The 47,977-nt window shown below is 71.6% G+C and carries 49 protein-coding genes, 1 tRNA gene and 2 pseudogenes; 18 read left to right on the forward strand and 34 right to left on the reverse strand.

The window, feature by feature from the left end:
* Positions 1-129: 129 nt before the first annotated feature.
* Positions 130-408 (forward strand): hypothetical protein, encoded by a 279-nt coding sequence (locus tag PV721_RS09735; protein WP_319722463.1) that lies wholly within the window; start codon positions 130-132, stop codon positions 406-408.
* Between the two features lie 84 nt (positions 409-492).
* On the opposite strand, the pseudogene PV721_RS09740 reads toward PV721_RS09735, so the two are convergent.
* Positions 493-846: pseudogene (locus PV721_RS09740) on the reverse strand (nitroreductase/quinone reductase family protein); the annotation flags it as partial.
* Positions 843-1,457 (reverse strand): NAD(P)-dependent oxidoreductase, encoded by a 615-nt coding sequence (locus PV721_RS09745; protein WP_319722464.1) that lies wholly within the window; start codon positions 1,455-1,457, stop codon positions 843-845. The pseudogene PV721_RS09740 and the gene PV721_RS09745, both read right to left, overlap by 4 nt.
* 59 nt (positions 1,458-1,516) lie before the next feature.
* On the opposite strand from PV721_RS09745, the gene PV721_RS09750 reads away from it, so the two are divergent.
* Positions 1,517-1,921, forward strand: coding sequence for a helix-turn-helix domain-containing protein (locus tag PV721_RS09750; protein WP_319722465.1), 405 nt, complete (start codon positions 1,517-1,519; stop codon positions 1,919-1,921).
* Here the strand turns inward: PV721_RS09750 and PV721_RS09755 are convergent.
* Positions 1,885-2,283, reverse strand: a complete 399-nt coding sequence (locus PV721_RS09755) for a VOC family protein (RefSeq protein ID WP_319722466.1) — start codon at positions 2,281-2,283, stop codon at positions 1,885-1,887. The genes PV721_RS09750 and PV721_RS09755 overlap by 37 nt on opposite strands.
* A gap of 268 nt (positions 2,284-2,551) precedes the next feature.
* Here PV721_RS09755 and PV721_RS09760 point away from each other — a divergent pair, with 268 nt between their 5' ends.
* On the forward strand, positions 2,552-3,082 hold the full coding sequence (locus PV721_RS09760; RefSeq protein ID WP_319722467.1) for a hypothetical protein: 531 nt from the start codon (positions 2,552-2,554) through the stop codon (positions 3,080-3,082).
* A 163-nt stretch (positions 3,083-3,245) separates the two neighbouring features.
* On the opposite strand, the gene PV721_RS09765 is transcribed toward PV721_RS09760, so the two are convergent.
* The 3 genes from PV721_RS09765 to PV721_RS09775 form a co-directional block, all read right to left on the reverse strand.
* Positions 3,246-3,800 (reverse strand): hypothetical protein, encoded by a 555-nt coding sequence (locus PV721_RS09765; RefSeq protein WP_319722468.1) that lies wholly within the window; start codon positions 3,798-3,800, stop codon positions 3,246-3,248.
* A 64-nt stretch (positions 3,801-3,864) separates the two neighbouring features.
* Complete coding sequence (locus PV721_RS09770; protein WP_319722469.1) at positions 3,865-4,725, reverse strand: TIGR03619 family F420-dependent LLM class oxidoreductase; 861 nt, start codon at positions 4,723-4,725, stop codon at positions 3,865-3,867.
* A 111-nt stretch (positions 4,726-4,836) separates the two neighbouring features.
* Positions 4,837-5,928: an ADP-ribosylglycohydrolase family protein gene (locus PV721_RS09775; protein WP_319722511.1), complete on the reverse strand. Its 1,092-nt coding sequence runs from the start codon at positions 5,926-5,928 to the stop codon at positions 4,837-4,839.
* 1,290 nt (positions 5,929-7,218) lie between these two features.
* Between PV721_RS09775 and PV721_RS09780 the strand changes: the two genes are divergently transcribed.
* Complete coding sequence (locus PV721_RS09780; RefSeq protein ID WP_319722470.1) at positions 7,219-7,758, forward strand: tyrosine-protein phosphatase; 540 nt, start codon at positions 7,219-7,221, stop codon at positions 7,756-7,758.
* 63 nt (positions 7,759-7,821) lie between these two features.
* Here PV721_RS09780 and PV721_RS09785 read toward each other — a convergent pair whose 3' ends face one another.
* The 11 genes from PV721_RS09785 to PV721_RS09835 form a co-directional block, all read right to left on the reverse strand.
* Entirely contained in the window at positions 7,822-10,413 is a 2,592-nt protein-coding gene (locus tag PV721_RS09785) for a bifunctional FO biosynthesis protein CofGH (protein ID WP_319722472.1), read from the reverse strand.
* Between the two features lie 51 nt (positions 10,414-10,464).
* Positions 10,465-11,247, reverse strand: a complete 783-nt coding sequence (locus PV721_RS09790; protein ID WP_319722473.1) for an SDR family oxidoreductase — start codon at positions 11,245-11,247, stop codon at positions 10,465-10,467.
* A 38-nt stretch (positions 11,248-11,285) separates the two neighbouring features.
* Positions 11,286-11,720: a colicin immunity domain-containing protein gene (locus PV721_RS09795; RefSeq protein ID WP_319722474.1), complete on the reverse strand. Its 435-nt coding sequence runs from the start codon at positions 11,718-11,720 to the stop codon at positions 11,286-11,288.
* The gene (locus PV721_RS09800; protein WP_319722475.1) at positions 11,717-12,094 is read right to left on the reverse strand and encodes a hypothetical protein; all 378 of its coding nucleotides are present in this window, start codon (positions 12,092-12,094) and stop codon (positions 11,717-11,719) included. The genes PV721_RS09795 and PV721_RS09800 overlap by 4 nt, the downstream gene beginning before the upstream one ends.
* Before the next feature lie 26 nt (positions 12,095-12,120).
* A complete protein-coding gene (locus PV721_RS09805; RefSeq protein WP_319722476.1) occupies positions 12,121-12,630 on the reverse strand; it encodes a hypothetical protein in 510 nt (169 codons plus the stop codon).
* 53 nt (positions 12,631-12,683) lie between these two features.
* On the reverse strand, positions 12,684-13,454 hold the full coding sequence (locus tag PV721_RS09810) for a hypothetical protein (RefSeq protein ID WP_319722477.1): 771 nt from the start codon (positions 13,452-13,454) through the stop codon (positions 12,684-12,686).
* 56 nt (positions 13,455-13,510) lie between these two features.
* Entirely contained in the window at positions 13,511-13,768 is a 258-nt protein-coding gene (locus tag PV721_RS09815) for a hypothetical protein (RefSeq protein ID WP_319722478.1), read from the reverse strand.
* Positions 13,768-18,354 carry a putative T7SS-secreted protein gene (locus PV721_RS09820; RefSeq protein ID WP_319722479.1) on the reverse strand — a complete coding sequence of 1,529 codons (4,587 nt, stop codon included), beginning with the start codon at positions 18,352-18,354 and terminating at the stop codon, positions 13,768-13,770. Before PV721_RS09820 ends, PV721_RS09815 begins: the two co-directional genes overlap by 1 nt.
* Positions 18,354-18,986 (reverse strand): hypothetical protein, encoded by a 633-nt coding sequence (locus PV721_RS09825; protein WP_319722480.1) that lies wholly within the window; start codon positions 18,984-18,986, stop codon positions 18,354-18,356. The genes PV721_RS09820 and PV721_RS09825 overlap by 1 nt, the downstream gene beginning before the upstream one ends.
* Positions 18,983-19,486 carry a hypothetical protein gene (locus PV721_RS09830; protein WP_319722481.1) on the reverse strand — a complete coding sequence of 168 codons (504 nt, stop codon included), beginning with the start codon at positions 19,484-19,486 and terminating at the stop codon, positions 18,983-18,985. Before PV721_RS09830 ends, PV721_RS09825 begins: the two co-directional genes overlap by 4 nt.
* Positions 19,487-19,689: 203 nt before the next feature.
* Positions 19,690-20,958: a PLP-dependent aminotransferase family protein gene (locus tag PV721_RS09835; protein ID WP_319722482.1), complete on the reverse strand. Its 1,269-nt coding sequence runs from the start codon at positions 20,956-20,958 to the stop codon at positions 19,690-19,692.
* 120 nt (positions 20,959-21,078) lie between these two features.
* Between PV721_RS09835 and PV721_RS09840 the strand changes: the two genes are divergently transcribed.
* Positions 21,079-21,936 carry a hypothetical protein gene (locus tag PV721_RS09840; protein WP_319722483.1) on the forward strand — a complete coding sequence of 286 codons (858 nt, stop codon included), beginning with the start codon at positions 21,079-21,081 and terminating at the stop codon, positions 21,934-21,936.
* 267 nt (positions 21,937-22,203) lie between these two features.
* On the opposite strand, the gene PV721_RS09845 is transcribed toward PV721_RS09840, so the two are convergent.
* The 3 genes from PV721_RS09845 to PV721_RS09855 all read right to left on the reverse strand — a co-directional run bounded on the left by PV721_RS09845 (position 22,204) and on the right by PV721_RS09855 (position 24,512).
* Positions 22,204-22,413, reverse strand: a complete 210-nt coding sequence (locus PV721_RS09845) for a DUF397 domain-containing protein (protein ID WP_319722484.1) — start codon at positions 22,411-22,413, stop codon at positions 22,204-22,206.
* 215 nt (positions 22,414-22,628) lie between these two features.
* The gene (locus tag PV721_RS09850) at positions 22,629-23,513 is read right to left on the reverse strand and encodes a helix-turn-helix transcriptional regulator (protein WP_319722485.1); all 885 of its coding nucleotides are present in this window, start codon (positions 23,511-23,513) and stop codon (positions 22,629-22,631) included.
* A gap of 264 nt (positions 23,514-23,777) precedes the next feature.
* Positions 23,778-24,512 carry a GOLPH3/VPS74 family protein gene (locus tag PV721_RS09855; RefSeq protein WP_030390041.1) on the reverse strand — a complete coding sequence of 245 codons (735 nt, stop codon included), beginning with the start codon at positions 24,510-24,512 and terminating at the stop codon, positions 23,778-23,780.
* Positions 24,513-24,698: 186 nt separating this feature from the next.
* On the opposite strand from PV721_RS09855, the gene PV721_RS09860 reads away from it, so the two are divergent.
* The 6 genes from PV721_RS09860 to PV721_RS09885 all read left to right on the forward strand — a co-directional run bounded on the left by PV721_RS09860 (position 24,699) and on the right by PV721_RS09885 (position 31,853).
* Positions 24,699-27,293, forward strand: a complete 2,595-nt coding sequence (locus PV721_RS09860) for a D-alanyl-D-alanine carboxypeptidase (protein ID WP_319722486.1) — start codon at positions 24,699-24,701, stop codon at positions 27,291-27,293.
* A gap of 110 nt (positions 27,294-27,403) precedes the next feature.
* Complete coding sequence (locus PV721_RS09865; protein ID WP_416371068.1) at positions 27,404-29,419, forward strand: MFS transporter; 2,016 nt, start codon at positions 27,404-27,406, stop codon at positions 29,417-29,419.
* A 105-nt stretch (positions 29,420-29,524) separates the two neighbouring features.
* Complete coding sequence (locus PV721_RS09870; RefSeq protein WP_319722487.1) at positions 29,525-29,728, forward strand: hypothetical protein; 204 nt, start codon at positions 29,525-29,527, stop codon at positions 29,726-29,728.
* Between the two features lie 399 nt (positions 29,729-30,127).
* On the forward strand, positions 30,128-30,325 hold the full coding sequence (locus PV721_RS09875; protein ID WP_319722488.1) for a hypothetical protein: 198 nt from the start codon (positions 30,128-30,130) through the stop codon (positions 30,323-30,325).
* A gap of 89 nt (positions 30,326-30,414) precedes the next feature.
* Positions 30,415-30,558: a hypothetical protein gene (locus PV721_RS09880; RefSeq protein WP_319722489.1), complete on the forward strand. Its 144-nt coding sequence runs from the start codon at positions 30,415-30,417 to the stop codon at positions 30,556-30,558.
* Complete coding sequence (locus tag PV721_RS09885) at positions 30,555-31,853, forward strand: HAMP domain-containing sensor histidine kinase (protein ID WP_319722490.1); 1,299 nt, start codon at positions 30,555-30,557, stop codon at positions 31,851-31,853. Before PV721_RS09880 ends, PV721_RS09885 begins: the two co-directional genes overlap by 4 nt.
* On the opposite strand, the gene PV721_RS09890 is transcribed toward PV721_RS09885, so the two are convergent.
* The 7 genes from PV721_RS09890 to PV721_RS09920 form a co-directional block, all read right to left on the reverse strand.
* Complete coding sequence (locus tag PV721_RS09890; protein WP_319722491.1) at positions 31,777-32,640, reverse strand: nitroreductase/quinone reductase family protein; 864 nt, start codon at positions 32,638-32,640, stop codon at positions 31,777-31,779. The two genes, PV721_RS09885 and PV721_RS09890, sit on opposite strands and share 77 nt — an antisense overlap.
* A 231-nt stretch (positions 32,641-32,871) precedes the next feature.
* A tRNA-Arg gene (locus PV721_RS09895) sits at positions 32,872-32,944 on the reverse strand.
* Between the two features lie 443 nt (positions 32,945-33,387).
* A complete protein-coding gene (locus PV721_RS09900; RefSeq protein ID WP_319722492.1) occupies positions 33,388-33,921 on the reverse strand; it encodes a hypothetical protein in 534 nt (177 codons plus the stop codon).
* Positions 33,918-35,357, reverse strand: coding sequence for a hypothetical protein (locus tag PV721_RS09905; RefSeq protein ID WP_319722493.1), 1,440 nt, complete (start codon positions 35,355-35,357; stop codon positions 33,918-33,920). The genes PV721_RS09900 and PV721_RS09905 overlap by 4 nt, the downstream gene beginning before the upstream one ends.
* 10 nt (positions 35,358-35,367) lie before the next feature.
* A complete protein-coding gene (locus PV721_RS09910; RefSeq protein ID WP_319722494.1) occupies positions 35,368-35,775 on the reverse strand; it encodes a hypothetical protein in 408 nt (135 codons plus the stop codon).
* A gap of 406 nt (positions 35,776-36,181) precedes the next feature.
* Positions 36,182-37,405 carry an MFS transporter gene (locus PV721_RS09915; RefSeq protein WP_319722495.1) on the reverse strand — a complete coding sequence of 408 codons (1,224 nt, stop codon included), beginning with the start codon at positions 37,403-37,405 and terminating at the stop codon, positions 36,182-36,184.
* 5 nt (positions 37,406-37,410) lie between these two features.
* Positions 37,411-38,766, reverse strand: a complete 1,356-nt coding sequence (locus PV721_RS09920; RefSeq protein WP_319722497.1) for an NAD(P)-binding domain-containing protein — start codon at positions 38,764-38,766, stop codon at positions 37,411-37,413.
* Positions 38,767-38,871: 105 nt separating this feature from the next.
* On the opposite strand from PV721_RS09920, the gene PV721_RS09925 reads away from it, so the two are divergent.
* From PV721_RS09925 to PV721_RS09940, 4 genes are all read left to right on the forward strand, one after another.
* The gene (locus PV721_RS09925; RefSeq protein WP_319722499.1) at positions 38,872-39,165 is read left to right on the forward strand and encodes an FAD-dependent oxidoreductase; all 294 of its coding nucleotides are present in this window, start codon (positions 38,872-38,874) and stop codon (positions 39,163-39,165) included.
* 374 nt (positions 39,166-39,539) lie between these two features.
* Positions 39,540-39,908 (forward strand): metalloregulator ArsR/SmtB family transcription factor, encoded by a 369-nt coding sequence (locus tag PV721_RS09930; protein WP_319722500.1) that lies wholly within the window; start codon positions 39,540-39,542, stop codon positions 39,906-39,908.
* A 61-nt stretch (positions 39,909-39,969) separates the two neighbouring features.
* Positions 39,970-40,296, forward strand: a complete 327-nt coding sequence (locus PV721_RS09935) for a metalloregulator ArsR/SmtB family transcription factor (RefSeq protein ID WP_319722501.1) — start codon at positions 39,970-39,972, stop codon at positions 40,294-40,296.
* Entirely contained in the window at positions 40,286-40,786 is a 501-nt protein-coding gene (locus PV721_RS09940) for a GNAT family N-acetyltransferase (protein ID WP_319722502.1), read from the forward strand. The genes PV721_RS09935 and PV721_RS09940 overlap by 11 nt, the downstream gene beginning before the upstream one ends.
* Here the strand turns inward: PV721_RS09940 and PV721_RS09945 are convergent.
* The 4 genes from PV721_RS09945 to PV721_RS09960 all read right to left on the reverse strand — a co-directional run bounded on the left by PV721_RS09945 (position 40,779) and on the right by PV721_RS09960 (position 43,560).
* On the reverse strand, positions 40,779-41,321 hold the full coding sequence (locus tag PV721_RS09945) for a DinB family protein (protein ID WP_319722503.1): 543 nt from the start codon (positions 41,319-41,321) through the stop codon (positions 40,779-40,781). The genes PV721_RS09940 and PV721_RS09945 overlap by 8 nt on opposite strands.
* 37 nt (positions 41,322-41,358) lie before the next feature.
* Entirely contained in the window at positions 41,359-42,399 is a 1,041-nt protein-coding gene (locus PV721_RS09950; protein ID WP_319722504.1) for an ArsO family NAD(P)H-dependent flavin-containing monooxygenase, read from the reverse strand.
* On the reverse strand, positions 42,396-43,181 hold the full coding sequence (locus PV721_RS09955; protein WP_319722505.1) for an aquaporin: 786 nt from the start codon (positions 43,179-43,181) through the stop codon (positions 42,396-42,398). The genes PV721_RS09950 and PV721_RS09955 overlap by 4 nt, the downstream gene beginning before the upstream one ends.
* A 64-nt stretch (positions 43,182-43,245) precedes the next feature.
* Positions 43,246-43,560, reverse strand: a complete 315-nt coding sequence (locus PV721_RS09960; RefSeq protein WP_319722506.1) for a metalloregulator ArsR/SmtB family transcription factor — start codon at positions 43,558-43,560, stop codon at positions 43,246-43,248.
* A 71-nt stretch (positions 43,561-43,631) separates the two neighbouring features.
* Between PV721_RS09960 and PV721_RS09965 the strand changes: the two genes are divergently transcribed.
* From PV721_RS09965 to PV721_RS09975, 3 genes and pseudogenes are all read left to right on the forward strand, one after another.
* Positions 43,632-44,081 carry an arsenate reductase ArsC gene (locus tag PV721_RS09965; protein WP_319722507.1) on the forward strand — a complete coding sequence of 150 codons (450 nt, stop codon included), beginning with the start codon at positions 43,632-43,634 and terminating at the stop codon, positions 44,079-44,081.
* Between the two features lie 7 nt (positions 44,082-44,088).
* Positions 44,089-44,217, forward strand: a pseudogene (locus tag PV721_RS09970) (thioredoxin-disulfide reductase); the annotation flags it as partial.
* Between the two features lie 90 nt (positions 44,218-44,307).
* Complete coding sequence (locus PV721_RS09975; RefSeq protein WP_319722508.1) at positions 44,308-45,924, forward strand: MFS transporter; 1,617 nt, start codon at positions 44,308-44,310, stop codon at positions 45,922-45,924.
* A 175-nt stretch (positions 45,925-46,099) separates the two neighbouring features.
* On the opposite strand, the gene PV721_RS09980 is transcribed toward PV721_RS09975, so the two are convergent.
* From PV721_RS09980 to PV721_RS09990, 3 genes are all read right to left on the reverse strand, one after another.
* Positions 46,100-46,600, reverse strand: a complete 501-nt coding sequence (locus tag PV721_RS09980; protein ID WP_319722509.1) for a hypothetical protein — start codon at positions 46,598-46,600, stop codon at positions 46,100-46,102.
* Between the two features lie 198 nt (positions 46,601-46,798).
* Positions 46,799-46,903: an acyl-CoA carboxylase epsilon subunit gene (locus tag PV721_RS09985; RefSeq protein ID WP_416371069.1), complete on the reverse strand. Its 105-nt coding sequence runs from the start codon at positions 46,901-46,903 to the stop codon at positions 46,799-46,801.
* Between the two features lie 24 nt (positions 46,904-46,927).
* The coding region (locus PV721_RS09990) for an acyl-CoA carboxylase subunit beta (protein ID WP_319722510.1) at positions 46,928-47,977 on the reverse strand (1,050 nt) is incomplete at its 5' end.

The following is a 47,977-nucleotide window of genomic DNA, read 5'->3' on the forward strand; positions in this document are numbered from 1 at the left end:
CCCGCGCCCCCCGCGCACTACCTCCAGAGTCATCCCCGCGGCCCCGGATCGGACCCCCGATCCGGGGCCGCCGGCGTTCCGGAGGGAACGGGCGGTGACCACGGGTGCGGGGGAGTCGTTGGGCGGGGCATGAATGCCATGAAGCGCACCCTCGCCGCCCTGGTCGTCTCCGGTGGCGCCGCCCTCGCACTCACCCCCGTCGCCGCGCACGCCGACGCGGCGCCCGCCCAGGCACCGCCGGTCGTCGGCCGCGTCGTCGACATCGTGGACCACCCGCACCGGACCGTCCAGGACGCGAAGACGGCGGTCGCGGTGACCACCTCCGCCGCCGGGACCGCCTCGGGGGCCGCGGACACCTCCCTCAAGGCACCCCTGGACAGCCTCCCCGAAACCCCGGCGGTCAAGTGACCCCGCCCCGGCCGGCCCTTGTGACCAGGACCAGCGGGACCTCCCGGGCCGTCGCCGCGCGGTAGGCGGCGTACGAGGGCATCGGGCCACCACCACCGGCCACAGCCGGTCCGCCTCGGCGGGCGTGGCGCGCCGGGCCGTCGCCGGGAAGGTCTCGGCGCCGACCTGGAGGGTGACGGCCGGGTCGGCGGCCAGGTTCAGGTACCACGCCGGGTGCCGGTCCGCGCCCGCGTCGGAGGCCGTCAGGACGTACGCCGCCCCGTCCGTCTCCCCGTCCCGGACGTAGGCGAGCGCCGTGCGGCGGTACAGCCCCGACTTCCGGCCCCGCGTGGTCAGCAGCAGGTCCGAGATCCCCGGCCGCGGCTGCCCCGCGGTCTCCTCGAAGCGGCGGATGTGCGCGGCGACCCACGGGTCCGGACTGTCGGTCACCGCCGTCATGCCGGGACCACCCCCGCGTGCGCGAGGTGCAGCGACGGCGCCCCGGCCTCGTCCACCACGGCCCGGGCGAAGTCCGCGCGGGTGATCCGGCCGGCGGCGTCCGCCGCTCCGAAGCCGTACCCGCCCGCCGCTGCGCCGCCGTCCTCGGCGAAGTCCCCGGCGGGGCTCAGCACCGCCCAGTCCAGCCCGGCCGGAGCGTGCGCCCGCAGCGCGTCGGTCCCGGCCGCGTGGCCGGCGTAGAACTCCCGCCATTCCTGCGGATAGCCGGGCGTGTCCATCAGCAACGCCCCCGACGCGGTGGGCAGTACGGACGCCAGCCCGACCACCACCAGCCGTCGCACCCCGGCCCGCGGGAGTCCCGCCGCCAGCGCGCGGCCGACGGCGGGGAAGAACACCCCGGGGGCCGCCTGCGCGTCGTACACCGCGACCACCGCCGCGTCGTGCCCGGCCGCCAGGCGTGCCACGTCCGCCGCGGAGGTCACCTCCCCGTCGGCCCGGCCCGCCTCCGTGACCTCGTACCCCCGGGCCCGGGCCTCGGCGGTGACGGCGCGGCCGACGCGTCCGCCGGCCCCGAACACGATGAGCCTCTTGGTGTTCTTGTCGTTCGTCATGGGGGGAGCGTAGGGAGGGGCCTGGTTTCCGACCGGATACCGGCCCTACCGTAGGGATCATGAGCCAACCCGCGCCGCTGGACCCGGAGATGTTCGACCCCGTCTGCCCGTCCCCGCTGGTCCCGTTCCGGATCGGCGACAAGTGGGCCACGCTCATCCTGCGCTGCCTGGAGGGCGGCCCCCGCCGCTTCTCGGAGCTCAAGGTCCCGCTGCGCGGCATCACCGCCAAATCCCTGACGCAGTCGCTGCGCGGCCTGGAACGCGACGGCTTCGTCACCCGCACCGAGTGCGACACCCCCGAGCGTCGCGTCGAGTACGCCCTCACCCCGCTCGGCCGCGGCCTCCTGGGCCCGCTCGACGCGGCGTGCGAGTGGACCCGGGAGCACTGGGACGAGCTCCTCGACGCCCAGGAGGCCGCGCAGGCCGCTCAGCCCCAGGTGCGGGAGCAGAGCACGAGCCGGTAGCCGTCGGGGTCCTCGATGGTGACCCCCCACTCCTCCCAGTAGGGGTTGTGGGCGGTCACGCGCGTCCCGCCGTGCTCGACGAGCCGCCGGACCAGGGCCTCGTCGGGCGTCTCGCCGAGGTAGACGACGAAGAGGTCGTCGACGGTCGGCGCGGGCAGGATCGGGTTCGAGGCGTCACGCGTCAGCTCGAAGTGCCACCCGCCCCCGGCCGGCCCGACCATCAGCAGGTCGTGCTCCCCGGGCGCACTGTCGCTGCTGCGCCACTGCACCTCCAGGCCGAGCCCGTCGACGTAGAAGCGTTCGGCGGCCTTCAGGTCGAGGGAGGGCCGGGCGACGCGGACGTGGGTACGTGAATTGATCATGACGGGCAGCGTACGAAACCGCCGGGGCGCGGGAACTCCGGTCACGGCGAAGCTTTGGCCAGTATTTGCCCTGCCTCCGCCCCGCCGAATTCCGCTTGCGCCCAAGGGGCCTGCTGCCGCTTGCGCGGCATGGGTCCGGCGAGGCTTCCCCTCGGTCCAGGTGGGGGGTGAATATCAGCCACATGGGGTCTGACCTGCGAAAATGATTTCTCCAGGCTGAATGTGGCTGTCTAAGATCAGCCCCCACTCACATGGGGGAGACATCGTCATGAACAAGAACCTTTTCCGCGCCTCCGCGGTCGCCGCTGCCGCGGTCGCCTTCTCGGGGATCATTTCCGTCTCGCAGTCCGCGAGCGCGGCGCAGACCTGCTCGACCGCCGGCACCAACGCCCGGATCGACGTGATGCCCGGCATCATTCCCGAAGCGCAGCTGAGCGCGCCGACCTGCGTCGAGTCGCTCCCGGACAACAAGGTCCGCGGGAAGGTGACCGTCAACTGGGGCTTCATCAACGACGGCCAGTCCGACATGACCAGCAAGCGCTACACCTCGTTCAAGGTGACGACGCGGCTGGAGAGCCGCGTGCCGGGCGGCACCGACGTCGTGGTCAACAGCAAGACCTGTGACCTCACGGCCAACGTCAACGCCACTCCCAACGGCGCCTTCGCCTGTCTGACCCCGGCGGCCACCCTGGACCCGAGCAAGCAGTGGTCCGGCGACGCGACGGTCGTCTACGACATCGAGGGCGACAACAAGGGCCCCCTCACCTGGCAGCTGGTCGGCTCGCCGCTGATGAGCTAGGCACGTCACGGGGCACGGGGGAGGGCGAACAAACCCTTCCCCTCTGCGGGCGCCCGCCGAAGTCCACTCGTGGCCCCGCCGGTTCACGGGGATGTCGTCGCAGTGGTGGCCCTGGTGGACGGGATTCCGGGGCTCCTGGAGGCCTGACCCCCCGCCCCGGTGGTCAGGGGCGCCAGCGCGGCGCCTCGTCGTCCGGGGTGTCCGGGCTGGCGAAGTGGAAGGGCACGCCGAGGTGGGCGGCCAGGTGGCCGCCCGCGCGGGCGGCGACGGCCGCCGAGGGGTGGAGCGGGCCCCCGTCGGCACCGTCCAGGGCGCGTACGGCCGTGCCCCGGTAGATCGTGGCCAGGCACGTCTCCCCGGCGGGGTCGTCCGTGACGGCCAGCAGATTCACGAACCAGTCGTGGACGGTGTCCCCGTCCCAGACGGCCTCGACGGCCACCACGCGGGCGCGGATGCCGCGGGCGAGGGCTGCGAGCGACTCCAGGTCGAGCGGCGAGTCGGGTGTGCGGGCGACCCGGTCGCCGAAGTGCTGGTAGCGCAAGTGGACGATCTTCTGCGCCTCGTACAGGCCCACGCCCCGGGCGCGGCCGGCCTCGTACACGAGCCGGATCGCCTGGAAGCTGCCGTCCTGCAGGACGTATCCGTCGACCTGGGTGCGGATACCGGCCGGGAGCCCCTCCCACTGGCTTTCGGTGTCCCGGTCCTTGGCCGTGTCCATGTCGCTCTCCTCCGGTCCCCTCGGGCAGTCCGGTCGAGCCTACGCAGCGGCCGGGCGGTCGCGCTCAGAGGTACTGGGCGAACTCGTCCAGGGTGCGCAGCACCTGCGGCTTCGGCTCCGAGGGGAGCTGGAGGACGACCTCCTCGATGCCCAGGTCGGCGTAGTGGCTCAGCTTGCCGGGGGTGGGCTGGACGGCGTACGGAACCACCCGGAGGGACTTGGGGTCGCGTCCGGCGGTCTCCCAGACCTCGCGCAGCACCGGGAGGGACTCGGTGAGTCCGCGGCCGCCGATCGGGAGCCAGCCGTCGGCGTGGTCGGCGATCGCGGCGAAGAGCTTCGGGCCGGCCGCGCCGCCGATCAGGGTGCGCGGGCCGTACAGGGGGGCGCCGGGGCCGAGTTCGCGCGGGGCCTGGACCGGCTTGGGGTGGGCGCTGCTGGCCTGGACGGAGCAGTACTGGCCGACGTACGCCGTGGGCTCCGGGGCCCACAGCGCGCGCATCAGCGCCATGCGGTCGCGGACCAGTTCGCGACGGGTGCGCCACTCCACGCCGTGGTCGGCGGCCTCCTCGACGTTCCAGCCGTAGCCGATGCCCAGGGTGAAACGGCCGCCGCAGAGGTGGTCCAGGGTGGCGACCTGCTTCGCGAGGCCGATCGGGTCGTGCTGGGCGACGAGGGTGATGCCGGTGCCGAGGTGCAGGCGCTCGGTCACGGCGGCGGCCTGGGCGAGGGCCACGAAGGGGTCGAGGGTGCGCCCGTACATCTCCGGGAGTTCGCCGCCCATGGGGGCGGAGGTGTCGCGGGCCACCGGGATGTGGGTGTGCTCCGGGAGGTAGAGCCCGGAGAAGCCGCGCTCTTCCAGGCTGCGGGCCAGGCGTACGGGGGAGATGGTGCGGTCGGTGAGGAAGATGGTCGTGGCGATCCGCATGGGTTCTGGCACCTCCGAGACGTGGGACCCGCAACGGTACGGGCTGGACCCGGGATTGTTGAGGGGGCGTCAGATCGCGGTGGCGTACTTCGGCCGTACGCCTGCCGTGCGTCAGCCTCGTGGGTAGCGGGCCAGCCAGCCGGGGGAGGCCTCCGCAGGGTTGTGGAGGGACGGGCCCTGGGTCATCTCCAGGGCGAAGTCGTCGGCGATCTCCAGCAGCGTGGCGCGGCCTTCCAGCTCGGCGAGCCAGGCGGCCGGGAGGGCCGTCTCGCCGTGCAGGGCGCCGAGCAGCGCCCCGCACAGGGCGCCGGCGGCGGTGGAGTCGCCGCCGTGGTTGACGGCGAGGCGCAGGCCCTGCGCGACGTCCTCGGCGACCAGGGCGCAGTAGACGGCGACGGCGAGGGCGTCCGCGGCGTCGGGGCCGTCGGCCGCCCGGCCCAGGGCTTCGACGGCCCCGGGGCCCGGCGCGCCCTGCGTGACGGCCGACAGGCCGCGCTGGAGGGCATCCGTGACGGGCTGGTGGCCGGGGCGGGCGCCCAGCAGGCCCAGGGCGCGCTGGACGGCCGAGTCGAGGGAGTCGCCGCGGGTCAGGCCGTGGACGATGACGGCGAGGGCGCCGGCCGAGAGGGAGGCGGTGGGGTGGCCGTGGCTCTGCGCGGCGCACTCGACGGCGAGCTGGAGGACGAGCGCCGGCTCCCAGCCGACCAGCAGCCCGAAGGGGGCCGAGCGGGAGGCGGCGGCCGCGTCGCGGGCGGCGGGGTTCTTCGGCTGGTCGAGGGTGCCGAGGAGCTCGTCGGCGAAGCCGGTCAGGCAGGCGCGGTCCGGGCCGCGGCGGGCGTAGAGCCACTCCTCCTGCGCGAGCCAGCCGTTGTCCTTGCGGCGCTCGTCGGGGCCCCACTCGTTCTGGGTGGCGGCCCAGCGCAGGTACGCGCGGTGGATGTCGGTGGGCGGGTGCCAGGCGCCGGTGTCCCGGCGTACGTGGGCCCGTATCAGCCCGTCCACGGTGAAGAGGGTGAGCTGGGTGGCGGCGGTCACCCGGCCGCGGCGGCCGTCGGCGGGCGCGGGCCCGGTCAGACCGTCCGGGCCGTGGGCCTCGCGGATGCCGTCGAGGGTGAGGCCGGCGAGGGGAGCGCCGAGGGCGTCCCCGAGCGCGGAGCCGAGGAGCGTGCCGCGGACGCGGCCGCGGAAGTCCTGCTGCTCGATGCGGCCCCAGAGCCCGGTGACGACGGCCCGCCCGAGCGTCCGCCCCTCGCCTGCGGCGGGCTCGGCCCCTTGCCCTGCGGGCCCGTGTCCGAGGGGGCCGTCGCCGTCGCCGGCCCCGTGCCCGGCTGCGGGTGCGGGCGTGTGTCCGGGTCCGCCGGTGGGGGCGGGTACGTGCCCGGCCGGTTCCTCGCCGGCCCCGGCCCCGTGCCCGGTTCCTGCCACGGGGCCCAGCCCGGCTCCGGCGCCGTGCCCGGTTCCCGCCACGGGACCCACCTCCGCCCCGGCGCCGGCCGCGGGCCCGGCGGCGAACCGGGGCCCGTGCCCGGCGGATCCGGCTACGCCGGCGGTCCCGGCCGCGGGGCCGGCCATCGGCGCGGAGGCTACGCCCGCGGGTCCGGCCACGGGGCTCGCCCCCTGTCCGACGGGACCGGCTGCGGCGGGCGCGGGCACGTGTCCGTGTCCGACCGGTGCGGCCCCGGCACCGGCCCCTTGTCCGGGGCCGAGCGTCGGTGCGGTGGGTACGCCCGCGTATCCCGGTCCGGCCGCAGGCGCGGCTCCGGCTCCCGGCCCGGCGGCGAACCCGGCCCCGTGTCCGTGTCCGACGGATGCGACCCCGGCCGCAGGCGTGACTCCCGCGCAGGGCCCGGCTGCGGGGTGAGCCGCGGGCTCGGCGGCAGCTGCGGGGAAGGGCGGGAGTCCGGCCGGGACCCCGGCCAGGGGTCCGGTCGCGTGTCCGGGGCCGGCCATCGGCGCGGCGGGTACGCCCGCGGGTCCGGCTACGGCTCCGGCTGCGGGGCTCGCCCCCTGCCCTGCGGTTCCGGCTGCGGCCGTGGGTGCGGGCAGGTATCCGAAGGGCGCGGTTTCCACGCCGGGCCCGGCGGAGAACCCGGCTGCGGGGTGAGCCGGGGGCTCGGCGGCAGGCGGGGCGAGGGGCGGGGGTCCGGCCGGGAATCGGGCCAGGGGTCCGGTCGCGCGTCCGGGGCCGGCCATCGGCGCGGCCGGATGACCGGGCAGTGCGGGTCCGGCTGCGGGGCCCGGCGCCGGCCCGGTGGCAGATGCGGGCCCGGCCGCTGCTGGGCCCACCGCATGTGCATGCGCCCCGCCGTTCGTACCGATCACTTCGTCCACCCCCGGCACCGCGCCCCCCGCTGACCACTTCACCCGATGCCCGGCACCCGGCACTGCACTCGTACCCGCCGCGCATGCGAAACCCGCACTGTAGTGGACAGCTTCGATCGAATCCGGAAGTGGTTCGCCAAGAGGCCCGTAAGTGATCAAAGAACGGCCAGATTGCGAATAGTTCCAGCCGTCAGTCTGGCTCATGGCGCGTTTTGCCACTTACCTCCCTTCGCCGAGGCCACCGTCACCGCCGGCGCCGACGGCTCCTTCACCCTGCGGTGGAAGGCCCGGGGCGCCGGGCGGGTCGAGATCAAGGCGAACGGGGTCGTCGCCGAGGGCGGCGCAGAGGGGCGGGCCGTGGTCACGGGGCTGCCCGCCGCCGACCGCCAGTGGTTCGACTTCGAGCCGGAGCGCGGCGGGAGCCTGCGCCTCGCCGACCGCCTGATCAAGCTGGACGGCGCGGTCAACTTCCGCGACGCCGGCGGCTACCGCACCACCACCGGCCAGTGGGTCAAGATGGGCGAGGTCTACCGCTCCGACGCCCTCGACAAGCTGACCGCGAACGACCTGGCCGTGCGCCCCGAGTACCTCAACTCCGGCTACGCCGAGGTCAAGGCCACGTACGGCTCCTTCGACCGGTACGTGAAGGACGGCCTCGGCATCGACTCCCGCGAGCTGCGCCGGCTCAAGAAGGACCTCCTCGTCGGCTGACCGCCACCAGGAGCGCGCGCGGGCCCGGCCGGACGCCACGCCGGCCGGGCCCGCGCGGCACCGTCAGTCCAGTACGGGCAGCAGCTCCGGCAGGTGCCCGTCCGAGGCGCGGGCCGCGTCCTGCCGCTCCCGCGGCACCTCTCCGTACAGCGTCGTACGGGCCTTCGCGGGCCGCCCGGCCGCCTCGGCGACGGCGATCAGGTCCTGCACCGACTTGTACGAGCCGTAACTCGACCCCGCCATCCGGGAGATGGTCTCCTCCATCAGGGTCCCGCCCAGGTCGTTGGCCCCGGAGCGGAGCATCTCGGCCGCGCCCTCCGTGCCCAGCTTCACCCAGCTCGTCTGGATGTTCGTGATGTGCGGGTGGAGCAGGAGCCGGGCCATCGCCGTCACCGCGCGGTTGTCGCGGACCGTCGGGCCGGGCCGCGCGATGCCCGCCAGGTACACGGGCGCGTTGGTGTGGATGAAGGGCAGCGTGACGAACTCAGTGAAGCCGCCCACGCCCTTGGACCGTGCGGCCTGCTGGATCCGGGCCAGCGTGCGGAAGTGGCCGAGCCAGTGCCGCGGCTGGTCCACGTGCCCGTACATCATGGTCGAAGAGGACCGGATGCCGAGCTCGTGCGCCGTCGTGATGACGTCGATCCAGTCCGCCGTCGGCAGCTTCCCCTTCGTGAGCACCCAGCGGACCTCGTCGTCGAGGATCTCCGCCGCCGTGCCCGGGATGGAATCCAGCCCGGCCTCCTTGGCCGCCGTCAGCCAGTCCCGTACGGACATCCCCGTCCGCGTGGCCCCGTTGACGACCTCCATCGGGGAGAAGGCGTGCACGTGCATGCCCGGGACCCGCTCCTTCACCGCGCGCGCGATGTCGAAGTACGCCGTCCCGGGCAGGTCCGGGTGGATGCCGCCCTGCATACACACCTCGACCGCGCCGACGTCCCAGGCCTGGGCGGCCCGGTCCGCGACCTGGTCCAGCGACAGCGTGTACGCGTCGGCGTCCGTGCGGCGCTGCGCGAACGCGCAGAAACGGCAGCCGGTGTAGCAGACGTTGGTGAAGTTGATGTTCCGCGTGACGATGTAGGTGACCTCGTCGCCCACCACCGACTTGCGCAGGTCGTCGGCGATCCGGCACAGCGCGTCGAGGGCCCGTCCGTCCGCGTGCAGCAGCGCGAGCGCCTGCGCGTCGGTCAGCTTCGTCGGATCGTCGGCGGCTTGTGCGAGGGCGGCCCGCACGTCGGTGTCGATGCGCTCGGCCACCATCCCGGGAGCCGCCGCCTCGCGGAGCGCCTCCCAGTCGCCGTAGACGTGGTCGAAATCGTCGCGGCGGTCGCCGGTGCGGCCCTCGGTGTCGATGGTGGCGTGCAGATCGGTGCGCCCGTAGGCGACGAACCCCTCGTCGGGCTCCTGCCAGGGCCGTCCCTCGACGGCGGCCGTCTCGTCGGCCAGGCCGGTCTCCGGGTCGGCCAGCGCCCGTACGTGCGGGAGCAGGCGGGGGTCCAGCCAGGGCTCGCCGCGCTGCAGGAACTCCGGATAGATGGTGAGGCGTTCGCGCAGTTCGAAGCCGGCGGCCCGGGTGCGCTCGGCCAGCTCCTCGATGTGCGGCCAGGGACGCTCGGGATTCACGTGGTCGGGGGTCAGCGGGGACACCCCGCCCCAGTCGTCGATGCCCGCGCCGATGAGCAGGGCGTACTCGGCGTCCACCAGGTTCGGCGGCGCCTGGATCCGGGCGCTCGGGCCCAGGATGTGCCGGGCGACGGCGATGGCGGCGGCCAGCTCCTCCAGCTCCGCGTCCGGCATGCCGCGCATGGCGGTGTCCGGCTTGGCGCGGAAGTTCTGGACGATGACCTCCTGGATGCCGTGGTAGCTGCGCTGGATCCGGCGGAGCTCGAAGAAGGCCTCGGCCCTCTCTTCGTACGACTCGCCGATCCCGATCAGCACCCCGGTGGTGAAGGGGACGTTCGAACGCCCCGCGTCCTCCAGCACCCGCAGCCGTACGGCCGGTTCCTTGTCGGGGGAGCCGTGGTGCGGGCCGCCGGGCTCGGACCACAGGCGGGTGGCGGTGGTCTCCAGCATCATGCCCATGCTCGGCGCGACCGGCTTCAGCCGCTGGAGGTCGGACCACGACATGACACCTGGGTTCAGGTGCGGGAGCAGGCCCGTCTCCTCCAGGACGCGGATCGCCATGGCGCGAACGTAGGCGAGGGTGTCGTCGTAGCCGTGCGCGTCGAGCCACTCGCGGGCCTCGGGCCAGCGGTCCTCGGGACGGTCGCCGAGGGTGAAGAGCGCTTCCTTGCAGCCCATCGCCGCGCCCTGGCGGGCGATGTCGAGGACCTCGTCGGGGGAGAGGTACATGCCGTGGCCGGCCTTGCGGAGCTTGCCGGGCACGGTCACGAAGGTGCAGTAGTGGCACCTGTCGCGGCACAGGCGGGTGAGGGGAATGAAGACCTTGCGCGAGTACGTGATGACACCAGGCCGCCCGGTGGCGGCGAGCCCGGAGTCCCTTACGCGTGCGGCGGACGCGGCGAGGTCCCGCAGGGCCTCGCCGCGCGCCTGAAGGAGCACGGCCGCCTCGGTCGCGTCGAGGGCGACGCCGTCTCGCGCCCGCCGGAGCGCGCGGCGCATCGCGTTGTCGGTCGGAGCGTCACTCGGAGTGGTCATGGGCCGAGCATACGATCCGACGTTCCGGCGGTGGGGCGGCCGTGGAGTGGCTCATCTCATCAGCTCCCCGGCGTTGACCAGCAGGGACTGGCCGGTTATCGCCCGCGCCCGGTCGGAGGCGAAGAAGACGGCGGCGTCGGCGACGTCCCCGTCGGTGGTGAGGTCGGGCAGCGCCATGCGCTGGGTCAGCCGAGCGTGCACCTCGGCCTCCGGCACGCCCTCCGTGTGGGCGGTGAAGGTGACGAACGCCTGCACCGGCGGCCCCCACATCCAGCCGGGGAGCACGGCGTTGACGCGGATCCGGTGGGGGCCGAGCTCGCGGGCCATGGAGTACATGGCGGAGGTCAGGGCCCCCTTGGAGGCGGCGTAGGCGGCCTGCTGCACCTCGTTGGGCGCGGCGACGGCGGACTGCGTCCCGATGATCACCACGGATCCCCCTTGCTCCTTGAGCGCGGGCAGGCAGGCCCGGGTCATCCTCAGGGTCCCCAGCAGGTTGACGTCGAGGATCTGCTGCCAGGTCCCGAAGTCGGCGTCCTCCAGCCCCCCGAAGTACGAGTCCCAGGCGGCCACGTGCACGACGGCGTTCACGCCCCCGAACCGCGCCCGGGCCAATTCGGCCAGGGCCTCGCACTGCCGCTCGTCGCCGATGTCGGTCGCCAGGTACGCGGTGTGCGCGCCCTCGGGGTCGATCTCGGCGGCGGACTTGGCGAGATTCGCCTCGGTGCGCGCCCCGAGCACGGCGTTCCCCCCGTCCCGCACCACGGCGGCGGCCACCTGGTGCCCGAGCCCGGCCCCGACGCCGGAGACGATGACGGTCTTCCCTCGCAACAGCATGACGGACCTCCGGGCGGCACGGCGTATCTGACGGTGCGTCAGGTTACGGCGCGGGCGCGGCGGTGTGAAGGGGGTGTGCCCCATCGCCAGCTCCCGGTCCCATCGATCTGCTCGAGCGCCTGGTTCACGATGTCGAGGAGTTCTGCGTCCGTGGTGTCTCCGGTCTCCCGAAGGTCCGGATCGATCGGGTATGCATCCAAGGCGTAGAAGACCTCGTTGAGCGCTCGGCAGAGACGGTCTCCGATGCGCTCGCCTCCGTCCAAGGCATCCCTCCGGGCGTCCAGCCACTGCTCGGCGAACCTCTCCGGCCGGATTTCGGCGCGGGACAACCTCCTCATGAGGTCCAACCGCCGCCCGGTCCCCGAACCTTCGGGGACCTCCCGGGCGGTCCTCCACTGCCTCCGGCGTGCGGTCGGCCCGACGCCGGGCAGATCGGCTCGGCCCTCAGGGCTGCTTGCGGTCCCGTCCTTCATGGCGCTGCGTCCTCGATGGCCTGGAGGATCAGATCCATGTCCTGCGCGGCGAGGATGCAGAGGTCCTGATCCTTGGTGACCGTGACCTCCGCTTCGCTGAAGTCGTCGCCATTCCGCGCCGACTCCTCGGTGAGGCGTACGGGCAGGATCAGCCAGTTCTTCGCGGCCTTGAACCGCCACTTGACGTGGCGCGGGGCGTCGCGTGCCACGGTCTCGGAGACAGGCTTGAACCCGTCGTGCGGTTCGGCGAAACGCCAGCCGAGGTGCGCGATCTGCACGTGCCCGAGGCGGGGGTGACGCTCGACGGGCGACCGGAACCAGAAGAGCGGAGCAAAGCTGGTGAGAGCGGCATGGGCCCTCGAACCACCTGCCATCGTCGTTCCCTTCCCGCGGCGTGGTCTCAAACCCTCCACGGGGGCTCGCCCGCGCGCCGGAGCTTGAGAATGGACACGGTTTCGAACGCGTCCAGGTCGGCCGCATAGGGGCGAACGCCCGGGTGGTCACCGCAGAAGGTGACGTTCGCCGTGAGGTGGTCGTCCGCGAGGCCGCCGTAGGACATGGAGATGTACGCGGAGACCTCCACGGTGGAGCGGAGTTCGTCCCCACGCAGGAGACAGCTGCTCGCGAAAGCCACGCAACGCCGCAACAGCCTCGACTCCCTGTCCTTCCCAGAGGCTGGAAGGTCGTAGTCCGTCATTCCGCGGCCGTTGACGGTGTACTCCTCGTGCACCACGTCCGAGAACGGTCCCGACGGAGCGGACTTCAGCGCCGACAAGACGTGCGCGCCGCTCGGGGCGACCTCCCAGCCGCCCTCCGCGATCCGAAGGAACCCGGGAGGAACTTCGTCCGGGGTGATGCCCTCCGTGTCGACCCGGCCCAGCAGGCGCGCCATCGAGCGGTTCATTTCCATACGCCATCCTCCTCCTGGGCAGCGGAGCCGGTTCCCTCTGGGGGCCTTGACGATCAGCCGCGCTCGGCGAGCAGTGCCCGTACGTGAGCGTTGCCGCTGAGGTACAGATGGTCGGCCAGTACCTGCCCGGCCGGCCCTTTGGCCCGGTGTACCGCCGCGACTGCATGGGCCATGGTGCGACCTGCCGGGGCGGCCCGCAGGATCTGCAGGACGAGCTCCACGGCCGATTCCTCGTCGACGACGACAATCGAGTTGGCGAGATCGACGAGCTGGGTCGCGATGTCGAACCGGAACGGAACCCCCGCCGCGATGGACCCGAGGCCTCGGCTGATGACGGTGTGGATGTCGGGAAGACAGGCCCGCGCCACGGCTTCGTCCAGGTAGTCCCCGAGCTTTTCCTCGAAGTACTCACGGTCCGCAATGCGAATGAGCGACCGGAAGGTCTCCAGCCGGAGTTCCGAAGACCCCTTCTCCTCGGAGAGTTCCCGACTGTCCGTCGCAGCTGCGGAGAACTGCCCGTAGCTGCTGTCCACGGAGAACTTGCGGTCCACCACGAGGTCGTACCAGGGAGTGTCACGGGGGTTCAGGGTTGCTTCCCGAACCGCTTGGTAGCCCGCAGGCTCACCCCAGGCCACAAGCGTCAAGCAAGCGAGATACCTGTCGTGGTCCGTGGCCGAGGTATCAGTGAGCAGGTCGGTGAGGCCGGGAACGCGATCGCGATGCTCGGGATAGTCGTAGCCCCCATAGATCACGTCGTCCACATCATCGGTCCGATTCCCTTCGAAGTCGTTCTCGAGGAGATCCTCAAATTTTGTCAAACTCATGCTCGTATCAGCTGTTGCCGTCAGAGATTTCCTGTTCGGGCGAATCCAGCGCCGCACTATTCGCGTTCGCGCAGCATGCGTGCGATGTCGATGTCCTTCTGGAGTGCGCTTAGCCGGGGAGGGGTGCGGGAGTCGTCCAGGACTACGGCGTGCAAGTGGTCGCCGATCTGTGGGAGGGGTGCGTCTGGTGACCACCAGGACGGATGCTTGACCTGGTCGATGAAGCCGGTGATGCCAGCGGCGTCGACCTGTGACCCAACGGGGGCGACGGCCGTGACGGTGACATCGATCTCCTGGTGATTGACCAGTTTCATTAGGGATCTCCAAAAATTTTGACCCACGATTTATTCAGGGTTAGTTCGTTAAATCTGTCCAGTTTGTCTGAAGGGATGACGAACTCGACCCTGACTGCCCCTTTGGGGCCGTTCCTGTCATGGACTTTTGCATACTCGAAAAATTCATCGAGAAACGACGGGTGCATGTCGTATTGAACCATCCCCTTCGCGAAGTTGAGTCCGTTGGGCCCCGCGTACTCGGCGGCTACTCCATGTTCACCAAAATAGATCTTTCCGTCCGATATGACTCCGCCGCCGATGTCAACCCCTGGGCGATGGTTCTCTGGATTCGGCCCGTGCTCGAGTTCATACCGGGCGTCCGCTGCCTTCGGAGTCCGATAAATGGGGAATGGTTCTTCTTCGCAGGGATTTAGACCCAGGGAGTCGGACCAGGTATGGGGGTTGTGGACGTACGTCGCCGGGTTCGGGGCCGGGGCCAGGCCCAGGGGGTCCGGGGTGAGGTAGCGGGCTGTTTCGGGGTCGTACGTGCGGAAGTAGTTGTGGTGGAGGCCCGACTCGGGGTCGAAGTACTGGCCCGGGAAGCGGAGTGGCGTGTAGGCCACGGCGTCGCGGGTCCACGTGGTGGAGCCCCAGAGGGTGGAGCGGGCGCGCCAGGCGATCTCGCCCGCCTCGTCGACCAGTTCGCGCGGGGTGCCGATGAGGTCCGTGACGATGGCGAAGAAGCGGTCGTCCGTGGTGCCGAGGACGCGCTCCGCCTGGGTGAGCGGGTGCAGGCCGTCGTGGGTCCAGGTGAGGGTGACCGGGCCTTCCGTCTGCTCGCAGAGCGTGGTGCCGTCCCACGTGAAGAGGACCTCCTCCACCACCTCGCCGCTGGGCGCGAGGCGCTGCTTGGCCGCGCGGCGGGAGAGGGCGTCGTAGCGGTAGCGCCAGCGCGTGCCGTCCGGGGTGGTGACCGCGCTCAGACGGTCCTGCGCGTCCCATTCGTAGTGCCAGGTGTCCGGCTTGCGCGAGAGGCGGGTCTTCTGGCGGAGGGTGACCCGGCCGAGGGCGTCGTGTTCGTAGCGGATCGAGCCGGCGCGGGTGATGCGGGTGCCGGTGTACGCGCGGTCGCCCCGGGCCTCCGCGCCCGGGTGACGGGACGGCCAGGAGGCGCTGGTCTGGTTGCCGGCGCCGTCGTAGGCGTAGCGCTCGGACCAGTTGGAGGCGTCGACCGCCGTGACCCGGGCTGCCGGGTCCAGGGTGAAGGTGCGGGGACCGGCGAGCGCGTCGTCGATCGCCGTGAGGGCGCCGTCCGCGCGGTAGCTGTAGCCGCGGCGCTGGAGGGTGCGGCCGTCCTGGCCGACGAGGTGCTGGTCGGTGAGACGTCCGACCGGGTCGTAGACGTGGGCCAGGGTCAGGTCCGGGCCGATGGCGCGGGTCAGCTCCCGGCCCGCGGCGTCCCGCTCGAAGGTCAGGGTGCGGCCCGAGGCGCTGAGGGCGCTGCGGCGGCCGGCCGCGTCGTACGTCCACTCGGAGAAGGCCCCGGCCGGTGTGGTGCGGCCGGCCCGGCGGCCCGCGACGTCGTAGGCGTGGGTGAGGGTGCGTCCGTCGACCGTCTCCGAGACGACGCGGCCGTACTGGTCCCGGTGCAGGGTCAGCGTGGTGCCGTCCGGTGAGACGGCGCGGGCCAGCTCGTCGAAGGCGTCGTACTCGTAGGACGTGATGCCGTCCGCCGTCTCCTTGCGCAGGAGGAGGGAGAGGGCGTCGTGCGCGTACGTGGTCGTGGCGCCGAGTGGGTTCGTACGGGAGACCAGGCGGCCCGCGGCGTCGTACCCGTAGGTCAGGGTGCGGCCGTCGAAGTCCGTCTCGGAAGCGAGACGGCCGACCGAGTCGTAGGTGTAGGTCCAGGTCAGGCCCTGGGGGTTGGTGACCGAGGTCAGGCGCAGCTCGGTGTCGTGGGTGAAGGTGTAGCGGACGCCGTCCGGGCCCGTGCGGGCCGTGAGGAGGTCGAAGTCCCCGTACTCGGAGCGCGTCACCCCGCCCATCGGGTCGGTGTGCGTGGTGCAGTTGCCCTCGCCGTCGTACGTCCAGGACTCCGTGCTGCCGTCGGCGGTCTCCCGGTGGAGCAGGCGGCCCTCCACGCTCCACGTGAGGCGGGTGGTGTGCCCGAGGGGGTCGGTGACGGCGGCCGGGCGGCCGAAGGCGTCGCGCGCGTATGTGGTCGTCGCGCCCAGCGGGTCGGTGATCTCGACGGGCAGGCCGACCGGGTCGCAGCGGACCGTGGTGACCGCACCCAGGGGGTCCGTCACCGAGGCGAGGTGGCCGCGGGTGTCGTAGGTGAAGCGGTTCGTCGCCCCGTGCGGGGCGGTGGCGGAGGTGCGGTTGCCGCGGGCGTCGTACGTCGCGCGGGTCACCCGGCCGTCCGGCCGGATCACCGTGACCGGCAGGCCCAGGGGGTCGTACTCGGCCCGTACCTCGCGGCCGTCGGGGCGGACCACCGTGGTGAGCCGGCCCTGCTCGTCGTAGACGTAGCGGGTCGTGTGGCCGAGCGGGTCGGTGCGGGTCAGCAGGCGGTCGTACGCGTCGTGGGTGAACCGGGTCGTCGCGCCCGTCGGGTCGATCTCGGCCGTGATCCGGGCGCGGTCGTCGACCAGGTACCGGGTGGCGTGGCCGTGGGAGTCGGTGTAGGTGGTGAAGCCGTCCCCGTAGGTGAAGCGGACGTCGAGGTGGCCGTTGGTGCCGGACTGGGCGGTGCAGCGGTGCTGTTCGTCGTAGACGTAGTCGAAGTGGCGGTCGTTGGTGTCGGTCCAGGAGGTGATCCGGCCGAGTTCGTCGTAGCCGAACCGGAGGGGGCGGCCAGAGGAGTTGGTGACGTGGGTGAGGTGGCCGTCCGTGTACGCGTAGCGGAGCACTTCGGTGCCGTCGGCGAGGGCGAAGCCGGTTATTCGGCCTTCCGACGAGCTGAGGCGCAGCTCGTAGCCGCCGCTGTGGGACAGGGCGGTCGGCGCGCCCGTCTCGTCGTACGCGAAGGCGATCCAGGCGCCGCCCCGGTCGTCGAGCTGGCTGAGGAGTCCCTCGTCCGTGAAGTGGCGGACGTGTCCGGACTCGGGGTCGGTGACCGTGTATCCGCCGTCCGCGTCGAGGACGAGCGGCCAGCGCTGACCGTGGTCGGGGAGTACGGGACTTCCGGGCGCCGGGTGCGGGTAGGCGAGCAGGCTGCCGTCCTCGCGTACGAGGATCACGCCTTCCTCGTCGATCTCGAGTCGCTGGTCGACCGTCGACGCCCACGACGGGCCGAACCAGCGGCCCGCGCGGTACGAGGACTCGAAGGTGCGGGTGAACACGAGCGGAAGCGAGCCCGGGAGGACGAGGTCCGTCTGCGGCAGGACCATCCGGCCCGTCGCGACGTCGACAGGGTCGCCGTTGCACTTCAGGCCCGCCTTGCGGCGGGCCGCGGCCTCGGCTTCGGCTTTCGCGGCCGCCCGCGCGGCGCTCCTACTCGCCGCCTCCTCGGCGAACCGGACCCCGGCTCGGAGGGTGGGCAGGCCCTTCGAGCCGATGAGGTCGGGAAGGAGACGGCCCTTGAACTCGCTGGGGTCCGCCATGTAGCTGTCGATCATCGGGCCGGGGATGCGTTCGGGGTGGGACGCGGTGGAGACGAGGCCGGCCAGCGTCATGGTGAAGTTCTGCTGGAAATCGGCCGGGTGCGTCAGGTTGTACGGGTCGAACGGGTTCAGGCCGCGGGCGAAGTTCAGCGTTCCCGCCGCGCCCTTGGCCACGCCGCCCGCGAGGTGGGTGAACTCGACCGCCTCCGAGCCCGCGTAGTCGACCAGCCCGGCCAGCAGCCGGTCCTTCGCCGGGGGTTCGGCCGGGGCGTGCTCCATGGCGGCCTGCAGGGCGCGCTCGGCCGTCGCGGCGGCCTCGTTGCGCTGTCTGCGGGCCTCGTCGAGGATCTCCTTGGCCCGCTTGCGCGTGGCCTCACCCGGGTCGGCGCCCTCCACCGGCACCGGGCCCGGATCGCGGCCGGCCTTCGACGCCGCCTTGAAGGCGTCCTCCTTGGCGACATGTGCGTCGTGGGCGTCCTTCGTCGCCTTCACCGCCGCCTTGTGGAGCGCGATCGCCTCGCCCGCCTGCTTCTGCGCCCACTCCACCGTCTCCGCGTACCGGGTGAGCGCGCCGCTCGCCGACTCGCACGCGTCGGAGGCGCGCAGCCAGTCGGTGGGGTGCATCGCGAACTTCTCGCGGAACGCGTCGGCGGCCTGCCCCTTCCACCGGTCCGAGTCGAGGGCCTTCATGCCCTGGCCGACCCGCTCGAAGGCCGCCTGGAAGTCGGTGAAGTGCTTGGCGGACGCCCGGATCGCCGACGACTTGCCGTGGACCAGCTCGTTCGCCTGCTCGCTCTGACCGAGCTCCTGCTCCCGTACCGAGGCCCCGAGGCTGGAGGCGACGCCGTCGCCGAAGTCCTCGACCTTGTCGGCCCAGTCGTGCGCGCCGACCCGGTCGAGTGCGCCACCGACCTCGTCGGTGGCCCGGTCCACCCCGTGACCGATGACCTTCTTCGCCGAGTCGACACCCTCCCCGATCTTGTCGAGTCCCTTGTCGACCAGGCCGCCCCAGTCCGTCATCAGCCCTCCCCACCCGGCTGCGGCTCGGGTGCGGGGCCGACCAGGCCGTCCACCACGCCGTCCATGTCGTCGCGCAGGCCGACGGCGTCGAGGAGCTGGTTGGACAGGAGGATGTCCGAGCTGTTGACGTCCCGGACGGCCGTCTTCCAGGCCTCGTTGCCGTTCTTCGTGGCCTCGTCGAAGGACTCGGGGCTGTAGTCCGCGTCCCGTATCTGGGTGATCGGGTTGTCGGAGAGGACCTCGCCCCAGTCCTTGTCGATGATTTCCTTCTCGGAGGCGTACGGATTGCCGAGCGCCGCGTTCGTCACGACCTTGAAGCTCCCCTGGATGTACTGCTCCTGTTCGTGCACCAGGCCCGCCGACAGCCCCACGTTCTTGGCGAACGCGTTCCCCTGCTGCACCAGCGAGCGGACGCCCCAGCCCCAGCGCTCGCAGAACGTGCCCAGCGTGGACGTCAGGCCCGCGTGCCCGGTCTCCAGCCCGCTGAGCCCCAGTTCGGCGAAGCCGCCGCCCATGCTCGCCGTGCCCACCGACCCGAGTTCCTTCAACTCGGCCAGGCTGTCCGTGATCCCCTTGGCGATCTGACCCAACGCCTGCTTCGAGACGTCGAGGTCCGCTCCGTCCCCGCTCACGCGGCCGCCTCCCCGTCGAGGGCCGCCGTGTCCGGGACGATCCCCCGCACCGGCGGGAGCAGCATGCCGTCCGGCCCCGCCGCGTTCCACGCGACCCCGCACGGGAAGTCCAGCGCCGGCACGATCCCGTCGAGGAGCCGCGCGCCGAACACGCGCCGGTACGTCCACTCGCGGTTGCCCTGGCCCCTGGCCTCGGCGAACCGGCCCAACGCCTCCTCGTCGGAGAAGACGCAGATCCAGTCCAGCCCGCCGAACTCGGCCGTCCACAGGCCGCCCCGCGCGTCCAACGGCACGAGGAGCACCCGGCTGCGGAAGTCCGCCAGCCGCTCCAGCACCGCCTCCCGGGCTTCCGCCACCGGATCGGCCTCCACCGACCCGACGGCGGACTCGGCCGACGGCTTCGCCGCCGCGCGCCGCTCCACGGCATCGGCCCGCAGCCGACCCCACTCCTCGTCGAACCCCACCCGGACCCCCACCCCATTCGCCCCGATCGAACGCACCTTCGCATGGTGCGGTGGGGTGGTCCAAATTTACTGTTCAGCAGCGCACATATCGAGACAGGTGTGCGGAGTCCACGACGGCTGACGGTGTGGCACATTTATGCTCAGGTCAGCACGTTGAACGGCAGGTAGCCTCCGTCACCTGCCGGGAGTGTCCATTGCAAAAGCAACAGGCTCCCGCCGGCCGGGCGACGGGCTGGGGCTCACCGGCCGCCGTACTCCGTCAGCGCGTGACCCAGGCGGGCCACGCCCTCCGTGATCTCCGCTGGCGTGTGGGTCGTGAAGGAGAGGCGGAGGGTGCGGGGGTCCGGGGCGGTTGCGTGGAAGGGGGCTCCCGGGACGAAGGCGACGCCGTGCGTGACGGCCGTCTTGAGCAGGTCGGCCGCGTCGTGGTCCTCGGACAGGCGGGCCCAGACGAACATGCCGCCCTCGGGGAGGTTCCACTCGCAGTCCGCCGGGAGGGTCCGGCTCAGGGCGCCTTGCAGGGCGTCGCGCCGTTCGCGGTACGCCGCGCGGACCGTGGCGATGTGGGCGTCCAGGTCCACCGCCGCCAGGTAGTGCGCCGCGGCCAGCTGGTCCACCGTGGAGGTGTGGAGGTCCGCCGCCTGCTTCGCGACCACCGCGGCCCGGCGCAGCGACGCCGGGGCACGGAGCCAGCCCAGCCGCAGCCCCGGCGCCATGACCTTCGAGAAGCTGCCGAGCAGGGCCGTACGGTCCTCCGCTCCCGGATGTGCCGCCAGCCACGGGACGTCCGCGCCCTCGTAGCGCAGCTCGCCGTACGGGTCGTCCTCCACCAGCCACAGCCCGAGGCGCTCCGCGATCCGGGCCACCGCCGCCCGCCGGGCGGCCGGCAGGGTGCGTCCCGTCGGGTTCTGGAAGGTGGGGACGGTGTAGAGCAGCTTCGGGCGTGCCTGTGCGACGAGCTCCGCGAGGGCCTCGGGGAGGATGCCCTCCCTGTCGCAGGGGACGGCCACCACCCGCGCCCCCGCCAGCCTGAAGCACTGGAGCGCCGCCAGATAGATGGGGTTCTCGACCAGCACCACGTCACCGGGTTCGACCAGGGCGGTGGTGATGAGGGTGAGGGCCTGCTGGGAGCCCGAGGTGATGACGAGGTCGTCCGCGTCGGTCGGCAGGCCGCGCGCCGCGGCGCGGGCGGCCACGGCCGCGCGGAGTTCCGGCGCGCCCTCGGTGGTCGAGTACTGGAGCGCGCGCCGCGCCGACACCGCGAAGGCGGCGTCGTACGCGGCCCGCAGGCCCTCGGTGTCGAAGAGCTCGGGTGCGGGGAGGCCGCCGGCGAAGGAGACGATCCCGGGGCGTTCGGTGAGCGCGAGGATCTCGCGTACGGGGGAACCCTCGACCGAGGCGGCGCGGGCGGCGAACGCGGGCGGCGGCGATGCGGGCCCGACGGCAACGGCGGGCACGGCCGCGGTGGCAGGGTCAACGGCGTTGGCGGGCACGGCGGTAGCAGACATGAGCGCTCCTCCGGAGACGGGTGCGCGCATCGTAGCCAGAGAAAGTTGCAGACGGCATGCATATATCAGGTGGCGGACGGACCTCTCCCCATCTGACGCTGCATCAGCTAGACCGTTCCCATGACGACAGGAGAGCAGGAACCGCAGCAGGAGACCCGCGCCGACGACTACGCCGCCCTCGCGTCCGTCGGCCCCTACGGCGTCCGCCCCGGCCACGCGCTGATCACCATGGTGGAACCGCACCCGGGCCACGAGTTCGCGTACAACCGCTGGTACGAGGACGACCACTACTACGCCGGCGCCATGGCCATGCCCTGGATGTACGCGGGCCGCCGCTGGGTCGCCACCCGCGAGCTCCAGGAGCTGCGCTACCCCGAGAAGTCGGCCGTCGCCCAGCCCGTCACCGCGGGCTGCTACATATCGACGTACTGGGTCACCGAGGGCCGCTACGACGAGCACATGAAGTGGACCGTCGGCATCAACAAGCGCCTGAACCGCGACGGACGGGTCTACCAGGACCGCACCCACGTCTTCACGGCCTTCCAGGACCACGCGGCCACCGTCTACCGCGACGGCGCCGCCGGCCCGCGGGACTTCCACGCCCTCGACCACCCGTACGCCGGCCTCGTGGTCCAGGTCGTCGACGCCGACGGGCCCGAGCAGCGGGCCGAGCTGCTGGAGTGGCTGCGCTCGCGCGCCCTCCCGGAGCGGCTGCACGGCTCCCCGGCCGCGATGGTGACGGTCTTCCGGCCGACCCCGCTGCCCGGCGACCGGATGACGTACGTCAAGCAGGTCGAGGGGGTCGACACCCGGCTGACGCTGCTGTGGTTCCTCGAGGCCGACCCGCGGGAGTGCTGGGACCGCTTCCGGGGACTGGACGCGGAGGTCGCCGGGGCGGGGCTGGGGCGGGTGGAGCTGGTGGCGCCGTTCATCCCCACGGTGCCGGGGACGGACCGGTACGTCGACCAGCTGCGCTGACCGGGACGCCGGCCGTGACGCCGGCCGCGTCCGCGCCGGTGGCCGGGTTGCCCGCGCCGGTCGCCGTGTGCCCGTGCGGTGCGCGTGTCCGCGCCGTACGTGACCGTGCCGTGCGTGTGCCCGTACGAGCGTCCGTACGCGGTCATGGCCGAGCCCCCTCGGCCAAGACGGCGGACCGGTCGAGAGGGCTCCAGTCAGTGGTGCACATGCGGTGGGCAGCGCTGCTGCTGCCGGTGAGAGCGGATCGGATGGGACGCGCCGTGATCTTCAGGCGAGGCGTCCCAGCCGACCCTCGGTGACGTCGGCGACGAAGGAGGTCCAGGAGCCGGGTGCGAAGGTGAGGGACGGACCGTCCTGCACCTTCGAGTCGCGGACGGCGATGGCCTCCATGACGGGGGACTTGACCTCGACGCAGGCGCCGTTGGCAGAGTAGGAGGACTTGACCCAGTTGACCGTGGCGCCCTGACGAATAGCCATGTTTCTCTCCGGTGAGCGAGTAGTTCCGGTGTCGCGTCGGCCATTTCCGGCTGACCTGATCGACGCTACCCGCAGCTCCTGATAGGTGAAGGAAGCGTTCACCCGACCGAGTGGCATATTCCATTCAGGCCTTATGTGGCCGGGGAGTGACGGTGTACCGTACCGACCCCTTCGCCACTCACCCGGCACGTCACGGCACCTTCGCCCCATTTGCCCTATTCGCGCTTGTCGGCATATTCGTCGATGATCCCGGAGATGAATTGCCGGGTCTGGTCGACGTTGAGGGCCTGGGCGCGCAGGTGTTCGTACATCACGCTGTACTTCTGCACGTCGTTCGCCTTTTCCAGGTACAGGTCGCTCGTCACGCCCTCGATGTAGACGACCGTCGAGTCGGACGCGTCCGGGAACTCCAGGATCGCGTACTGGCCGTTGACCCCGGGATGGGCGCCCAGCGAGAAGGGCATCACCTGCACGGTGACGTGAGGCTGCTCGGACTGCTCTATCAAGTACTCCAGCTGCCGGGTCATGAGCTGGGCGTCGCCCACCCGCCGGCGCAGCGCGGCCTCGTCGATGACCGCCCACAGGCGCAGCGGGCCGAGCTCCGGGTTGTTGTTGTCGGTCTCGGAGAGCCGCTTCTGGCGGTGCATCCGGACCTGGACCCGCTTGTCCACGTCGGCCGGGGCGGTCTCCGGCCAGGCACCGCGGACCAGGGACTGGGCGTATTCCGTGGTCTGGAGCAGACCCGGGATCACCAGGGGTTCGTACGTGCGCAGGCTGGCGGCGTCCGTCTCCAGGCCGATGTACACGCTGTACGGGATGTCTCCGAAGGCGTGCCACCAGCCCTGCTGGCGGGAATCCTTGGCCATCTGCATGAGCGAGTCGATGAGCCGGCGGTCCTCGACCTCGTACACGTCGCACAGGTCGCGGACGTCGCGCTGGCTGATGGACCGGCGGCCGTTCTCCAGCCGGCTGATCTTCGACTGGGAGACGAGGAGGCGTTCGGCGACCTGTTCGGCCGTCATGCCCTTGTCCTCGCGGAGCTTGCGCAACTCCATACCCAGTCGGCGGCGTCGGACGGTGGGATTGACATTGGACGCCACGGGAACGGCACCTCCGCCTTCTTCTGTCGTGCAGCGGTCTCTCTGCGTGTCTGATGTCGAGCAGACTGCCACCGAAGCGGGCGCCGCCGCTGGGGAACGGCAGGGAAAACACAGACGCGCGGGGCGGCGGGGTCGGCGAACCGGCCCCGCCACCCCGCGCGCTGGCGGCTCCCGAACCGGGTCTTTGCGGACGTCGGTCACGGCGATGGCGTTGCGATGGAACTCAGATGGATCCGTGGACCCGAACTGGTTGTAACCGGTGTATCAGTGCGCGGCCGCGCGGGCCATCGCACCCGTCCGGCGCGGCTGCAGCGGGACGCTGCTCGCCGTGGCCCGGGCAGGTGGTGCCGGTGCGCGGTCACGGCGCGGCTGTGCGGCCACACCGTTCTGGACGTCCATCACGGCATGCGCCACGAGTCCGCCCATCGGGTCGTGCCGGATCAGGTCCCGCAGCCGGGACCTGGACGACCGCCCCTCGTTGCCGGGGTACAGGTGCTTGCCGAGTCCGACCGCGTGGGCCAGTGCGGCAAGCGCCGCGGTCCGCGGGTCCGGCGGTACGCCGGTGCGGATCGCACTGTCGAGCCGGGCTCGGATCTCCCGGCTGATCTCCGTGTCCGTCGCCTGGTAGCGAGTTGTCGGCAACACACCGCACATCTGTCCCGCGACGGCATGGACCATGCCGCAGCGCTCCAGATGAGCGAGGTAAATCTGACGGAGCCCCAGTCGGGGTCCGCCGATCCAGTGGACGGCCCGTACCGGGCTGCCGCGCCTGCGCAGCAGTTCCAGTGCGGAGTCCAGTGTCGGATCTCCTGTCGGCCGTGGCATCACCACGGCGATACGATCCCCATCAGGGGCTATCCGTCCTGCCAGAGCCAGCTCCACTAGCTGTGCCCCGGCCAGGCCGAGGTCGAGCGACTGCGGCTGCGCCGTGGTACCCGTGGCCGGGTCCAAGGCGAGCAGCAGAAGCTCCTCCGGAATTGTTCTGCGGCTCCTGCCCATCCATGCCTCCCCGCGTGGATGAGTGACAGGGTGACGCCTCTCACATTCATCTGTCGAGAGCGCGTGGCCGCTTTGTGGGGGAACCCGCAACTATGTCGTTCTCGTCTAGCACGTGGGCGATGCCCCCGAGACGGGACACTGTTAGACATTCGGACAGCCGGACGTGGCGGCGATGGAGGAGGAACGGTGGCGGGCGAGTCCCCCGACAAGTCGGTAGATGCAGGAGCGCCGGGGGCGGCGGAGTCGTCCGCGGAGCGTGATCCGAGGCTGTCGGTGTTCCGGCCGAGGGATCCGAAGGACCGGGACGCTCGCGCCGGCGAGGCCGAGGCCGAGGCGGCGGACGTCGAGATGGCGGCGGAGGCCGAGGCGGTGGCGGAGGCCGAGGCGGATGCCGAGCACGCTGCTGAGCCCGAGCCCGAGCCCGAGGCTGAGCCCGAGCCTGTACACGAGCCTGAGCCCGTGGCCGGAAACGAGGGTGAGCGGGATCCGCTGCGCGAGGCGGTGGCGGCGTGGGTCGCCAAGGCCGACGCACCCGCGGAGACCTCCGAACGGGTGGAATCGGCCGCGGATGCGGTGGAAGGTGCCGCCGCGGATCCGGCTGCGGATCCGGACGCGGATGCCGAGGCTCCGGCGGAGGAGCCCGAGGCCGACGAGCCGGCTCCCGCGCCGAAGCGCGAGGCCGCTCCGGACGCCCGTTCCGAGGAGCCGGAATCGGCTTCCGGTTCTGGTTCCGCTCCTGCTTCGGATTCCGCTTCCGCTTTCGCTTCTGGTTCTGGTTCGGCCGTGGGGAAGCCGGAGGCCGTGGACAGCGAGCGCACCGCTGTCTTCCGTGCGGTGAAGCTGGATGCCGCCGCGGAGAAGCCCACGCCCGAGCCCGAGCCTGCGCCCACCCCCGAAGGGTCTGCGGACAGCGAGCGCACCGCCGTGTTCCGGGCGCCGAAGCTGGATGCCGCTCCCGCTCCGGCTGCCGAGAAGTCGAAGCCCGCGCCCGCCGTCGAGGAGCCCGCGGACAGCGAGCGCACGGCGGTGTTCCGGGCCGTGAAGCTGGATGCCGGATCCGGATCCGGGGCCCGGTCCGGATCTGTCGCCGGACCGCGTGCCGGATCGGATTCCGTTTCCGGTCCTGGTTCCGCCCCGGCGGTTCCGGCCGAGGACGAGCCGAAGCCCGCGCCCGCCGTCAAGGAGTCCGCCGACAGCGAGCGCACGGCCGTCTTCCGGGTCCCGAAGGTGGACACGGTCAAGGCGGAGACTCCGAAGCCCGCTGCCGCCAAGCCCGCCGCCCCGAAGCCGACCCTGGCCAAGCCGGCCGAAGCCAGGTTCGCCCCGGCCCAGGCCGAGCCCGCCCAGGCCGAGCCCGCCGCCGAGGCGCCCAAGGGCAGCACCTTCGTGCCGCTGCGTCCGGAGAGCCCCGCGCCGGCGCCCGAGGTCCGGCAGCGGCCGAAGCTGCCCGCCGCCGTGGACCGGTCCGAGCGGACCACCCAGCAGCCGCTGCCGCCCAAGCCGCCGCTCGACATGCTGGCGGACCTCACGAACAACCCGCCTCCGCCGCCGAGCCCGATGCGCACCGCCGTCCGGCGGTTCAAGATCTACGCCCCGCTCGTCGTGCTCGTGGCGATCATCCTGGCCGTCGTGCAGCTGGTGCGCCCGCTGCCCGAGCCGAAGCTCGTGATGACCGCGAAGTCCTCGTACACCTTCGACGGCTCGAAGCCCCAGCTGCCCTGGCCCGCCGAGGGCCAGGCCTACATGGCCGCCGCCGGCCTCGGCACGCTCGGCCAGTCCGGCGAGCAGAAGCCCGTGCCGATCGCGAGCGTCACCAAGTCGATGACGGCGTACATCATCCTGCGCGACCACCCCATGAAGAAGGGTGAGCAGGGCGCGATGATCGACGTCGACAAGACGGCCGAGACCGAGGGCAAGAAGAACAACTCGACCGACAACGAGTCCACCCTCGACACGGTCAAGGAGGGCGAGAAGATCTCGGAGTACGACGCGATCGCCGCCCTCATGATCCCGTCGGCCAACAACATCGCGCGGCTGCTCGCGCGCTGGGACTCCGGTTCCCAGGAGGCGTTCGTCAAGAAGATGAACGACACCGCCAAGGAACTCGGCATGACCAACACCACGTACACGGACCCCTCGGGTCTGGACGCGACCACGGTCAGCACCGCCGAGGACCAGGTGAAGCTGGGCCTGAAGCTGGTCGAGATGGAAGCGCTGCTGGACATCACGAAGAAGACCAGCTGGGTGGACCCGTCCGGCAAGAACTGGCGGAACTGGAACGGGCTGACCGGACCCACCGGCGCGCTCGGCATCAAGACCGGTACGACGACCAAGGCGGGCGGAAACCTCCTCTTCGCCGCCCAGAAGAAGGTCGGCAAGACCAACCAGCTGATCGTCGGAGCCGTCCTCGGCCAGCACAAGGCGCCGATCATCGACAGCGTGCTCGCCGCGAGCAAGCAGCTGATGCTCGAGACCCAGAAGGTCCTCGACGGCGCGACCGTCGTGAAGAAGGGCGAGGTCGTGGGCTACGTCGACGACGGTCTCGGCGGCCGGACGCCCGTCGTGGCCACCGCCGACGTGCAGGCGGTCGGCTGGGCCTCGCTGACCGTCGACGTCAAGCTCGCGGACGGCGGCGCGAAGATGCCGCAGACCGCGACGGCCGGGACCGAGGTCGGCCTCCTGACCGTCGGCGAGGGCGCCAGCCAGGTGAAGGTGCCGGTGGCCCTGCAGAGCGACCTGGCGGCGCCGGGCATCGGCAGCAAGCTGACGCGCGTCGGCTGACATCCGGTGAGAGCGTGGATCCGGCGCCCCGGGCAACCCCGGGGCGCCGGGGCGCGTCTTGGCACCCGGGACGTGTGCGGGTGTGGACTCATGTGTTGGGGAGAGCGGCAGTGACCACTGCTGAGCAGCAGGGCCGGCGTCGGGACGCCATCCCGCCGGCCGACGGCGGGGGTGCCGAGGGCGTGGGCGAGAGCGAGGGCACGGACTCCGGGGTACCCGAGCAGTCCGCCGGCCCGGGCGTACTCGCGCCGTCCGCCGGCTCCGGCGCCACTGCCGGCCCCGGCGCCGCCCCCGACGGCACCCCTGCCGCCGGCGGCTTGCGGCCGAGCGGCACCGCCCGCGCCGGCCTGGTCCGCGCGGCCCTCGACGGGGCCCGGCGCCACCCCGTGGCCGTCGCCACCGCGCTCGCCGCCGTCCTGCACGTCGTCTGGTTCTTCAGCTTCGCCAACAGCGGCGGAGACCTCGCCGCGCAGGACGCGTGGGCCGAGTTCGTGGGCCGCCATCCCGACTCGGCGTACAACCTCGCCTGGTACGGCGGCATGCACCCCGTCTCGTACAGCGTGGTCTCGCCGTACCTCATGCACATGCTCGGCGTCCGGACCACGATGATGATCGCGGGCACCGTGTCGGCCGGGCTGCTCGCGCTGATCCTCACCCGCTGCCGCGGGGCCGTGCGCGAGCCGCTGTGGCCCGCCCTGGCCGGGGTGTACGGGCTGCTCTGCAACGCCCTGTCGGGCCGCGTCACCTTCGGTCTCGGTGCGATGTTCGCGCTCGGCGCGGTCGCGGCGGTCTTCTGCTGGCCCCGCAAATGGGCGCGGCGGCGCTGGGCCAAGGCCGTGGTGGCGGCCCCGCTGGCCGGGCTCGCGACCGCCGCCAGCCCCGTCGCGGGCCTGTTCCTCGGGGTGATCGCGGCCGCGCTGTTCCTGAGCGGGCGGCGCCCGGGCGCGTACGCGCTGGGGCTGGCCCCGGTGGCCGTGGTCGGACTGTCGGCCTGGCTCTTCCCGTTCTCCGGGACGCAGCCGATGAAGATCGGCTCGGCCGGGCTGCCGTTCGTGTTCGCGCTGCTGATCCTGTTCCTCGTGCCGAAGCGGTGGAAGACGGTCCGGATCGCCTCCGCCGTCTACGCCCTCGGCGTCTTCCTGACCTGGGTGATCGACTCCCAGGTCGGCTCGAACGTCACCCGCATGGTGATGCTCTTCGGCGGGGCCGTGCTGCTCGCGGCCCTCGCGTACGAGCTCCCGCGCTCGCGGCGCTGGTACGGGGTGCTGCTCGCCTTCGTCGGGCTGAACGCCTGGATCACCGCCAACAGCATCACGGACATCGTCCGCACCACCCCCGTGGCCGCGTGGAACCGTGAGCTGGCCCCGCTCGTCGACCGGCTGCAGAAGGCGGGCGCCGACCGCGGCCGCGTCGAGGTGGTCCCCGCCAGCAGCCACCGCGAGTCCTCCGCCTTCCCCTCGTACGTGAACCTCGCGCGCGGCTGGAACCGGCAGGCCGATCTGGAGCGCAACCCGCTCTTCTACGACGACACCCTCACCGCCGACAGCTACCGGGCCTGGCTGGAGCGCTGGGCCGTGCACTACGTGGTGCTGCCGGCCGACAAACCCGACTCGGGCGGGGAGGACGAGGCGAAGCTCGTGCGCGAGGGGCTCCCGTACCTCCAGCAGGTGTGGGGCGACGCGAACTGGCAGCTGTTCAAGGTCCACGAGCCGACGGATCTGGTGGCCGGACCGGCGACCGTGGTGCGGGCGAGCGCCGACCGCCTGGTCATCGACGTGAAGAAGCCCGGCCGGGTGCTGGTGCGGATCCCGCACTCCCCGTGGCTGGGGCTCGTCGACGGGGCGGGGAAGCCCGTACCGCCGCCGCAGGAGACCTTCGCGTCGAAGGCGCGGGGCGGGAGCGGGGAGGGCGGCGCGCTCCGCAAGGAGTACGCGAACACCGCCGGGTGCCTCTTCAAGGCGGCGCCGGACGCCTCCGGCGACGTGTGGACGGAGCTGCTGGCGCCCGCGCCGGGAGAGTACCGGGTGGCGGCGAAGTACCAGCTGCCCCGGGGAACGCCCTGCCCGGACGACCTGGTCCACCAGACGCTGGGGCAGCCGAAGCTGCCTGCTCCGCCGCGTCGGTGATCCGGACCGGAATTCTTTACGTGCCGGTCCGGGTGCGTTGGTCGGTATATATGCATACGATCCCAGTAGTCCGATTGGGTGCTTCCCGAGGGAGTTGACGACGGGATGAACAAAGAGCAGAAGCGCGACGTCCGGACGGCCATCGCGAAGGCGCAGGAGCAGGCGCAGCCGCCGCGCACGCCGAGTCACGGCTTCGACGGTCCGGTGCGGAGCAAGGTCAAGGGCGGGCTGCACACGAAGGCCGCGCTCAAGCGGGCCGGCACCCCACAGGGTGACCGCATCGGCGAACGCACCAGTGGCCTGAGCTGACCGAGTCGACCCGTCGCTGGACGTAGCCCTTCCGGTTTCGGCCGGGAGGGCGTGTTCCGTCGGAGCCCGTTCGCCGGGTGGTGGCCGGAGAACCGTTACATCACCGACGGAACACCCGCATATGGCCCCCGTAGCGTCATGGCCGTCCCGCCCGCCGCATGCCCGCACGGAGTACGCACGCCATGACCGGCACCATCACCCCCGTCCGCCGCGCCTCGGTCCGCCGCCGCGCCCCGGTCCGCCGCCGCGCCCCGGGCCGTCGCGCCTCCGTCCGCCGTGCCGTGGCGGCCGTCGTCCTCGCCGTCGCGGTCTCCGGGAGCCTCGCGGCCTGCGCCGGCGGGACGAAGCTGCCGCCGGACCCCGAGGTCGGCAGCACCGCCCAGGTCGAGGCCGACGGGCATGAAGATCGACGCGGCGGGCGTGGACGCGCAGCGGATGGTCGACCTCGCGGTGGACCCGGTCTCCGGCGAGCTCGGCGTGCCGGACGCCGACACCGACGCGGACACCCCCGGCTGGTGGACCGAGGGGGTCACCCCGGGTGAGCAGGGGGTCTCCGTGCTCGTCGCGCACTTCGACACCAGGCACGGCCGGCGCTGATGAAGGAGTGATCCGGCGCGATCCCGCCGACCACCCGCCGAAACGGGCGCACTACCGTGAGCTCACCGGGGGAACGGTGAACGGGGACCATGAACGACATCCAGCGCAGCACCATGGGCACGGGCACGGGCACAGACATGTCCTCCAGCACCGCCATGCACTCCGTCACCGCCATCGTCACCGTCACCGACATCGGCACCGGCACCGGCGCCCCGGCGGAGCCCCGCCGATGAGAGCGCGGCCGCCGCGCCCGCGGCTGCCCGCCTGGACCTCCACCCTCATCTGGAAGGCCGCGGTCTTCATCACCCTCATGTGCTGCGGGCTGGCGGCCCTCCTCGGCGTCCTCGTGCACCGCGCCATGACCCACCAGACCGTCGCCACCGCCCGCGAGAAGGCGCAGACGAAGCTGGAACGGACCATCAGGGCCTACGAGACCGGTGCGCGCCTGCCCCGGGGCGAGGGCATCGACCCGGTCGGCCTGCCCCCCGAGCTGCGCGCACGGGCCGTCGACGGCAAACGCGGCACGGCGCTCGGCGAGCACCGCGGCCGCGCCGCCATGTGGGCGGCCGCGCCCGCCGAGGAGGGCACCGCGATAGCCGTGTCCGTGGACTTCCGCGCCGGCGAGCGGACCATCGCGGAACTGGACCGGGCCATCCTCGGCTCTTCCGGACTGGCCATCGGCGTCACCCTCCTCATCGGTGCGTTCGGCGTCACCCGCATCACGCGGAGGCTGCACCTGACCGCGCAGGTGGCCCGCCGGATCACCGCGGGAGACCTGGACGCGCGGGTCGACGACAACGCGCGGCACCAGGACGAGGTGGCGGCGGTCTCCCGCGCCCTGGACACCATGGCCTCGTCCCTCCAGCGCAAGCTCGAAGCGGAACAGCGGTTCACGGCGGACGTCGCCCACGAGCTCCGCACCCCCCTGACCGGCCTGATCGCGGCCGCCGAACTGCTACCCCCGGGCCGTCCGGCCGAGCTCGTACGGGACCGCGTACAGGCGATGCGCGCGCTGACCGAGGACCTGTTGGAGATCTCCCGGCTGGACACGCGCAGCGAGCGCGTGGAGCTGGACTGGTACGAGCTGGCCGATCTGGCGGCGCGCACGATCCGGGCCTCCGGCACCGACACGGTCCTGGAGGTGGTCTCCTCCCCGCAGGTGGAGACGGACCGCCGCCGCCTGGAGCGGATCCTGGGCAACCTCGTGACCAACGCGCACAGTCACGGCGCGGCCCCGGTCACGGTCACCGTCGACGGCCGGACCCTGACCGTCACCGACGCGGGCCCCGGCTATCCGGAGTACCTCCTCACCACCGGCCCTCAGCGGTTCCGTACGGAGGGCACGAACAAGGGGCACGGGCTGGGCCTGACCATCGCCGTGGGGCAGGCGCGGACCCTCGGCGCCACCCTCGCCTTCCGCAACCGGGAGGAGGGCGGCGCCGAGGCCCGCGTCACGCTTCCAGAGCCCGCAGGACGGGGAGCAACTGCGCCTCCTCGGCGTCGAGATGAGCCTCCAGCTCCCGGCTGAGCCGCTCCACCCGCTCACCGAATCCCGCACCGCCCGGCCCGTCCAGCGCCTGCACCAGTTCCTGCTGGAGCCGTGCGATGGCGCGGTGCTCGGTGTCGAGCCTGCGGAAGAACTCCCGCATGTGTGGGTGTTGTTGCTCCAGGTACGGGAAGAGGCCGGCGTCCTCGCTCTTGTGGTGGAACTCCAGCGAGTGGCAGAACGCCAGGCAGTGCTGGCGCAGTTGGAGCCCGAGCGGCAGCGCCCCGCCACCGCGCGGCTCCTCGCGCGCCCGTTCCCGTACGAGCTCCCGTACGAGGGCCAGCTGCGCGCGCAGCCACCCGTGCACGTCGAGCAGCTTCCCGGCGATCCCGCCCTCGCCCGAGGCCGCCTCGTGCGTCCGCTGGAGCACCACCACGGGGATCACCCGCCGGGTGCGCGCCTGGTACTCCCCGTACCCGGGCTCCTCGCGCACGACGCGCGCGAACAGCTCGTCGCGCCGCGCCCCTTCGGCGGGCACGGCGACGGCCTCGTACTCCTCGGCCCCGGTCTCCACCTGTACGAGGGGGCGCGCGAGCAGATTGTGGTACCAGGCGGGATGCCGGTCGGCCCCGGCCGCGGACCCCACGACGAGCAGCCCCCCGGCGTCGCCTCCGTCGCGCAGGAACCCGAGCGGCACGGTGTGGGGCTTCCCGGACCTGGCTCCGGTGGTGGTGAGCAGGATCAGCTCGGAGCCTTCGAAGGGGCCGCCGACGCGGCCGGCGTTGGCCCTGAACTCATCAATGACGGTCTGATTGAAAGAAAATGACACGGAGTGTGAATGTCCTCACGGTGTGTGCGTGCGATGGCAGCGGCAAAACCGAGGGAGATCACCCGTAGCCGGTGGCGTAGATGCCCATGGGCCCGGTCCTTCGAGAACAGGTGCCTGCCCAACCACCGCCCGGCCCACATCTCAGTAGGCGGCGTCACGCGACACGGGCGCCATGTAACCACAGAGCGACGAAGGACCTCCAGCCATTTCCGGCCGGAGGTCCTCGGAGTGTGCCCTCGGCAGGATTCGAACCTGCGACACCGGCTTTAGGAGAGCCGTGCTCTATCCCCTGAGCTACGAAGGCGGGGGCTTGTCGCGCACCGTGTCGGAAACCCCCGGTGGGGCAGGTCGACGCGGGCTGACAAACGTCCTGGTCAGCTTGGCGTACGTCTGCACGTGGGGCGGCGTCCTCGCGGACGCTTTCCCGGGCACACGCCCGGTAGCCGTCTGACCGCTGACAGCCTAGCGGATCAGGCTGCTCGCGGTCGCACCGATTTGCGTGCGGCTCGGTCACTTCCATCTCGGGCCCTGTGGCCTGCACATTTCGGCGATGTCGTGTGCGTGGGGCCTCTGTCGGGACGGCGGGGGTGTTGCCGAAGCTCCTCTGGGCGTCCGCTTCGCGTCCCGGGGTGGCTTTGGCCCTGTCTGTGCCCGGGGACGCGAAGACGGCCGCGCCCTCGGTGGGCATGGCCGTCGCGGTCTCCTCGGACGCTTGGACGTCAGCCGCACCGTGGATTCCTACGGGCGTCAGTCGGCCCCTCTCAGGTAGACACGGCTGCTCCGTTCGTCGATCTGTGCCACCGCGACCTTGAGCCAGTTCAGGTCGCCCTTGCAGGGAGCGCACACCTGCCCCTCCCTGACCTCGGGAAGCGAATCCGGTTCCGGCAGCCCCAGGCGTGCGAACGGCGTGGCCGGTGTCGCCTCGGCGGCGAAGGGCTGCTCGCGCAGTCTGAGAGGCCGCTCCGGCTTCAGCTGGGTGAGGAAGGGCTCCACAGCTTCCGCAGGCAGGACGAAGGACAGGATCAATCCGTCGTCCTGGAACCCCCTGCGGTGCGCCGCCGCGGTTTGAGTCGCTGTCGAGGGGACTTCCACGTGCAGGGTCCGGGCGATGGACTCGGCGGTGGCTCCCTCGACCCAGTCGGACGTCCCCTGGTCTGCGGAGCGGCCGCCTTCCCTACCGCTACCGCCGGAAGCCCCGGAGCATCCGGCGGCGAGCGCGCCGAGCAGCACCGTTGCCACTGCGAGCGCCGGGGCGCGGCCCGGGCGTCGTGCGCGGATCACCGGGCGGCCGAATTCCGGCCGATGTCCGTGCGGGTGCCGCTCCGCCCGGTGTCCTCGGGCGCGGGCCAGGACCCTCCTGCCGACAGATCGTGTCGCTGTACCGAGCTGCTTCCTCGCATGTCGAACTCCCTCGCCAGTCCCGTCGTGTGCATGCGGGCCATGTCGGCATCGGTGACGGTGGTCGGTCCGATTGGCGTGGCCTTGGTTTCGTCCCAGTTGTAGCGGTCCCACACATTGACCTGATAGTCGATGCTGACCTGCGGTTTCCCATCGGGTCCGGGGACGGCGGTGACCACCCCGGTCGTGTTGGTCATGCCGCTGCCTACGGCCAGGTACCAGTTGTTCGTACCGTCCGGCCCCTTTTCGTGCTCGTATCCCGTACTACTGGATTCCACGGGTATGGCGACAGGCTTGCCGCCTGACTTCTCGAAGGCTTCCAGTGCCTGCTGCCGCCACTCGTCCTGCTCTGTGGCCCGGATTCGTGCCACCTCGTCCCGGAGCGCCGGGTCGTCAGCCAGCATGCGGTCGACGTCCAGATCGAGCGTCTTGCCGCTGCCGTTGAGGTAGTGATCCATGTGTCGGGCCGCGTCGGTCTTGCCCATGAAGTCGCCGGAGTTCGAGATGCCGTTGGCCTGGATCTCTTTCCAGTAGTCCGATATTCCTGGCGATTCGACGTCGTACGGTCCAGCGCCGTCGTCCGCGGAGACCTGCTTGACCTGAGGGCGGAGCAGTCCGGCTGCAAGGAGGTCGTCCCGGTGCTGGGTCCAGAGCTGGGCCCGGGCTTCGGGCCCGAGCGACTGCCAGAGCCGCTGCAGCTCCTTCCGCTGTTTGGCGTTGGCCTCCTCGCCGAGCCCGGCCAGTTTCAGTGCTCGCGGGAGCATCTCCTGGTCGAGGGAGGTGTATGTCGCATGGCCGGCGTTGTGCGGATCCGCGCCGTGGCTGCCGCGCAAAGCGCGTACGGCGGCGGCATCGACCTCGGCCGCGTGGCTCACCACTCCGCTCAGGGTGTCGGCGTACCAGCGCATGAGGTCCTGCTTGCGCTGGCCGGGACCGTCCACCTCGCAGACCAGGGCATCCTCGATCGTCACCGCTCCGCCTTGCCCCACACGGACGTTGAAGCCCGCCTCCTTGGCGTCGGCGGTCACGTTCTTCGCCTGCTGCTGGATGGCCACCAGTTCGGAGTGGGCGTCCTGGAGGACGCTGAAGATGCTCTTGGCCTCCGTGTGAAGGTCCTCTATCTCCTTGACCGTCTTGCCGACGAAGGCGCGGGTCACACCGGCGTTCACGCCTTCCCAGCGGGCCTTCTCGGCCTTGGCCTTTGCTCCGTCGCGCGCCTGTCCCCCCAGGCTCTGCAGAGCGTCGGCCGTGCGCTTCCAGTCCTGAACGGCGGATCCCAGCTTCGTGAGGTCCAGTGCCATGAGGTCCGAGTAGTCCATGCCGTGCTCCCTACTTGAGGTACTCGTCGATACGGGAGACGGACACGGCCGAGCCGTCGCGGTTACGGAGCGAGGCCGCGATGGCCTCGTCGTCCGCGGCGTGCGCCTTCTTGGAGTAGTCCAGGTGGTTCGAGATGTGGGCGCATGCCTGCAGGACCGTTTTCACCTGAGAGGTCCACACGGACACGGTGGTCTCCAGCTCGCCGCCGAGTGAGAAGCCGGCCGTCTTCAAGGATGCTGCAGCCTGCATCGTGGAGCCGCTTCCCGAGCCATCGGCACCGGCACCGGCGATGTCGGTCTGCTTCTGCAGTTGGCCATGCAGCAGGAAAGCCTCATGACCCACTTCGCCCAGGTCATCCTGGTGTACGACCAGGTCGGCCTGACCGCCACCAGGTCCGCAATGTGAGCCGGTTTTCACAGCTCTGACCTGCCCTACACGGGCAGCCTGAGCCCACGTGCTCGGATCGTGCGGGGTGTCTGAACACGTCAATGCTTTCAAGCCTGGCGCGCGTCGCGTAACGGGCGGTCCCGGACGATCTCATCTCCGGCCTGGGGGGCTTCTGAGCTGCAACGATGCGCTGAGCGTTCCAAGAATGGGAGCGGAGCGTTTTCGGCAGCTTCCGCAGCATGCCTCTGACCTGGGCTTTTATGGTTTCCGCCAAGCCCCACGAAGGCGGGGGCTTGTCGCGCACCGTGTCGGAAACCCCCGGTGGGGCAGGTCGACGCGGACTGACAAACGTCCTGGTCAGCTTGGCGTACGTCTGCACGTGGGGCGGCGTCCTGCGGCTTTGCCGCTGATCTACGGCGAGAACCGCGCCGAAGCCTCAACTGTCCTTTTTCTGCGTGCTCTTACTGGTCGTGGCGGCCAGTCCGGTTGCGATGAGTGAGAGAGCGGCCAGGGCTGCGAAGAGGTGAGGGTAGCCGCCCAGGGGGCCCGCGAGGGCGGCGCCGGCCCAGGGGGCGAGGGCTGCGGTGATGTGGGCGGGGGCTCCGAGGAGGGCGGAGAGGCGGCCGTAGTGGGTGGTGCCCCAGCGGTCGGTGACGGCGGTGGCCTGGAGGAGGGTGAGGTTGCCGCGGACGACGCCGGCCAGGACCGCGAACAGGACCAGGAGGGGCACGGGGCCCGGGACGACGGCGAGTGCCGCGGTGGTCGCGCCGCCGAGGGCGATGAGGGTGACGGTGCGGGTCGTGACGGAGGTGCGAGCGGACAGGCTCGCGTAAAGGGTGCGGCCCAGGGTCTGGCCCGCCCCGCCCAGTCCGAGTGCCCAGGCGGCTTCGGTGGGTGTGGCGCCGCGTTCCATGAGCAGGGGGATGAGGCCCATGACCACGGCGTACATGGCGAAGCTGGAGAGGGTGAAGGCCGCGGCCAGCAGGAGGAAGGGGCGGCTGCGCGGGATGGGGGTGCGGTCGACGGTGGGTTGTTGCGGTGGGGCGGCCGGCCAGGGGGCGCGCAGGGCCAGGGCGTGTGCGGGGATGGTGATGGCGGCGAGGATCACCGCGAGGACCGCGTACGTCTGCCGCCAGCTGAGGTGTTCGGCCAGGACGGCGGTCAGCGGGGCGAAGACGGTGGAGGCCAGTCCGCCGGCGAGGGTGACGATGGTCAGGGCGCGGACGCGGTCGGTGGGGCCCCACCAGCGGGTCAGGGCGGCGAAGGCGGGCGGGTAGAAGGTCGCGGCCATGGCGACGCCCGCGAGCAGCCAGCCGATGGTGAATGCGGTCAGGTTGGGGGCGGCCGCGATGAGCAGCAGGGCGAGTGTGCCGAGTGCGGAGCCGACGGTCATCACGGCGCGCGGACCTCGGCGGTCGAGGATCCGGCCGAGAGGGATTCCGGCTACGGCTGAGACGAGGAGTGCCAGGGAGAACGGAGCGGTTGCCGCGTTGGTGGACCAGCCGGTGTCGGCGGTCAGGCGGGGGAGAAGGACGGGGAAGGCGTAGTAGACGATTCCCCAGCTGGTGATCTGCGTGGCGCAGAGCGCGGGTAGTACGGCGCGCGGCCGCGCCCGGACTCCCGTTCCGGTCGCGGCCGCGTCGGCCTGGATGGGTTGCACGGTGGTCAGCAGCCGCCGGAGGAGGCCGGGGCGCCGATGGTGAGCGTGGCGGGGGCTGCGCAGCAGCCGCCGCCGGTCGCCTCGGCGGGCTCGGGCCGGTCGAAGAGGCCGGCGCCGCCGCACACTCCGGTCTCGGGCAGGGTGAGCTCGACGCGCTCGGCGGCTTCCTGGTCGCCTGCGAGGGAGGCGGCGATGGAGCGGACCTGCTCGTAGCCGGTCATGGCGAGGAAGGCGGTGGAGCGTCCGTAGCTCTTCATGCCGACGAGGTAGACGTCCTTCTCCGGGTGGGAGAGCTCCTTCACGCCGTGCGGGTAGACGGTGCCGCAGGAGTGCTGGTTGGGGTCGATCAGCGGGGCCAGCTCCACGGGTGCCTGGAGGCGCTCGTCGAGGCCCAGGCGAAGTTCGGAGACGAAGGAGAGGTCGGGGCGCAGGCCGGTGAGGACGATGACCTCGTCGACCGGGTCCAGGCGGCGGCCGTCCTCCGCGATCAGAACCAGCCGGTCCCCCTCGCGCTCGATGGCGCCGGTGCGGAACCCGGTGACGGCGTCGGCGTAGCCGTTGTCGACGGCGGCCTTGGCGGCGAGGCCGAGGGCGCCGCGGGCGGGGAGCTGGTCCGAGGCACCGCCCCCGAAGGTCGAGCCGCTGATGCCGCGGCGCAGGATCCAGACGGAGCGGGTGCCCGGCTCGTCCTTGGCGAGGTCGGCGAGGTAGGCGAGCGCGGTGAAGGCGGAGGCGCCGGAGCCGATGACGGCGGTGCGCTTGCCCGCGTAACGGGCGCGGACGGCAGGGTCCTTCAGGTCCGGGACGCGGTAGGTGATGCGGTCGGCTGCCGCCTTCTCGCCGAGGGCGGAGAGTCCGCTGCCGCCGGCCGGGCCCGGGGTGGTCCAGGTACCGGAGGCATCGATGACGGCTCGTGCCCAGACCCGCTGCTCGGCTCCGTCGGCGGTCTCGTAGTTGATGACGAAGGGCTGTGCCTCGCGGTCGGCGTCGACGATGCGGTCCCGTCCGGTACGGGAGACGCCGGTGACCCGTGCGTCGTAGCGGACCTGCTCGCCGAGGACGTCGGCGAGCGGCTGGAGGTAGAGCTCGGCCCAGTCGCCGCCGGAGGGGTAGGTGGCCGGGTCGGGCTTGACCCAGCCGGTGGGGGCGAGGAGCTTCTCGGCGGCCGGGTCGACGACCTCGCCCCAGGTGGAGAACAGCCGCACGTGCGCCCACTCGCGCACCGCGGCCCCAGCCGTGGGGCCGGCCTCCAGGACGAGGGGCTCGATGCCCCGGTCGACCAGGTGGGCGGCGGCGGCGAGTCCGGCGGGACCGGCCCCGATGACGACTACAGGCAGCTCGGTGGTGGCAGGCGCGTTCACGGCGGGCTCCTCGTTTGTTTCGACATCCGTCGATGCTTGCGTTTCCAGCATGGCACCTGCTTCGATGAGCGTCAACATAGACATTCATCAAATCGGAGGTCTTTCGTGGAGCATGTGGATGTCGCGGTCATCGGCGGCGGCCAGTCGGGTCCGGCGGCCGCGTACGCACTCGCCCGGCGGGGCCGGGCGCCGGTGATCCTGGAGGCGTCGGATCGGGCGGCCGGGTCCTGGTCGCGCTACTACGACAGCCTGACCCTGTTCCCCCCGGCCCGGTTCAGTGCGCTGCCCGGCACGGCGCTCGGCGGCGATCCTGACCGGTACCCGCACCGCGACGAGGGGTCGTGGTGGTCGGGGCCGGCAACTCGGCGGTCCAGATCGCGGCCGAGCTCGCTCGCGTGAGTCGTGCGACGCTGGCGACCCGGGCGCCTGTGACGGTCTGGACGCCGCACCGCTGGGGCGCCTGCCGCGCACCCCGCCCGCCCAGCCCGTCCTCGACGGGCTGGGCGCCATCGCGCCGCCCTGGATGCCGGCGCCCCGGACCGCCGCGCCATGTTCCGCAGCCTGGCCGGTCAGACCCCGCCACCAGGGCGGAGCCTCCCTCGCCCACCCGGGCCTTGCCTTCGTGGGCCTGGAATGGCAGCGCAGCCTGTCCTCGAACTCTTTCCGCGGGGTGGGTCGCGATGCCGCGCGGCGGCCCGCCGCCTTACGCCCTCCTGGGTCGCGCCTGAGCTGCCCCCGCGGCGATCTAGTTCGACATGTGTCAACATAGACATATGTCGAATGCGAAGGTTCTGCCGCTTCTGGAGCCCGAGGCCGTCGCGCCCTGCTGCCCGCCGCTGACCGAGCGCGCCATGTCCGCGAGCGAGGCCGAGGTCGCGGCCAAGATGTTCAAGGCCCTCGGGGATCCCGTCCGCCTGCGCCTGTTCTCCGCCGTCGCCTCCCATGAGGGCGGGGAGGCGTGCGTGTGTGACATCTCCGACGTCGGGGTCTCCCAGCCGACCGTCTCCCACCACCTGAAGAAACTGAAGGAGGCGGGCCTGCTCTCCTCCGAGCGGCGCGGGACCTGGGTGTACTACCGGGTCGAGCCGTCCGTGCTCGCTGCGATGGGTGCACTGCTGGTCGACTCCGCCCGCAAGGTGTAAGGCCGCGGGCGGGGTGGTACTGCTGGCGCCCCACACACCTATCGATTATCGTCGATAAACGATGAAGAGTGTCCGGCAGCTCAGCGAAGAAGACGCCCGCACGTACGCGGGCTGGTTCAAAGCCCTGGCCGATCCCACCCGTGTGCGGCTGCTCCACCTGCTGGCCGGCGAGGACCGCGCGATGACCGTGGGCGAGATCGTCACGCGGGCGGAGGTCGGCCAGTCGACGGTCTCGCACCACCTCAAGATCCTCGCCGAAGTGCGGTTCGTCCTCGCCGAAAAGCAGGGCACCTCCACCCTCTACACGGTCAACCACACCTGCCTGACCGTGTTCCCCCGCGCCGTACGCGCGATCCTCGGCGAGGAGGCGCCCGCCGATGGCTGCTGAGATCAATATCGCGGCGATGGCGCCGGTGCACGCGGAGCAAGTACTGGCGATCTACCAGTCCGGGATCGACGAAGGCAACGCCACCTTCGAAACCACCGCCCCGACCTGGGAGGCATTCGACGCCGCCAAGCTGCCGGACCACCGCTTCGCCGCGACGGACGAGGACGGCAAGGTCTTCGGTTGGGTCGCCGCGACCGCGGTATCGGACCGGTGCGCGTACGCCGGCGTGGTCGAGCATTCCGTGTACGTCGACCCGGCCGCGCGGGGCCGGGGCGTCGCCCGCGCCCTGCTCCAGGCGTTGATCGCCTCGACCGAAGGGGCGGGCATCTGGACGATCCAGTCCGGCATCTTCCCCGAGAACGCTGCCAGCCTCGCCGTCCACGAGCGGGTCGGCTTCCGCGTCATCGGAACGCGTGAGCGCATCGGCCACCAGCGCGGCATGTGGCGTGACGTGGTCCTGGTGGAGCGGCGGAGCCCGCTGATCAGCTGAGCTCCCCGTCCACAGTGAGCTGGCGGCGGTGGAAGTCGAAGTGCTGGGTCGGGTAGCGGTAGAGGTCCGCGAGCGACATGAAGTCCTGGAAGAACGGGTCCCAGCGGACGGGGAAGTGCATGCCCCGGGCCAGGTCGGCGTCGGACTCCGCTGCCAGGCGGCGGTGCAGGGAGTCGATGACGCCGTCGAAGGTGGCGCCCGTCCGGCCCGGCCCGAAGACCATCACCGCGCCGCACGGGCCGACGTAGTTGACCCAGTCGAACGGTACGGTCGCAGCGTTCAGCACTCGGGCGAAGACCTTGCCCGCCCTGCGGGGCAGCCGCCCGAAGGCGCCGACGAGGACCAGCAGCACCCGGGCGACCATGTAGCCGAAGAGCATGTGCCACAGCAGCTGCTCGTTGGTCCACTTGGTGCCGCGGGTGGGGCGGGCGAGGTCGGTCTTCGTGGCGCTGCCGAGCAGGCCGTGGAAGATCTGCCGCGCGCGCTCGTAGTCCGCGTACACGGCCTGCCGGTCCATCGCGATCTCGTTCATCATGGCCTGCCCACTGCCATGATTCCCGCCCCTGGGCGGATCAGGCGCTGAGGAGTTCGGTGATCTCTCGGGTGGCTTCGCGGGCCGTGCGGCCGACGCCGATGAGGGTGGCGGAGGCCGGGCCGGTCCAGTCGCCGTAGCCGAGGAGGTGGATCCGCGGGTCCGCGACGGCGCGGGTGCCTTCGGTGGGGATACGGCCGCCTTCGGTGCGCAGGCCCAGCGGAGTCAGGTGCGAGAGCGCGGGGCGGAAGCCGGTGCACCAGATGATCGCGTCGGAGGGCCAGACGGTGCCGTCGGCCCAGCGAGCTTCGCCGGCCGTCAGGCTGTCGAACATCCGGTGGTCCGGGATGAGGCCGGCGTCGCGGGCCGCGCGTACGGGCGGGACGGCGACGATGTCGCCGAGGTCCGAGATGCGGGGACCGCCGGACTGGACGCGCTGGGTGGCGATTTCGAAGAGGGCGCGGCCGTCGATCTCGTCGGGGAGGTAGCGGGCCGGGCGCTGGGTGACCCAGCGGACGGTGGCGTGCGGGGCGAGGTCGGCGGCGATCTGGGCGCCGGAGTTGCCGCCGCCCACGACGATCACGCGCCGGCCGGCGTAGTCCCAGGGGCTGCGGTACTCCACCGTGTGGTGCTGGCGGCCATGGAAGTCCGACCGGCCGGGGACGGCGGGGATGAAGGGGCGCCACCAGGTGCCGGTCGCGCTGATCACGGCGCGGGCGGTCCAGGCGCCCGTGTCGGTCTCCATGCGCAGGAGGGGTGAGGCGTCATGGACACCGGTGACGCGGACGCCACGCTGGATGGGGAGTTCATACCGCTTCTCGTAGTCGGCGAGGTACTCCAGCACGTGCGCGAGGTCCGGGAAGGGCCTGCCCTCCTGCTGCGGCATGAGGCGGCCGGGCAAGGAGGAGTGCGCGGCCGGGGAGAAGAGGTGCAGCGAGTCCCACGCGTGCTGCCAGGCCCCGCCGGGAGTGGCCTGGGCGTCGAGGACGGTGAAGTCGATGCCGGCCCGGCGCAGGTAGTAGCCGGCGGCGAGCCCTGCCTGGCCGCCGCCGATCACCACCACATCGGTGTGCCGGGTCATGCCGCGGGCTCGTGCTCGCCGCGCATGAAGATGACCGCGACCAGAGCCAGGCCCACGACCGCGCCGGCCAGCTGTGCGCCGACGAACCCGGGGACCGAGGCGGGAGCGATGCCCGCGAACGTGTCCGTGAAGGCGCGGCCGATCGTGACCGCCGGGTTGGCGAAGGAGGTCGAGGAGGTGAACCAGTACGCGGCGCCGATGTACGAGGCCACCGCGACGGGCGCGAACCGGAGCCGGTCGGTGCGGGCCAGGCCGAAGATCAGCAGGATCAGGCCTGCCGTGGCGACCACCTCGCCCAGGAGGAGGTTCCCCGCCGAGCGGTCGTGCGTGGACCACTTCACCAGCGGCTCGCCGAACATCGCGTCCGCGAGGATCGCCCCCGCGATCGCACCCGCGATCTGGGAGGGCACGTACACGCCCAGTTCACGGCCGGTCACCCCGGCGCCGCCGCGGCGGGCCGACCACCACTCGGCCAGCGTGACGGCCGGGTTGAAGTGAGCGCCGGAGACCGGACCGAGGAGGGCGATCAGCACGCCGAGGCCGAAGACCGTGGCCGTGGAGTTGGCCAGCAGCTGCAGGCCCACGTCCTGCGTCAGCTCGGTGGCCTGGATGCCGGAGCCGACCACGACCGCCACGAGCGCGGCGGTGCCGACCAGCTCGGCGGCGGCCCGGGCGACGAGCGGGGTGCGGGGCGGGGTCGCGCCGGGCGCGGGCTGGGGCGCGTCGGCGGCTATGACGGCCTCCGCTGCGGGTGCGGTGCCGACGGGCTCGGTGACGGACAAGGCAGGTTCTCCTCGGGCAGGTGAGGCAGAGAGCGACGACGGGCTACGGGCTACGGGCTACGGGCTACGGGCAGGACCGCTTGAGGTTCGCCTCGGCGGTGGCGCGCGCGCTCTGAGCGAGATCGGCGAACTGACCGGCGAGCGACTCGATGACCTCCGGCCGCAGGCGGTAGTACGTGAACCTCCCGCAGGGCTCCGTGTCCACGACTCCGGCCTCGCGCAGCACCTTCAGGTGGTTGGAGAGGTTCGTCTGCTTGGCGCCCGTCTCCTCCACGAGGTGGGTGGAGCAGAGCGTTTCCTTGGCCAGGAGGGTCACGATCCGGAGCCTGAGCGGGTCGGCCAGAACCCGCATCAGTTCAGTGTCGACTGACGTCATCATGTGCTGATACTGTCACATCATCCGGGGCTGATACCAGTCCGGGCTGAGTCATTGGATTGAAGGAAGAGACGATGTCCTCCACCCCGCTCGCATCCGTGCTGTTCGTCTGCATCCACAACGCAGGTCGATCCCAGATGGCCGCCGGATTCCTGCGCCACCTCGCGGGCGACCGGGTCGAGGTCCGCTCCGCCGGCTCCGTGCCCGGAGACCAGGTCAACCCCGCCGCGGTCGCCGCGATGGCCGAGCTGGGGATCGACATCTCCGACCAGAAGCCGAAGGTCCTCACCCCCGAGGCCGCCCAGGCATCGGACTACATCATCACCATGGGCTGCGGCGATGCCTGCCCGTACTTCCCCGGCAAGACCTATCTCGACTGGCAGCTCGAGGACCCGGCAGGCCAGGGCGTGGACGCCGTCCGCCCCATCCGTGACGAGATCAAGGGCCTCATCGAGGGCCTCGTCGCCGAGATCGACGCCAAGAACGCCAAGAACGCCAAGAACGCGAAGGAGCAGGAGAGCTGACCGCATCATGACGAATGACGACGTACGCGAGGTCATCATCGGCTCCGGCCCGGCCGGATACACCGCCGCGCTGTACAGGGCCCGCGCGCAGCTGAAGCCCCTGCTCTTCGGCAGCTCCGTATTCGTCGGCGGCTCGTTCTGCAGAAAGTAGGACCGTCCGCCAATCGGTTGATCTGTGCGGCGGGTCGTGGATGTGCCCGCCGGGTTTGCTGGGACGATCCCGTCCATGGCATCGAGGGCAGGCTCTGTCGAGAGTTCGGCAGCATCGCGGGTCGTCTTGCTGACGCTTTCGGCCGGTCAGTTCCTGATGGCGCTCGACAGCTCGGTCATGAACGTCTCGATCGCGACGGTGGCCGAGGACGTGGGCACGACCGTGTCGGGCATCCAGGGCGCGATCACCGCCTACACCCTCGTGATGGCGATGTTCATGATCCCCGGTGGCAAGGTCGGGGCGCTGATCGGCCGCAAACGCGCGTTCCTGATCGGCTGCTGCATCTACGGGGCCGGGTCTCTCACCACGGCGCTCGCACCGAATCTGCCGGTACTCCTGCTCGGCTGGGCGCTCCTCGAAGGCATCGGGGCGGCTCTCATCCTGCCCGCGATCGTGGCGCTGGTGGCCGGCAACTTCGTACCCGAACGCCGTCCTGCCGCCTACGGACTCGTCGCGGCAGCGGGGGCCGTGGCGATCGCGGTCGGGCCGCTCATCGGCGGTGTTGCGACGACGTACTTCTCCTGGCGGTGGGTGTTCGCCGGTGAGGTGCTGGTGGTGCTCGGCATCCTGGTCCTGGCCCGACGCATCGCCGACGCCCCGGTCGGCGAACGCAAGCGCATCGATCTCGTCGGCGCCGTGCTGTCCGCGCTCGGGCTCGGGCTCTTCGTCTACGGGGTGCTCCGCTCGGACGAATGGGGCTGGTTCCAGCCGAAGCCCGACGCGCCTTCGTGGCTCGGGATCTCGCTGGTCGTGTGGCTGATGCTGGCAGGTCTGCTGCTGATCTGGCTCTTCCTGCGCTGGGAGGCCCGCCTCATGGAGCAGGGCAGGGAGCCGCTCATCGACCCGGCGCTGCTGCAGAACAGGCAGCTCACCGGCGGCCTGACCATGTTCTTCTTCCAGTACCTCGTGCAGATGGGCGTGTTCTTCGTCGTACCGCTCTACCTGTCGGTCGCCCTCGGCCTGTCCGCACTGCAGACCGGTGCCCGCCTCCTCCCGCTGTCGGTGACCCTGCTGGCAGCCGCGGTCCTGATCCCCCGCTTCCTCCCGGACGTCTCCCCGAGGCGGGTGGTACGGCTCGGGGTCCTCGCCCTGCTCGCGGGCGCGGTGGTCCTGATGGCCGCGCTCGACGCCGGCGCCGGCGCGGAAGTCGTCACCGTCCCCCTTCTGCTGATCGGGCTCGGGATGGGCGCGCTGGCCTCCCAGCTCGGATCGGTCACCGTGTCCGCGGTACCGGAAGAGAAAAGCGCAGAGGTCGGCGGTGTCCAGAACGCCGTCACCAACCTCGGTGCCTCGATCGGTACGGCACTCGCCGGATCGATCATGATCGCCGCGCTCGCCAGTTCCTTCCTGACCAGCGTCGAGCAGAATCCGGCGATCCCGGACAGCGTCAAGAGCCAGGCGACCGTCAAGATCCAGAGCGGCGCGCCGTTCCTGTCGGACGCGCAGCTCGAGGCGGCCCTCGACGAAGCCGGCACCAGCAGCGAAGTGACCCAAGCCGCGCTGGACGCCAACGCCGCAGCCAGGCTCGACGGCCTCCAGGCCGCCCTCGCCATCCTCGCCCTCGCCGCCCTCCTGGCGATGTTCTTCACCCACCGCATCCCGACGACCCAGCCCCGCTCGACACAGCCCTAGACATCGACAACTACCTGAACAGGCGAGGCCTGGCGGCGGGGCCTGCCGCAGGCCCCGCCCCCGTGATCCGGCTACGCGCCCTCGGGCAACTGGGTCAGGGCGGAGGGGGCGAGCACCCGCAGCAGGGCCCGGCCGGTGAGCGCCGTGGTGGCGATGAGGGAGAGGTAGACCTCGGTCACTGATCCGTCGCCCCGCAGGACGTCGAGGTCGCCGGACAGCCGCGACAACAGGAGCAGGGCGGCGTCGACGACGAGCCGTGAGGCCGGCTCTGGCTGGCGGCCAGGGGATAGGCCATCGACACGTCCCGGTCCGAGTTCTGGGCGCCGATCACCGCGGGCATGATCACCAGCAGCCAGGCCAGCAACGCCGGCCCGATGTTCGCGGTCACCCACGCCTTGCGGGGAATGGCCACCCGCTCCCGCACGACCAGCCACTGCAGCGTTCCCAGGACACCCCCGAACAGCACGGCTCCCAGGGTCGCGATCACCAGAGCGACCAGCACGTGGCGGCTGGCAAGACTCAGGTGCAGCACGTCACTGCCCAGCAGCGCCAGCGCGACACCCACGCTCAGGACGATGACGAACGCGATCGAGTTGTACGCGATCCAGCGCCGGTACAGGCGGACCTCCCACCCACTCGACGCCGGCACCTCACGGGCAGAACCAGAAGCGGTCATCACCCACTGCTACCGCGCCAAGGCCCGCCCGCGGCGCAGACCCACTGATCAGCCCGCCGCCGCTGAGCCGCCTTCGGTCGGGCTGCCTCGCAGAGGCCGGGGAATGGGCGTGGCGGCCAGAATGTTTCTGCCGCCAGGCCACGCCCGTCCCGGGTGGACAGCGGGCAGCTCGCTCGTCCCGGGTGAACAGCGGGCCGCTCAGCCCTGCCAGCTGTGCGGGGCGCGGGCCAGGAGGATCGCGGTGAGCGCCGCCAGTTCCTCGGGGGCCGCGTCGCCCTTCTCTATGCGCAGCAGGGTGTCCATGCGGGTCGGCTCTCCTTCGCTCGGTTACTGCGGCGGGTTGCCGTGCTTGCGGGACGGCAGGTCGGCGTGCTTGTTGCGGAGCATCGCGAGGGCGCCGATGAGCACTTCGCGGGTCTCGGTGGGGTCGATGACGTCGTCGACGAGGCCGCGCTCGGCCGCGTAGTACGGGTGCATCAGCTCGGTCTTGTATTCCTTGATCTTCTGCGCGCGCATCGCGTCGGGGTCGTCGGTCCCGGCGATCTCGCGGCGGAAGATGACGTTCGCCGCGCCCTCGGCGCCCATGACCGCGATCTCGTTGGTGGGCCAGGCGTAGGTGAGGTCGGCGCCGATGGACTGGGAGTCCATGACGATGTACGCGCCGCCGTAGGCCTTGCGCAGCACGAGGGAGATGCGGGGCACGGTGGCGTTGCAGTAGGCGTACAGGAGCTTGGCGCCGTGGCGGATGATGCCGTTGTGCTCCTGGTCGACGCCGGGCAGGAAGCCGGGTACGTCGACCAGGGTGACGATCGGGATGTTGAAGGCGTCGCAGAGCTGGACGAAGCGCGCGGCCTTCTCCGAGGCGTGGATGTCCAATACGCCCGCATAGCTGGCGGGCTGGTTGGCGACGACGGCGACGACCTGGCCGCCCATCCGCGCCAAGGCGCAGATGATGTTGGTGGCCCAGCGCTCGTGGACCTCCAAGTACTCGCCCTCGTCGACGAGTTCCTCGATGACCTTGCGCATGTCGTACGCCCGGTTGCCGTCGGCGGGCACCAGGTCCAGCAGGACGTCGCCGCGGCGGTCGGCCCGGTCGCGGGTCTCGACCGCGGGCGGGTTCTCCCGGTTGTTCTGCGGGAGCAGGGACAGCAGGTAGCGGACCTCGGCGAGGCAGGTCTCCTCGTCGTCGTACGCGAAGTGCGCGACGCCCGAGGTTCCGGAGTGGACGTCGGCGCCGCCGAGGCCGTTCTGGGTGATCTGCTCGCCGGTGACGGCCTGGACGACGTCCGGGCCGGTGATGAACATCTGCGAGGTCTCGCGGACCATGAACACGAAGTCCGTCAGGGCCGGGGAGTAGGCGGCACCGCCGGCGCACGG

Origin of the sequence: Streptomyces sp. MB09-01, assembly GCF_033794505.1 — a bacterium.
In the GTDB taxonomy this organism is placed as follows: Bacteria; Actinomycetota; Actinomycetes; order Streptomycetales; family Streptomycetaceae; genus Streptomyces.

Bases quoted from the DNA above. Each gene is read 5' to 3' on its own strand.
- PV721_RS09855 (WP_030390041.1), bottom strand. From the start codon at position 24,512: ATGGGCAGGAGCCGCAGAACAATTCCGGAGGAGCTTCTGCTGCTCGCC.
- PV721_RS09760 (WP_319722467.1), top strand. From the start codon at position 2,552: ATGAACAAGAACCTTTTCCGCGCCTCCGCGGTCGCCGCTGCCGCGGTC.
- PV721_RS09805 (WP_319722476.1), bottom strand. From the start codon at position 12,630: ATGGAAATGAACCGCTCGATGGCGCGCCTGCTGGGCCGGGTCGACACG.
- PV721_RS09945 (WP_319722503.1), bottom strand. From the start codon at position 41,321: ATGATGAACGAGATCGCGATGGACCGGCAGGCCGTGTACGCGGACTAC.
- PV721_RS09770 (WP_319722469.1), bottom strand. From the start codon at position 4,725: ATGCGGATCGCCACGACCATCTTCCTCACCGACCGCACCATCTCCCCC.
- PV721_RS09815 (WP_319722478.1), bottom strand. From the start codon at position 13,768: ATGAAACTGGTCAATCACCAGGAGATCGATGTCACCGTCACGGCCGTC.
- PV721_RS09940 (WP_319722502.1), top strand. From the start codon at position 40,286: ATGGCTGCTGAGATCAATATCGCGGCGATGGCGCCGGTGCACGCGGAG.
- PV721_RS09765 (WP_319722468.1), bottom strand. From the start codon at position 3,800: ATGGACACGGCCAAGGACCGGGACACCGAAAGCCAGTGGGAGGGGCTC.
- PV721_RS09845 (WP_319722484.1), bottom strand. From the start codon at position 22,413: ATGGCTATTCGTCAGGGCGCCACGGTCAACTGGGTCAAGTCCTCCTAC.
- PV721_RS09875 (WP_319722488.1), top strand. From the start codon at position 30,128: ATGAAGATCGACGCGGCGGGCGTGGACGCGCAGCGGATGGTCGACCTC.
- PV721_RS09975 (WP_319722508.1), top strand. From the start codon at position 44,308: ATGGCATCGAGGGCAGGCTCTGTCGAGAGTTCGGCAGCATCGCGGGTC.
- PV721_RS09785 (WP_319722472.1), bottom strand. From the start codon at position 10,413: ATGACCACTCCGAGTGACGCTCCGACCGACAACGCGATGCGCCGCGCG.
- PV721_RS09810 (WP_319722477.1), bottom strand. From the start codon at position 13,454: ATGAGTTTGACAAAATTTGAGGATCTCCTCGAGAACGACTTCGAAGGG.
- PV721_RS09905 (WP_319722493.1), bottom strand. From the start codon at position 35,357: ATGGACTACTCGGACCTCATGGCACTGGACCTCACGAAGCTGGGATCC.
- PV721_RS09950 (WP_319722504.1), bottom strand. From the start codon at position 42,399: ATGACCCGGCACACCGATGTGGTGGTGATCGGCGGCGGCCAGGCAGGG.
- PV721_RS09790 (WP_319722473.1), bottom strand. From the start codon at position 11,247: ATGCTGTTGCGAGGGAAGACCGTCATCGTCTCCGGCGTCGGGGCCGGG.
- PV721_RS09735 (WP_319722463.1), top strand. From the start codon at position 130: ATGAATGCCATGAAGCGCACCCTCGCCGCCCTGGTCGTCTCCGGTGGC.
- PV721_RS09755 (WP_319722466.1), bottom strand. From the start codon at position 2,283: ATGATCAATTCACGTACCCACGTCCGCGTCGCCCGGCCCTCCCTCGAC.
- PV721_RS09840 (WP_319722483.1), top strand. From the start codon at position 21,079: ATGACGACAGGAGAGCAGGAACCGCAGCAGGAGACCCGCGCCGACGAC.
- PV721_RS09965 (WP_319722507.1), top strand. From the start codon at position 43,632: ATGTCCTCCACCCCGCTCGCATCCGTGCTGTTCGTCTGCATCCACAAC.
- PV721_RS09930 (WP_319722500.1), top strand. From the start codon at position 39,540: ATGTCGAATGCGAAGGTTCTGCCGCTTCTGGAGCCCGAGGCCGTCGCG.
- PV721_RS09800 (WP_319722475.1), bottom strand. From the start codon at position 12,094: ATGGCAGGTGGTTCGAGGGCCCATGCCGCTCTCACCAGCTTTGCTCCG.
- PV721_RS09835 (WP_319722482.1), bottom strand. From the start codon at position 20,958: ATGTCTGCTACCGCCGTGCCCGCCAACGCCGTTGACCCTGCCACCGCG.
- PV721_RS09985 (WP_416371069.1), bottom strand. From the start codon at position 46,903: ATGGACACCCTGCTGCGCATAGAGAAGGGCGACGCGGCCCCCGAGGAA.
- PV721_RS09880 (WP_319722489.1), top strand. From the start codon at position 30,415: ATGAACGACATCCAGCGCAGCACCATGGGCACGGGCACGGGCACAGAC.
- PV721_RS09960 (WP_319722506.1), bottom strand. From the start codon at position 43,560: ATGATGACGTCAGTCGACACTGAACTGATGCGGGTTCTGGCCGACCCG.
- PV721_RS09820 (WP_319722479.1), bottom strand. From the start codon at position 18,354: ATGACGGACTGGGGCGGCCTGGTCGACAAGGGACTCGACAAGATCGGG.
- PV721_RS09745 (WP_319722464.1), bottom strand. From the start codon at position 1,457: ATGACGAACGACAAGAACACCAAGAGGCTCATCGTGTTCGGGGCCGGC.
- PV721_RS09885 (WP_319722490.1), top strand. From the start codon at position 30,555: ATGAGAGCGCGGCCGCCGCGCCCGCGGCTGCCCGCCTGGACCTCCACC.
- PV721_RS09935 (WP_319722501.1), top strand. From the start codon at position 39,970: ATGAAGAGTGTCCGGCAGCTCAGCGAAGAAGACGCCCGCACGTACGCG.
- PV721_RS09750 (WP_319722465.1), top strand. From the start codon at position 1,517: ATGAGCCAACCCGCGCCGCTGGACCCGGAGATGTTCGACCCCGTCTGC.
- PV721_RS09980 (WP_319722509.1), bottom strand. From the start codon at position 46,600: ATGACCGCTTCTGGTTCTGCCCGTGAGGTGCCGGCGTCGAGTGGGTGG.
- PV721_RS09870 (WP_319722487.1), top strand. From the start codon at position 29,525: ATGAACAAAGAGCAGAAGCGCGACGTCCGGACGGCCATCGCGAAGGCG.
- PV721_RS09795 (WP_319722474.1), bottom strand. From the start codon at position 11,720: ATGAAGGACGGGACCGCAAGCAGCCCTGAGGGCCGAGCCGATCTGCCC.